Source organism: Bacillus multifaciens, assembly GCF_030756675.1.
GTDB lineage: Bacteria > Bacillota > Bacilli > Bacillales > Bacillaceae_G > Bacillus_A > Bacillus_A multifaciens.
This window is the reverse complement of the sequence record NZ_JAVBXD010000001.1, coordinates 227,276-284,946: the sequence shown is the minus strand read 5'-3', so window position 1 is coordinate 284,946 and position 57,671 is coordinate 227,276. Positions and strand designations below refer to the sequence as shown.

Genomic DNA, 57,671 nt, shown 5'->3' with positions numbered 1-57,671 from the left:
ACCAGATACAAAAAAAGAGGTAATCGTGACGTTATGTGAAGAGGCGAAACAACATGATTTTGCTTCTGTATGTGTAAATCCAACATGGGTTGAAACGGCAGCAGAACTGTTAAAAGGAACGGATGTAAAAGTTTGTACAGTAATTGGCTTTCCTCTTGGAGCAAATACACCAGAAACAAAAGCATTTGAAACAACAGATGCGATTGCAAAAGGTGCAACAGAGGTTGATATGGTAATTAATATCGGCGCATTAAAAGATAAAAACGACGCGTTAGTAGAGCGTGATGTTCGCGCTGTTGTAGAGGCTGCAAAAGGAAAAGCACTTGTGAAAATAATTATTGAAACATGCTTACTTACAGAAGAAGAAAAAGTTCGTGCTTGTGAATTGTCTGTAAAAGCAGGCGTTGATTTCGTAAAAACATCAACAGGATTTTCAACAGGCGGTGCAACAGTAGAAGATGTTGCGTTGATGAGAAAAACAGTAGGACCAAATATCGGTGTAAAAGCATCAGGCGGTGTTCGTGACGAAAAAGGCATGGATGCAATGATAGAAGCAGGTGCAACGCGCATTGGAACAAGCTCTGGCGTAGCACTAGTAAGCGGAAAAACAGCAACAACTGATTATTAATTTAAAAGCGGAGGCGACTGTTTAGCCCTGTCGGCTAAGGTTCTTTCACGCAGAAGGTGTTCTTTACCTTCTCGCGTGGAAGGTTCTTAGACGTGAGGGGCTAGGAGGTGCAGCTGGATAAAATAAAAGCGGAAGCCGCTTGCTTAGAACATGAGGGCGTTGGAGCTCTTGACGTAGAGGCGCTATTTGCCTCGTAGGAAAGAGTGAAACGACCGATTGTTCTAGCGGCCGTAGCTGGATAAAATAAAAGCGGAGCCGGTCGTTTATATAAGTCCAAATCAAAAAAGACAGAAAACCATTCTTTTTCGGTGGACGAGAGCATCTGGCCATGCGTAGAAGCGGTCAGGGCCTTTTTCAGCCACATGCGAAGTTCAAACAAAGGGAGAAAGTAAGTGCAGGCCCTTTTTTTCTGCATAGCAGCTTACGGTGCAGTACTTAGACGATGGAAAAGTAGAGGCGGATATTTTTGTAGAATAATATCGCATTGATATAGAAATTTGTATCGAAATTGCACGTGCCGTGAAAAAAAGAAGAGTAAGTGCTCTTCTTTTCTTTTATCAGATAGTTGACCTAAAAGTATAAAATGTATTATAATCGTAAAAGACATGCTGAGAAAGTGTTTCTTTTTGCATGCTGAAATTAGGATGTAAGTGGATGTTTCGGAGGGAGGGAAAGAGAATGTCAAAAACAGTCGTTCGTAAAAACGAGTCTTTGGAGGATGCACTTCGCCGTTTTAAAAGATCAACTTCTAAAGCTGGTACGCTTGCTGAGGCAAGAAAACGCGAGTTCTATGAAAAGCCAAGCGTAAAACGTAAGAAGAAATCTGAAGCGGCAAGAAAGCGTAAATTCTAAGAGAGGGTGTAATTTATGAGTCTTCTCAGTCGTTTAAACGATGATATGAAACAAGCGATGAAGAATAGAGAAAAAGAAAAATTAACCGTTATTCGTATGGTTAAGTCTGCTTTACAAAATGAAGCAATTAAACTGCAGAACTCTCTTACAGAAGAAGAGGAACTAACAGTTTTAGCTCGTGAAGTAAAACAGTATAAAGACTCCCTCCTTGAATTTGAAAAAGCGGGTCGTGAAGACCTTGTTGATAAACTGAAAAGCGAAATTCAGATTTTAGAAACATATTTGCCAGAGCAATTGACAGAAGAAGAATTGCTTGCTGTTATTCAGCAATCTATCTCTGAAGTTGGTGCAGCTTCTAAAGCTGATATGGGCAAAGTGATGAGTGCTGTTTTACCGAAAGTAAAAGGTAAAGCAGATGGCTCACAAGTGAATAGGCTTGTTTCACAACTATTAGCATAAAAAAGCGTCTCATTTATAATGAGATGCTTTTTTATGTTTTTTTTCAATTTGGACGTGATATTACAAGCTTTTTTTTCATACATATGGGATGAGAGGGGGGTCTTCGATGAGAAAGTTGCAGCAAATGAAAAATTGGATTACGAAGCAGATAGACCTACCTGCAGATGTATTCATGGATCTGCCGAGAATTACACTTGTTGGGCAGGTACATATTTATATAGAAAATCATCGTGGATTATTGGTATTTAGTGATAAAGAGGTACGACTTTTATTAAAACAAGGACAATTATTAATAAAAGGAGATTCTTTTGTAATTAAGACAATTCTTCCCGAAGAGCTTTTACTTGAAGGAACCATTGAACAAGTCTTGTTTTTAGAAGATGAAAAAAAAGGAAAATGAAATGAAACTGTTATTCATGAGAGGTTTTGTTAAACGAACCAGGGGCAAGTGGTTAGGAAATATTTACTTCTTAGTCCTCCTACTACTGACTGTATGAGCGGAGTAAAGTCATAGAGGTGGTGCAGATCTCTCAAGAGGCTGCGCCTTTTTTAGAAAGCTGATGGAGGCGAGCTATGAAAAATAAGTGGTTCACAAAATGGATTGGGTATGTAAAAGTGCGAATTCAAGGAAGAGGTGCAGAACGATTTATTAACGAATGTGTACGAAGAGATATTCTAGTTTGGGACGTTAAGAAAGTTGCAGATGATACACTTGTATTTTGTATATTGCTACGAGATGTGAAACGATTACGCCCGATTTACCGTAAAAATGAATGCAATCTATATTTTATTGGACGTTACGGAGTTCCGTTTTGGAATAAGCGCTTACTTCGAAATAGTGGTTTTCTTGTTGGTTTTCTCTTATTTTTCTTAGGTGTCATTGTTTTATCAAATATGGTATGGAAAGTAGAGATAACAGGAGCGAAGCCAGAGACGGAATATATTGTGATGAAAGAATTAGATAAAATGGGTATTAAAAAAGGGAAGCTACAATTTCAAATGCCGAGTGTAGAAAATATACAGCGTTATTTGACTGATAATATTAACGCCATAACATGGGTTGGTTTGGACGTAAAAGGAACGACGTATCATTTTAAAATAGTTGAAAAAAATGAGCCGAAGAAAGAAGAAGAACAGGTGCCGCAACATTTAGTTGCCAAAAAAGAAGCGATTGTTACAAAAATGTTTGTAGAGATAGGAAAACCAATAGTTATGAAAAATGATTATGTGCAAAAAGGACAACTTCTTGTGTCAGGAATGTATGGGAAAGAAGAGAGTCCTACGATTGTTTCAGCCAAAGGTGTTGTATTTGGTGAAACTTGGTACAAGTCTAAAGTGGAGGTACCCCTAAAAACGAAATTTCAAGTTTATACAGGGGATTCATATAAAGAACATTATCTTACTTTTGGAAACATGAAAATAAAAATATGGGGATTTCAGCATGATAAATATAAGCAGTCTAAAACTGAGACAGTAAGACATGATGTGAAATTGCTTGGTTTTACACTGCCGATTGCTTATGAAAAAGCGATTGTACGTGAAGAGGAAGAAGCAAACCGTGAATATACAGAAAAACAGGCAATAGCGGTGGCGGAGGAAATGGGGCAAAAAGAATTAAAGAAAAAATTGGATGAACGTGCTATGATTATAGGGAAGAAAGTTTTGCATAAACAGGTTGAGAATGGAAACTTGAAATTATTGTTGCATTATACAGTGATTGAGAATATTGCAGAGGCTCAACCGATATCTGAATCCGATATTCAAGGAGATTGAGTAATTAATGGCTGAACAATTAGTAGAGATGAATCAACAATTGGAAAACCATAATGAAGCAATTGCTTTGTTTGGAGTAAATGATGCACATTTAAAAATAATTGAGAATGAACTTGAGGTATCGATTGTTACGAGAGGTGAATCTGTTCGTGTTTCCGGAACAAATGAAGCGGTAGCTCTTGTTGAAGGGATATTACAACAACTTTTAGTTGTGATTCGCAAGGGTATATCGATTTCTGAGCGTGATGTGATCTATGCCATTCAGCTTGGACGTCAAGGGAAACTGGCTCATTTTGAAGAGTTATATGAAGAGGAGATTTTTAAAACAGCAAAAGGTAAGTCCATCCGTGTGAAGACAATGGGACAAAGGCAATATATTTATGCCATTAAGAAAAATGACATTGTGTTTGGGATGGGACCGGCGGGTACTGGGAAAACATATTTAGCTGTAGTAATGGCTGTTCGAGCATTAAAAAATGGTTATGTGAAAAAAATTATTTTAACAAGACCTGCTGTGGAAGCTGGAGAAAGTCTCGGCTTTTTACCTGGAGATTTGAAAGAAAAAGTGGATCCGTATTTACGACCTCTTTATGACGCTCTTCATGATGTACTTGGGCAAGAGCATACGCAAAGAATGATGGAACGCGGTATCATTGAAGTTGCTCCGCTAGCGTACATGAGAGGACGCACACTCGATGACGCATTTGTGATTTTAGATGAGGCGCAAAATACAACTGGAGCACAAATTAAAATGTTTTTAACACGTCTTGGATTTGGCTCAAAAATGGTTGTAACAGGAGACCCATCTCAGATTGATTTACCAAAAGGTGTGAAATCTGGTCTTTCTATTGCGGCGAATGTGTTAGACCGTGTGCCTGGTCTTTCGTTTATTAAACTTGAGCAGTCGGATGTTGTTCGTCATCCACTCGTACAGCGTATTATTGAAGCATATGATAAAATGGAATGATCCTGCTTGTAAGGATCATTTCTTTTTATCACAATGGTGTTCAACTAACCTTTTAGAGAAAAGCGTTTTATATGAATCCGTTTTAAATTTTCGACATATAGGTTGCGGTTGTGCAGAACAAAAGGGGCCTGCACTTACTTTCTCCCTTTGTTTTACCTTGCATGTGGCAGGAAAGGGCCCTGACCGCCTCTGTGCATGGCCAGATGCTCTCGCCCACCGAAAAAGAATGTTTTATGTCGGTTTTTTAATTCAGATTTATATAGAAGGAAGTTTCACTGTATATTTTTTATAGATATTGTGAACAGGTTGGCTAACGCTTTATTTTTTATTATCATAAATAAAGAAAAGGGCATTTGTCCTTGTGCTTAAATATGTGAAAAGGAAGTTTCACTTAATATTTGGAGAGGAGAAGGTATTGTAATTATGTCAAGTTTTCAAGAAGTTGCTAAGTGGTTTCGTAATTTACAGCATTCGAAAAAACTGAGCTGGATTTCTTATATTTTAATAGGGGCAGTGTTATTTTTTGCACTGATGAATAATGTAAAACCGGAACAACTCGATATCAAAATGTTGTCTATTTCCAAAAAGACAATTCATTCTCCGATAAAAATTGAAGATAAAGTAACGACAGAAAAGAAAAAGAGAGAAGCGGCTCAAAAGGTTGAAGATCAGTATACATATCGAAGTGAATATAAGCAAAACCGGATTGATGTTGTGAACTCAGTCTTTGATGCAATTAAAGAGGTGGATGCAGAGTCAAATGCAACCGCTTCGGCGCCAGAAGGACAACATAAATTGTCGGCGGCAGAAAGATTGGACAAGTTAAAGAAGAAACTTCCAACAGAGTTAACGAAAAGCTTGTCTGATCAAGTGTTATTACAATTTTTAGGTGCGACAGAAGATCAGCTTCTTATAGCGAGAGAATCAACTGTTACAGCTGTTAATAGTTTAATGAGCTCTCACATTAAAATGAATGAAGTAGATCAGTTTAAAGATCGCATTACTAACGAGTTAAAAAATGTATCTGTCAGCAATGAATTGAAACAAGCAATTACCGCGCTTGGACAGTATGCGATTGTACCGAACTATTTTTATGATTCGAATGCAACGAAAGAAAGAAAGCAAATGGCAATCGATCAAGTAGCTCCTGTTTATATTTTGCAAGGTCAAATTCTTGTAAAAGAAGGGGAAACGATTACAAGAGAAGCGTATGAACAGTTAAAGTTAGTGGGCTTACTAGATCAAAGTAATTCGTTTCAGCCGTATTTAGGGCTAGCGATTTTTATTGGTGTTCTTTTATTTTTCATGCATAAGCAATTTGAGGCGTTTTTAAAGCCAAGAAGAGAGGACAAGCCATACATTTTAGCTTATACGACAATTGTTGCTATTACAGTTGTTTTAATGAAAATTATTAGTTTGTTTCAAAAGTTAGAATATGTCGGTATTGCTTATATTGCTCCTGTTGCAATGGGGACTATATTAGTCAAACTGATGATTGGTGATCGATTTGTATTTATAACAAGTGTGATTTTTTCGGTGTGCGGCAGTATTTTATTTAACGAAGGTGTAACGAGTACACTTAATTATGCAGTCGGAATTTATGTATTGCTAAGCTCGCTTTCTGTTAGTATTTTCTTGCGAGAAAAACATCGTCGCACAATGCTGCTGCAAGTAGGGATACTTGTATCGATTTTAAATGTTGTTGTATTAGCGGCTTTATTGCTACTGCGTAACGGAAACTTTTCAGCGATTGAGATTGGAACACATTTACTAATGGCAGCGGCGTCTGGGATTATTTCATCTATTTTAGCGATGGGGATATTGCCGTATTTAGAGAGTGGTCTTGGTCTTGTCTCTAGTATGAAATTAATAGAATTGGCAAGCCCGAACCATCCGTTGCTTCGTAAAATTCTGTTAGAAGCACCAGGCACGTATCATCATAGTGTTATGGTTGCGAATTTATCGGAAGCAGCATGTGAAGCTGTGGGAGCAAATGGGGTGCTAGCGCGCGTAGGAGCATATTATCATGATATTGGAAAAACGGTGCAGCCACATTTCTTTATTGAAAATCAAATGGGTATTTCAAATCCTCATGATCGATTAGACCCTGAAACAAGTAGAGATATTATTATCGCTCACGTTACAAATGGAGTGAAAATGTTAGAAGAACATCATATTCCGCAAGAAATCATTGATATTGCGGCCCAGCATCATGGTACGACATTGTTAAAATTTTTCTACTACAAAGCAATGCAAGAAGATAAAGAGAAATATACTGAAGAGATGTTTCGCTATCCAGGACCAAAGGCAACATCTAAAGAGTCAGCAATTGTTGGGATTGCTGATAGTGTAGAAGCGGCAGTTCGTTCGATGAATACACCAACACCGGAGCAAATTAATAATCTTGTTCGTAGTATTATTAAAGATCGTTTACAAGATGGCCAATTCAGTGAATGTAATTTAACATTTAAAGAACTGCAAATTGTCGGGAAAACATTGTGTGAAACATTAAATGGAATTTTCCACTCTCGGATAAAGTATCCGAAATTAACAGAAGAAAAGGTGAAATAAATGGGGTTAATAATTGACTTTTTTGATGAAACAGAAGAAGTAAAAGAAGAGTATGTCGAGCTGATTCAACAATTAGTTGAAAAAGCTGCAGAGATAGAATCTGTAGAGGATGGAACGGAGCTTTCGGTTACATTTGTTAATAATGAACGTATTCAAGAAATTAACCGTGAATATCGTGATAAAGATCAGCCAACAGACGTAATTTCTTTTGCGATGGAAGATATGGGAGAAGGAGAAATGGAAATTGTCGGTGTAGAAATGCCACGCATGTTAGGTGATATTATTATTTCTATTCCGAGAGCGAAAGAGCAGGCTGAAGAATATGGCCATTCTTTTGATCGTGAACTTGGTTTTTTAGCGGTGCATGGCTTTTTACATTTGCTTGGCTACGATCACATGACGGAAGAAGAAGAGAAGGTTATGTTTGGAAAGCAAAAAGAAATTCTTGATGCATTTGGATTAGCTAGATGAAAAAAGGAAAACTTATAAATAGTTTTCGCTATGCGTTTGCTGGTATTTTCTTTTGTCTTCGCTATGAACGAAATGTACAAATTCATTGTTTAGCAGCGTGTATTGTTAGTTTTCTCGGTTTTTATTTTCATGTTACAAAAACAGAATGGCTCATTTTGATTTTGACTATTGGTGTTGTATTTGCGCTAGAACTTGTGAATACAGCAGTGGAGAAAACCGTTGATTTAGTAACAATGGATGTGAAGCCTCTTGCTAAAGTAGCAAAAGATGTAGCGGCAGGTGCCGTATTATTTTTCGCGATTGTTGCTGTTGTAATTGGTGCTATTATCTTTGGACCGTATATGATATAGTTGCATTCCAAAGATTATTATCTTTTCGTATCGTGAATGGGAAGGAAGAAAAGCGATGAACAACAATGAATTAATTCAAGAAGCGATTGAAGCGCGTAAACAAGCATATGTACCATATTCTAAATTTCAAGTAGGTGCTGCCTTATTAACGACAGACGGGAAAGTATACCGTGGTTGCAATGTTGAGAATGCATCATATGGTTTATGTAACTGTGCAGAAAGAACAGCGTTATTTAAAGCGATTTCTGAAGGAAGCACAGAATTTACTGCAATTGCAGTTGTTGCAGATACAAAACGTCCGGTACCTCCGTGTGGAGCGTGTCGTCAAGTTATGGTAGAATTGTGTAACCCAAATACAAAAGTATATTTAACAAATTTACAAGGTGACATACAAGAAACAACAGTAGGAGAATTGTTGCCAGGAGCATTTTTAGCGGAGGATTTACATGAATAGAGAAGGTTTTAAATCAGGTTTTGTCTCAATTATTGGGAGACCAAACGTAGGGAAATCAACATTTTTAAATCGAATTATCGGTCAAAAAATTGCGATTATGAGTGATAAACCACAAACAACACGTAATAAAATTCAAGGTGTGTACACAGAAAATGATGCGCAAGTCGTATTTATTGATACACCAGGTATACATAAACCGAAGCATAAGCTTGGCGATTTTATGGTTAAAATGGCGCAAACGACCATAAAAGAAGTGGATATTGTTTTATTTATGGTCAACGCAGAAGAAGGCTTTGGACGTGGCGAAGAGTTTATCATCGAAAAATTACAAGAAACGAAGCAACCGGTATTTTTAGTTATTAATAAAATTGATCAAGTCCACCCAGAAGAACTCCTCGGACTGATTGATAAATATCGTACGTTATATAATTTTGCCGAAATTGTGCCAATTTCAGCATTACAAGGAAATAATGTTGATGCGTTAATCGGAGCAATTAAAAAGTATTTACCAGAAGGTCCTCAGTATTATCCGGAAAATCAAGTAACGGATCATCCAGAGCGCTTTATTATTGCAGAACTTATTCGTGAAAAAGTATTGCATTTAACACGTGAGGAAGTGCCTCATTCTGTTGCGGTTGTTATTGATGCAATTCAAAAGCGTGAAGGCGGAGCGATTTACGTTAATGCCACAATTATTGTAGAACGTCCATCACAAAAAGGAATTGTCATCGGAAAACAAGGTAAGATGTTAAAAGAAATTGGAAAAAGAGCCCGCATTGATGTGGAGTCGCTTCTTGGTTCAAGAGTATTTTTAGAACTGTGGGTAAAAGTGCAGAAAGATTGGCGCAACAAAATGTCCCAGTTACGTGATCTTGGCTTCCGTGAGGATGAATATCTATAAAGTGAAACGTTTTTACTGCCCGCAAATTGCGGGATAAAAGCTGTATAATTTAGAAAAATTTTTCTCACATGAAAATGAACAAAATGGGTCATTTTAATAGCAAAGAAAGAAATTGGATTACAGAAACGCTCACTGAGAAAGGTGGATTCTTATGTTAGATTTTACCTGGAAAGTTTTCTCGAAAACAGGAAGCATTGAAACGTATCTTCTTTTGAAGGAAATGGAAAAAAATGTAGAAGATGAAATGCAGCAGCATGAAGAAATACAAGTAGAGCTAGATTCTCCAATTTCCTAACCCATTTTGTTCGAACCTTGGATGGTGACGAACATGTTTCAAAAAATTGAGGGAATAGTCATTCGAACGATTGATTATGGAGAAACAAACAAAATTGTAACTATATTTTCTCGTGAATTAGGGAAAGTTAGTGCGATGGCGAGAGGTGCTAAAAAGCCTAAAAGCAGATTGTCATCCATTTCTCAATTATTAACTCATGGCCAATTTCTTATTCAAATGGGTTCTGGTTTAGGAACATTGCAGCAAGGTGAGATTATTTCTTCTATGAGAGAAATTCGTGAAGATTTATTTTTAACTGCTTATGCGTCATTTATTGTTGAGTTGACTGATAAAGCGACAGAAGAGAAAAAACATAATCCGTATTTATTCGAAATGTTATATCAAACGTTGCATTATATGAGCGAAGGGGTTGACCCGGAAATTTTAGCGCTAATCTATCAAACGAAGATGTTGCCAGTTTTAGGGCTTAACCCATACTTTGATACATGTGCAATTTGTCATCAGTCAACAGACTTTGTCGCCTTTTCCATTAGAGAAGGCGGCTTTCTGTGTAAATATCACGCTGAGCAAGATCCGTACCGTATTTCAATTAGCGAAGCTATTCACAAGCTGCTTAGGTTATTTTATCATTTCGACTTAGCTCGTCTTGGAAATGTCTCTGTGAAAGCAGAAACAAAAAAACAAATGCGCACAGTATTGAATATGTATTATGATGAATACTGTGGGATATATTTGAAATCAAGACGTTTTTTAGATCAACTTGATAAATTTCAAATATAAGGGACCGTATTCGGGTCCTTTTTACATACTTTCTTTTTCGAATGATATATTTAGTATATAATATTTAAGAGATAGTATAACTTTTTTCGTTTTGTAATGAAGGTGGTGATTATCATAGAACTGAATAAGCGCCAAGAACATATCATTCAGATTGTAAAAGACAACGGTCCAATTACAGGGGAAGCGATTGCTGAGCAACTAAATTTAACGAGAGCAACGCTAAGACCAGATTTGGCTATTTTAACGATGGCTGGCTATTTAGAAGCGCGTCCTCGTGTTGGGTATTTTTACACTGGAAAAACAGGTGGACAACTGCTTTCAGAAGCGGTGAAGAAGATTATCGTACAAGATTATCAATCTAGACCAGTTGTGATTGATAAAAATGTTTCGGTATATGATGCGATTTGTACAATGTTTTTAGAAGATGTCGGCACTTTATTTATCGTTGATCAAAATACATTGTTAGTTGGTGTTGTTTCGCGAAAAGATTTGTTAAGAGCAAGCTTAGGAAAGCAGGATTTAACGTCATTACCGGTAAATATTATTATGACAAGAATGCCAAATGTTACGATGTGTCGTAAGGAAGATAGCTTGTATGATGTTGCGATGGAGTTAATAGAAAAGCAGATTGACTCTGTTCCGGTTGTAAAAGAGACGAAACAGGGATTAGAAGTTGTTGGTCGAATTACAAAAACAAATATTACGCGTGCATTCGTTGATTTCGTGAATCATGAGTAAAGGCAATTCGTTTAAAGTGAGGTAATGCAATGAATAGTAAAATCGTATATGTCGTATCTGATTCAGTTGGAGAAACAGCTGATTTAGTTGTTCGAGCAGCGATGGGGCAATTTCCATTTGCTCCGGATATTAGACGTGTGCCATATGTAGAAGATACAGGGACGTTAAAAGAAGTTATTTCTATCGCCAAAAGTAATAATGCTCTTATTTGTTTTACGTTAGTAAAGCCTAATATGCGAAAGTATTTACGAGAAGAAGCAGAAAAAGAAGGCGTAGAAGTTTATGATATTATCGGTCCTCTTATCGATCAAATTGAAGATGTAACAAAACAAACTCCAAGATATGAGCCAGGGGTTGTACGAAAGCTGGATGAAGAGTATTTCAAAAAAATTGAGGCAATTGAATTTGCTGTAAAATATGACGATGGTAGAGATTCACGAGGTCTTTTAAAAGCAGATATTGTATTAATTGGAATTTCGCGTACATCGAAAACACCGCTTTCGCAATACTTAGCACATAATAAGCGATTAAAGGTTGCTAACGTCCCGCTCGTACCGGAAGTGGATCCGCCAGAAGAATTATACCATGTGCCGAAAGAAAAATGTTTTGGGTTAAAAATAACGCCTGATAAATTAAATCATATTCGCAAAGAACGTTTAAAATCTCTTGGATTAAGTGATGGAGCAAATTATGCAAACATTGAACGTATTAAAGAAGAGATTAAACACTTTGAACGGATTGTAAGTAGAATAGGTTGCCCGGTTATCGATGTATCGAATAAGGCAATTGAAGAAACGGCAAATATTATTGTGAATGCAGTGCAAAACCAAAAAATGTTTTAGCACATTTACCAAAGGTGAATGTGCTTTTTTCACTCACTATAAAAATTAAAAGGACATGTAGCTAAGTTTAGAAAAATGTATTATAATAAAAAATTGTGATAAAAACATTCATTTTACGTTTAGACTTCAATTTTTCAGAATAAACTAGTGATAGGTTTTGTAAAGGACATGCTTTTACGTAAAATCGACAAAAATCTGAACAAGAAAACGCACATTATGGAAGGATTCACAGAAGGGATGTAGAATAGAGAAATATGCAAAACATCACTCGAATTTATGTTGATGCAGATGCATGTCCAGTGAAGGAAGAAATTATGCGCGTCGGTGCAAAATTTCATGTCGATATTTGGTTTATCGCATCCTACGCCCATCAGTCAAGAAGTCAGAAGGGAAATTGGATATATGTAGATTCTGCGCAAGACGAGGTGGATTTTTATATCTATCAGCGTGCAGAAGCAGGAAATCTCGTTATCACACAGGATATGGGACTTGCTGGTCTTCTTGTCAAAAAAGGAGTTTATGTATTATCTCCGCGCGGCACAATTGTGACCGATGAGCATATGGATACAATTTTATATAGTCGATACGTATCTGCGAAGTTACGCAGACAAGGAACCTTTACAAAAGGGCCAAAAGCCTTTTCTAAACGCGATCGACAATGTTTTTTGGCAAATTTAGAAAAAATATTGTCGAATTATAAAGGAATCTTGTAATTTGTATCGAATACAAAATACGACACGGAGATGGAGTTATGGGGAACAGAATTCCCGAAGAAGTTGTAGAGCAAATTCGTACATCATCTGATATTGTTGAAGTGATTGGTGAATATGTACAGCTAAAAAAACAAGGTCGAAATTATTTTGGGCTTTGTCCTTTCCATGGCGAAAACTCACCGTCGTTTTCTGTTTCCGCTGATAAGCAAATTTTTCATTGCTTTGGGTGTGGAGAAGGAGGAAATGTTTTTTCTTTCTTAATGAAAATAGACGGACTGTCTTTTACGGAAGCTGCGCAAAAATTAGGTGAGCGAAATGGTATTCCTGTTGCTAACTTTACATCAGAACTAGAGCAAACACAAAATATATCTGATGATAGCACGATTATGGTGCAAGCCCACGAGCTTTTGAAAAAGTATTATCATCATCTCTTAGTAAATACAGAAGAAGGAAAACAGCCGCTTGCGTATTTACTAGAGCGAGGTATTACAAAAGAAATGATTGTAAAGTTTGAAATTGGATACGCCACCCCTGCTTGGGATGCAGCGGCAAAAATCTTACAAAAACGAGGTTTTTCACCTGCTGTCATGGAGCAAGCTGGATTACTTGTTCGCAGTGAGAAGGATGGCAGTTATCATGATCGTTTTCGTGGACGAGTTATATTTCCAATTCATACACTGCAAGGGAAAGTAGCTGCTTTTAGTGGACGGGCATTAGGAGATGATACGCCTAAGTATTTAAATAGTCCAGAGACACCTATTTTTCATAAAAGCAAGTTGCTATATAACTTTCATCAAGCAAGGTCATTTATTCGAAAACGAGGACAAGTTCTTCTCTTTGAAGGATATGCGGATGTTTTAGCTGCTGTGAAAAGTGGGATTGAAGAATCTGTTGCTACGATGGGAACTGCTTTAACTGAGGAACAGGCAAAGCTTTTGCGGCGTAATGTTGAAACTGTTGTTCTTTGCTATGATGGTGATAAAGCAGGACAAGAAGCAACAATGAAAGCAGGACAATTGTTATTGCAAACCGGTTGTGAAGTGAAAGTTGTCTCTATGCCAGATAAATTAGACCCTGACGAGTATGTACAGCGTTATGGAACAACAGCGTTTCAAAAACTTGTACAGGCAAGTATAAGTTTTGTTGGATTTAAAATAAATTATCTTCGTTTAGGGAAAAATTTGCAAGATGAGTCTGGAAAAGAAGCTTATGTGAAAAGTGTTTTAAAAGAGTTAGCGTCATTGCAAGATGCAATGCAAGCGGAATCGTATTTGAAGGCATTGTCACAGGAATTTGCTTACTCAATGGAAACACTGCTGGGGCAATTGCACCAATATCGCAAAGAACAAAAGGTACAGCAAAAACAGACAAAGCCAATTGCACAGCCTTCTCAAATTGTTCATGTGAAGCCGAAATTTTCTGGTTTTGAAAGAGCTGAAAGAGAGCTTATTTATCACATGTTGCAGAGTGAAGATATCGCCTTTCGTATCGAACCTCATATAGAAGATTTTCATACAGAAGAACATAAAGGGATTTTATATGAGCTATACGCATATTATGAAAAGGGAAATGAACCGTCAGTCGCAAACTTTCTAAGTTGGCTTTCTGATGAAAAGCTGAAAAATATTGTAACTAATATTTCAACAGATGAAATGATTAATCCTGAGTTCTCAGAAGAATTACTTCATGGCAATGTAGACGCGCTGCGTCGGCATAAGCAAAAGTTAAAGAAGATGGAAAATATTTTTATGCTAAAGCAAATGGAAAAAGAAGATCATTTAGCAGCAGCACGATTTTTCCAAGAATATTTGCAAAAACGAAAAGCAAGAAAATAGCTTTTTGTATAAAAACTTACTATAATCATTGTTTGTATCTCGCGTAAGGAGGGGAACAAATGGCTGATAAACCAGCTCGTTCTAAACAAATTGAAACTGATATGACACTTGAGCAAGTGAAAGAGCAACTCACAGAGCTCGGAAAAAAACGTGGCGTTCTTACATATGAAGAGATTGCAGAACGCATGAGCGGATTTGATATTGAATCCGATCAAATGGATGAATATTATGAATATTTAGGTGAACAAGGAATCGATTTAGTTGGCGACAGCGATGAAGATCCAAATACTCGTCAATTAGCCAAAGCTGAAGAAGAGTTTGACTTAAACGATTTAAGTGTACCGCCAGGTGTAAAAATTAATGATCCTGTTCGTATGTACTTAAAAGAAATCGGTCGTGTTGACTTACTATCTGCTGAAGAAGAAATTGCTCTTGCAAAACGTATTGAAGAAGGCGATGAAGAAGCGAAACGCCGTCTTGCAGAAGCAAACTTACGTCTAGTTGTAAGTATTGCAAAACGTTATGTTGGCCGCGGTATGCTTTTCCTAGACTTAATTCAAGAAGGAAATATGGGTCTAATTAAAGCAGTTGAAAAGTTTGATTACCGCAAAGGATATAAATTTAGTACGTATGCAACGTGGTGGATTCGTCAAGCCATTACACGTGCAATTGCGGACCAAGCAAGAACAATTCGTATACCAGTTCATATGGTTGAAACAATTAATAAATTGATTCGTGTTCAACGTCAATTATTACAAGATTTAGGTCGTGAGCCATCTCCAGAAGAAATTGGTGAAGAAATGGATCTTGCTCCTGAAAAAGTACGCGAAATCTTAAAGATTGCACAAGAGCCTGTATCTCTTGAAACACCAATTGGTGAAGAGGATGACTCTCATTTAGGTGACTTTATTGAAGACCAAGAAGCAACATCTCCTGCAGATCACGCAGCGTATGAATTATTAAAAGAACAATTAGAAGATGTACTAGATACATTAACAGATCGTGAAGAAAATGTTCTTCGTCTTCGCTTCGGTTTAGACGATGGACGAACTCGTACGCTTGAAGAAGTTGGAAAAGTATTCGGCGTTACGAGAGAGCGTATTCGTCAAATTGAAGCAAAAGCGCTTCGTAAATTAAGACACCCAAGCCGTAGCAAACGTTTGAAAGATTTCTTAGAATAGAGCTTTGTGTAAAGTTTACTTCATTAATGTGAAGTAAACTTTTTTCTTTTGTTAATTTTTGTTAAACTTTATTTGTCAGTAGCGATTACAATTCTTGTAATTTATTTTACAGAATTGTCTTTTGATTTGCAAATAGTCATTTTTCGATTTTTCGATTAATTTCGTGTATTCTTAACAAAAATATGTGGAGAATGTAACTGTTTATGATGAGAAAAGTTGATATTTAGCAAAAAACTACGTGAATTTGTAGTGGGATAATTAATTGAATATACGGAATGTTTTTGACTTATTTTAGTTTGGTCTTTTCTGGTAGATTGTTTTCAAGTACAATAGAAATGACTGAATCATCAAACTATTAGGGGATGTAGAGGGGGAAAAAGAAAAAATGAAGCGTAATCCGTTAATTCCATTTGCTCTTATTGCTGTATTGGGAATTATTGTTATGTTTGTATTTTCATTTCAAGGCATGCATAAATCAAAGGAACTAGCTGACGCGAAGAAAAACGGAGGAAAAACGACACAAACAGCAGCAAAACCAGAAGAGATTGTAAAACAAAGTTGTACAAGTTGTCATGGTGATCAATTGCAGGGGGCGGTTGGTCCTAATTTACAAAAAGTTGGCGGCAAGCTTTCGAAAGATCAAATCCAAGAAGTAATTGTAAAAGGAAAAGGAAATATGCCACCAGGTATTATTCCGGCGGATCAAGCATCTAAAGTGGCGGATTGGCTATCAAAGAAAAAGTAATAGTGGATTACATAGTAGCTCTTTACGTTTAAGTAAAGAGCTTTTTTGTGTACCCAAACATTGAATTTAAAAATAAATGGTTTATAAACAGAGTAAAATGATTTATCTACTTGCAATCACAACTATAAATTCTTTATCATGGAGACAGACTGAAAGAGAAGGAGCAATAGAAATAAATGAATGAAGTAAAGCTTTCAAAACGATTAGAAGAAGTGGCACTTGAAATTCCAGCGGGTTCCACTGTTGCAGATATTGGTTCGGATCATGCTTATTTGCCTTGCTATACAATTTTACATCATATTGCCGTGCAGGCAGTAGCAGGAGAGGTTGTAGAAGGTCCATTTCGTTCTGCACAAGCTACAGTAGCAGAATGCGGATTGCAAAATAAAGTGAGCGTACGTAAAGGGAATGGTTTAGAGGTCATCACGCCAGGCGAAGTAGATGTCATTACAATTGCAGGTATGGGCGGTGCATTAATTCGTGATATTTTAGAAAATGGAAAAGAGAAGCTGAAGGGTGTAACTCGTTTAATTTTACAACCAAACATTGCCGCGCATCATATTCGTGAATGGTTTATTGAGAATGGTTGGGAATTAATAAAAGAAAAAATCGTAAAAGAAGACGGAAAGATTTACGAAATTTTAGTAGGAGAACAAGGTGATGTTCTAGCACCTTACAAAGAGAAAAAAGAAGAAGCTTTATTCATGGGACCATTTTTAATGAAAGAGAAAAATGAAGTGTTTGTAGAAAAATGGGAAAGTGAACGAAAAAACTTTGAGAATATTTGTAAGCAATTAGAGCGTGCAACAGAAACAGAAGAGACAAAAGCGAAGCGTGAAGAAGTACTTGAGAAGATCCGTATGATTGAGGAGGTTTTATCATGAGTAAAACGCCTAATGGATACGAAATTATTTCTTTGTTTGAAAGTATGTACCCGAAACATTTAGCAGTCGAAGGTGATAAAGTTGGATTGCAAATTGGGGCATTAAATAAACCGGTAGAGAATGTGTTAATTGCGCTTGATGTAACAGAAGAAGTTGTGCGAGAAGCAATTGAAAAAGGGGTAAATTTAATTATTGCCCATCATCCGCTTATTTTTAATCCGCTGAAAGCAATTCATACAGAGCAAGCATACGGGCGTATTATTGAAATGTGTATAAAAAACGATATTGCAGTTTATGCTGCTCATACAAATGTTGATATTGCAAAAGGCGGTGTGAACGATTTATTAGCAGATGCTTTAGGGTTGCAGGAAACAGAGGTACTTGTTCCTACTTATACAGAAGAGATGAAAAAGCTAGTTGTGTTTGTTCCTTCTTCGCATGCAGATGCAGTACGCCAAGCAATCGGTGATGCAGGAGCAGGATATATCGGGAATTATAGTCATTGTACGTTTAATAGTGAAGGCAAGGGGACATTTCTGCCGCAAGAAGGAACAAATCCGTATATCGGAGAGACAGGGCGTTTAGAACAGGTGGAAGAAATTCGGATTGAAACGATTATTCCGGCGTCGCTGCAACGTAAAATCATGAAGGCAATGCTTGGTGCACACCCGTATGAAGAAGTGGCATACGATGTTTATCCGTTAGAAAACAAAGGTGAAACATTAGGTCTTGGGAAAATTGGATATTTATCGCAAGAAATGACATTACAACAATTTGCGGAGCATGTGAAACAATCTCTTGATGTAAAGGGAGCTCGTGTTGTTGGCAATTTACAGCAAACGGTGAAAAAAGTAGCAGTACTTGGCGGAGACGGGAATAAGTATATAAAGCAAGCGAAGTTTAAAGGAGCAGACGTATATGTAACGGGAGATATGTATTATCACGTTGCGCATGATGCGATGATGCTCGGATTAAATATCGTAGACCCAGGGCATAACGTGGAAAAAGTAATGAAAAAAGGTGTACAAAAACAATTACAAGAAAAAGTGGATGAGAAAAAATTTACTGCGCGTATTCATGCTTCAGAATTACATACAGATCCATTTATATTTGTATAGAATGAAATAAAATCCGTTATCTTATGAGATAACGGATTTTACTTTTTCGGGAAACTTCACTGATGGAAAGGTTATTTTACTTTAACTTTCGGTAAGATTTTTTGTAATGGTACGTTTCGCTTACGCTCCCACGTTGCAGGGTTTGTTGGATCGTACTGTTCAAAAAATGCAATTACTTCTTTTGTAATAGGCGTTGGTGTAGATGCCCCTGCCGTAATAGCGACTGTTTCTACGCCTTGTAGCCATTCTAATTGGATTTCACTTACATCGGCAACGCGGTATGCTTTTGTACTAGCAATTTCTTCAGATACTTGTGCAAGGCGGTTAGAGTTATTACTTTTTGGATCACCAACAACGATTGTTAAGTCAGCAGCATTTGCTTGCTTGGCAACAGCTTCTTGGCGCACTTGCGTAGCAAGGCAAATTTCTTTATGGAACTCCGCTGTTGGAAACTTTTCTTGAATTTTCCCCATAATATGTTGAACATCCCATTGACTCATCGTCGTTTGGTTTGTAACTAAAATCTTTTCTGTTGGAATGGTAAGTGCTTCAAGGTCCGCTTCTTTTTCGATAAGATGGACAATATCTGGCGCAATCCCGACTGCACCTTCAGGCTCAGGGTGTCCTTTCTTACCAATATAAATAATATGGTAGCCTTCTTCTTTTTTTGCTTCAATTAAGTCGTGTGTTTTTGTAACATCAGGACATGTTGCGTCAATTGTTGTTAAGCCCTTTTCTTTAGCACGTTGTTTTACTTCTGGAGATACACCGTGAGCTGTAAAAATAACAGTTCCAGACTCGATTTTTTCTAAAATATCTAAGCGGCTTGGGCCATCAAGCGTAATGATGCCATCTTCTTCAAATGCATCTGTTACATGTTTGTTGTGTACAATCATGCCTAAGATATAAATTGGCCTTGGTAATGTTTTATCGAGCGCTGCATTGCGCGCAATGACCATCGCGTCTACAACGCCGTAGCAATAGCCGCGAGGAGAAATTTTAACGATTTTCATGTAATTAATCCGCTCCTTTAAAAAAGGATTTGTTTTTTTAAAGCTAATCCTTTTCATTATAAAGGAGAAGAAAGCAGATGACAAAGAAATGTTACACGTATAGCTTTGGTTTCGGGGTGCTAGAGTGTACATTTTCTGCTTCTACCTTATCTTCAAGTGTGATTGGAGGAACAAGCGGTTTGCTTGTAATCGGGATTTCTTCAGAGTGAGTAGCAGTAGAAGCAGCGGTAGTTGTTTTGACTTCTTCTGTTTGTTTTTCATCCGCATTTTTTCCGGAGGTAAGTATTTTCATGATATTAGGAATGTTGCGGACAATTGGACCATATTGCTGCACGACGGGACTAACGGACTGGGCCATTTGGACAACTTTTTCAACGTTATTAATCATTCCAGTGGGATTTGAAATAAAGTTTGTGAAAAAACTGCTAATTCCACTAGGTGTGTTTCCTGCTCCTCGTGTTTCATCTTCTGCCGCCATTTGAGTTTGCATCATTTGTTGTTGCTGTTTTGGAGGGTGCATATATGGCTGGCTTTGTTGGTATGGTGTATTTGGGTATGTTTCCAATTGTCTATAAGGGGGCATCATATACATATAATCTACAGCGGGATTAGGATTGCGTTTTTGAAACAATTTTGCAAGAAATCCTTTTTTCTTAGGCATCATCGGTTGCATGCCATGTGTTGGGTACATTGTATGAGGATATGGGGACTGTGTGTACATTTGTTGATAGGGAGGGGATTTCATATACATTAGGAAATCCTCCTTTCTTCAATTAGGTAATATACACTACAATATGCAATGGAGGGAAAGAAGGTTAGTTTTTCCGTTGAAATGCTGAACTAAAGCTATACAAGTTAAAAACCTTTCTTTTTAGGAGGGACGAGAGCATTTGGATGCGCATAGAAACGGTCATGTTGCATTTTGCATAGCAGAAACTTATACGTTGGAAAATTAAAATGAATATATATAAAGATAGATTTTACCGATAGATTTCGATATAATGGTAACTTGACTGATTAATGAACGCAGTAGAAATAAGAAAGAAGGTGGAATGTATGACAGTGCAAACATTTACACAGTATGATTTTCAACCATTTTTAATAGATGCAATTCGTGAATTACGTTTTTCAGAACCAACAGAAATTCAACAAAAGATTTTTCCGGTTGTGAAAAAGGGAGTTAGTATTATTGGACAATCACAAACAGGATCTGGAAAAACGCATGCGTATTTACTTCCAACATTAAATCGTATTGATGCAACTAGAGAAGAAGTACAACTTGTAATTACAGCTCCAACTCGTGAGTTAGCGCAGCAAATTTATGAAGAAATCGTAAAGATAACTAAGTTTTGTGAAGAAGACAAAATGATTACAGCACGTTGTTTTATTGGTGGAACAGATAAACAACGTTCAATTGAAAAATTGAAGAAACAACCGCATGTTGTGGTGGGAACACCAGGGCGTATTAAAGATTTAGTGGAAGAGCAAGCGCTATTTGTACATACGGCTTCTGCAATTATTGTCGATGAAACAGATTTAATGCTTGATATGGGCTTTATTCATGATGTGGATAAAATTGCAGCACGTATGCCGAAAAATTTACAAATGCTTGTTTTCTCAGCGACAATTCCGCAAAAGTTAAAACCATTTATGAAGAAATATATGGATAATCCAGAGCATATTCATATTAATCCAAAGCAAATAGCAGCGATTAATCTTGAACATCATCTTATTCCGTCAAGGCACCGTAATAAAGTTGAACTTGTAAAAAATCTGTTACTGCAATATCAGCCGTATTTAGCAATCGTATTTACGAATACAAAGAAAATGGCGGAAGAAGTAGCGAAGGGTTTAACGGAACGTGGTTTAAAAGTTGGTCGTATTCATGGTGATTTATCACCGCGTGATCGTAAGAAAATGATGAAACAAGTTCGTGATTTAGAATTTCAATATATTGTAGCGACAGACTTAGCTGCACGTGGTATTGATATTGAGGGAATTAGTCATGTAATTAACTACGAAATTCCATCTGATTTAGATTTCTTTATTCACCGTGTTGGCCGAACAGCGCGTGCTGGATATTCTGGTATTGCAGCAACCATTTATGATCAAGCGGATGAAGAAGCAATAGATACGTTAGAAAAGCAGCGTCATATTGAATTTAAACATGTGGACTTGCGTGCAGGTGAGATGGTTGAATTAGGACCTCGCCGCCGCCGTCAAAGCCGTAAGAAACCAAATGACGAATTAGATGCTATGGCACAAAAAGTTGTGAAAAAACCGAAAAAAGTAAAGCCAAATTACAAGAAAAAGCTTGAATGGGAACGCGAAAAAATTAAGAAGAAATATAACAAAAAGAAAAGATAAGGATTTTCCTTATCTTTTTTTTGCGGAGAGCCCATAAATCCGATTTGATTTTAGACATCTTTGTCTAGCTCTGCTTTTCTGTACAAGTCACGGCTATGTAGAATACAACATGATCTGTACTCGTTTGCTCCTTTTGTTCTAAACCTCGCGTGTGGCAGGAAAGGGCCTTGACCGCTTCTATGCATGGCCAGATGCTCTGGTCTCCTCTCTTAAAAAGAAAGGTTTTTTAGCTTGTATATATATCCACTTTGATCTTTTAACATCTAAGTTGCTGTTATGTAAGACAAAAAGTGATATGCACTTATTTGCTCCCTTTGTTTTCACATTGCCTGTGGCAGAAAAGGGCTCTGACCGCTTCAAGCATGGCCAGACGCTCTCGGCCATCTAAGAAAAGCGGTTTTGATGTTGATTTTTCAAGTTGTATTTATATATATAGTGTCAGATTTCTACAAATTATGCTATTATTATAGCTATTGCATTTATAAGAGGTGATTACATGTTGAAAATTGGATCTCACGTTTCGATGAGTGGAAAGAAAATGTTATTAGCGGCGAGTGAAGAAGCTGTGTCATACGGTGCAACAACGTTTATGGTTTATACGGGAGCACCGCAAAATACGAGAAGAAAACCGATTGAAGAGTTAAATATAGAAGCGGGCCGTAAACATATGGAACTGAATGGAATTGAAGAAATCATTGTTCATGCACCATATATTATTAATATCGGTAACACAACGAAACCTGAAACATTCCAACTAGGTGTTGATTTCCTTCGCATGGAAATTGAAAGAACATCAGCATTAGGCGTTGCAAAGCAAATTGTACTCCATCCAGGGGCTCATGTTGGAGCAGGAGCGGATGCAGGAATTCAAAAAATTATTGAAGGATTAAACGAAGTATTAACGACTGATCAAACAGTAAACATTGCACTAGAAACAATGGCTGGAAAAGGAACAGAGTGTGGACGCAGCTTTGAGGAGCTTGCTAGAATTATTGATGGTGTAACGCATAATGAAAAACTATCAGTTTGCTTCGACACATGTCATACACATGATGCTGGCTATGATATCGTTAATGACTTTGATGGTGTTTTAAACGATTTTGATAAAATTGTAGGTATTGATCGTTTACAGGTTTTACACATTAATGATAGTAAGAATGAACGCGGCGCTAGAAAAGACCGTCATGAAAATATCGGTTTCGGTCATATAGGTTATAAAACGTTGCATCACATTGTACATCATCCACAATTAATGAATGTACCAAAAATTCTTGAAACACCATATGTAGGTGAAGATAAAAATGATAAAAAGCCGCCGTATAAATTTGAAATTGAAATGCTGAAAAACGGTGTGTTTGATGAAGAGGTTCTTCAGAAAATTAAGGGACAATAAAAAAGGGGAACGTCCCCTTTTTTATTTTATCCCGCTATTCGTGGGCAGTAATACTCCCACCTCAAAATTCAGCGAAAGCAAAGAAGTTAGGTGGGAGATAAACTGTCCGTAAAAGCCCGATTGGTGAGGGCTAATAATCAGTGGGGATGAAGAAAACCCCCACTGATTAAAGTTTCACTTTATTAATTTTTGAAATAGGGTATTAATTTGTTGTGCGGTAGCAGGAGAAGTGACCTTTGCAATTTGTTTTAAAAGTTGTAATCTTTCTTGGTCATCATAAATATTAATATGTTTTCCCTGAATTAATGTGACGATTTTGTCTGCTTGTTCGTTTGTAATCGGCACTCCATATTCTGCACTATATTTTAATAATTCCTTAGAAGTCATATTGTTTAATTTTTTATTTACAAACTGTTGAATGAGGTTCATGTTGCTCCCTCCTTTATTTTGTCCTCATATCCGAATATATGTAAAATATGCTTGTGTATATTCCACAGCAGGCAGTTTTCTCATTAAAAAAGGGAGGGTATGTTATAATAAAAGGAAAAAATATATAGATATTTGAGGAGGTAGTATGGCAAAACAACAGCATAAAAAAGAAAGTATAATTCATCTTGTGTATCGTCTTGTTATGATTGTCATAGGTGCTGGCTGTGCAGCCGTTGCACTTGAGCTATTTTTAATTCCAAACAAAATTATTGATGGTGGTATTATCGGTGTGTCCCTCATATTAGATTTCCTTACACCAAATATTTGGTGGCTAAGCTTTTCCACTTTAGTTGTAATCCTCAATTTACCGTTTATGTACTCAGGTTATAAGCAAATTGGAAAAACATTTATGTTATCTTCTGTTTTTGCAGTCGTATGTTTAGCTTTGATTGAGTCAACATTACATTCCCTTCAGCCATTTACGACAGAGCCAATTTTAGCGACTGTCTTTGGAGGACTAATTTTAGGTATTGGTGTTGGGCTTGTGATTAGACATGGTGGTTCATTGGATGGAGCGGAAATTCTAGGTATTTTACTAACAAAGAAATTACCGTTTTCTGTCGGTGAATTTGTTATGTTTATGAATATTTTTGTTTTTGCTTGGGCGGCAGTTGTATTTGGTGTAGAACAAGCAATGTATTCTGTCATGACATACTATATTGCCTTTAAAACGATTGATACGGTTATCCAAGGTTTAGATGAAACAAAAGCAGTAATTATTGTTTCGGATCATTATGAAGAGGTTTCAAATGCAATTTTACATCGACTTGGCCGCGGAACAACGAAGTTAGTTGGAAAGGGTGGCTACACGGATAAAGAAAAAGAAGTGATCTATGCAGTTATTACTCGTTTAGAGGTAACAAAGCTAAAATCGATCGTTCATGAAGTAGATGAAAATGCTTTCATTACTATTATGAATACACAAGAAACAAAAGGTGCAAAATTTAAATCAGCAATTCACTAAAAGCGGAGAGATTTTCTCTGCTTTTTGTTATAATAGATAAGTTATCTAAAATGAAAGGTATATTTTAGAGCAGATTGGTTTACAACTCGTAATGGGCTATAATATAATTTAAACAGAAGTAAATCGGAATCATTCTGAATTAAAATAGGTGAGATATGATGAATTATATATTAGAAATCGAGAATTTAACCTTTCGTTATGAAGAGCGAAATGTGTTAGAGGACATTCAATTGCAAGTTCCTAAAGGAGCTTTTTTAGGTTTAGTAGGACCGAATGGATCAGGAAAATCTACATTATTGAAATGTATATTAGGGATTTTAAAACCGAAACAAGGAACAATTCGGTTGTTTGGTATGGATAGTAAAAAATTTAAAGATTGGAATAAAATTGGCTATGTCTCCCAAAAGGCAAATAGTTTCAACTCTGGATTCCCAGCAACTGTATTTGAAGTTGTTTCGATGGGACTTGTTTCTAAGAAAGGCCTGTTTCGTTTTTTAACAAAGATGGATAAAGCGAAAGTGACAAAAGCGATTGCTGATGTTGGCATGAGTGAGTTTATGAATCGAAATATTGGTGAGCTTTCTGGTGGACAACAACAACGTGTGTTTATTGCGCGTGCGCTCGTAAGTGATCCAGAGTTATTAATTTTGGATGAACCTACTGTCGGTATCGATGTAAAAAATGTAGAAAGCTTTTATAACATGCTAGAACATTTAAATAAGCATTTAGGGATTACACTTATTCTTGTTACGCATGATATGGGAGCTGTGACAGAGAAAGTTACACATGTTGCTTGCTTAAATCAGCGCCTTCATTTCCACGGAAATGTCGATGCGTTCCAAAAGTTAGAAGATGCTGAAATGTCATTATTATATGGTTACCATGTTCATCGTTTAGAGCATGATCACGAGCATCACGGGGGGATACGATGATACAGGATTTTTTGCAATATGATTTTTTACGAAATTCTTTATATGCTGGAGTTTTAATTGGACTTGTTGCCCCGATGCTTGGTGTCTTTGTTGTCATTCGTCGTTTATCGTTGATTGCTGATGCATTAAGTCACGTTACGTTATCAGGTATTGCAGCGAGTTTATTACTAGAAAAAACCGTATTTACAGGTGGTTTTTTGAATCCATTATATATGGGGATGATATTTTCTATTGGCGGCGCTCTGCTTATTGAAAAATTAAGAACGGTATATAAACATTTTCAGGAACTAGCAATTCCTATTATTATGTCAGCTGGTATTGGGATTGGGGTAATTTTCATTTCTCTTGCCAATGGATTTAATACAGATTTATTTAGTTATTTGTTTGGTAGTGTGAGTGCAGTTACAAGTAGTGATTTGCTTATTATTGGATTCGTTGCTGTAATTGTAGTTGCTGTCATTATTTTATTATATAAAGAACTGTTTTTATTATCTTTTGATGAAGAATACGCTGTAGCTACAGGTTTACGTGCAAAATGGATTCACTTTATTTTCATTATTTTAGTTGCACTTGTTATTGCGATTTCAATGCGTGTTGTCGGTATTCTTCTCGTGTCATCGTTAATGACATTACCAGTTGCAGCAAGTATTCGAATTGCGAAAGGTTTTAAGCAAACAATCTTTTTCTCCATTGTGTTTGGTGAGATTGCAGTAATCGGAGGTATGTTAGCTTCTTACCAACTTGACCTTGCTCCAGGTGGTACAATTGTTGTGTTATCAGTTCTTATTTTAATCGGTGCAATCTTATGGAAGAAGAAAAAAACTGCGTAAAGTAGGGATAACTATGAATCTTACAGAAGCTTTACACCTTATGAAAGAGAAGGGTTATAAACATACTGGAAAAAGGGAAGACATGTTGCGTTTATTTGCCAATCATAATAAATATTTAACAGCAAGAGATGTTTTAGCTAATATGAAGGGTGACTATCCGGGACTTAGTTTTGATACCATTTATCGCAACTTAACTCTGTTTGTAGAAATCGGTATTTTAGAACAGACAGAGTTAAATGGTGAAAAACATTTTCGCTTCAAATGTTCTACTATAGAACACCATCACCATTTCATCTGTTTAGATTGCGGCGGAACGAAGGAAATTACATCGTGTCCAATGGAATTTATGAACAAAGACTTTACAGGATATGAAGTAACGGGACATAAATTTGAAATATATGGACGCTGTCCGAAATGTGCACAATAAAAAGCTTGTCAGTTTTAAAACTGACAAGCTTTTTTATTAGCAGCTTTACATCTTATTTTTCTTGTTTTGCTGCGTATTCTTCTGCAATTTTATCAATTTCTTTCTTTAACTCTTCCACCATTGTTTCTTCTGGTACTTTACGTACAATTTCACCTTTGCGGAAGAGAAGACCTTCTCCGCGTGCTCCAGCAATCCCGATATCTGCTTCACGCGCTTCACCAGGGCCGTTTACTGCGCAGCCAAGGACAGCAACTTTAATCGGTGCTTTAATTTTTGAAATATATTCTTCTACTTCATTTGCAATGCTAATTAAGTCAATTTCAATACGTCCGCATGTTGGACAAGAAATCAATGTAGCAGCATTAGAAGCAAGTCCGAATGATTTTAATAATTCACGCGCTACTTTTACTTCTTCGACTGGGTCTGCACTTAATGAGATACGTAACGTATTACCGATACCTTTGCTTAAGATTGCACCAAGACCAGCTGCGCTTTTTACAGTTCCAGCAAATAAAGTTCCAGATTCTGTAATGCCAAGGTGTAATGGATAATTGAAAGCACGAGATGCTTTTTCGTACGCTTCAATTGCCAAATTCACATCAGAGGCTTTCATCGATACGATGATGTCATGAAAATCTAGATCTTCTAAAATTTTAATGTGGTGCAATGCGCTTTCTACCATACCATCAGCGGTTGGGTATCCATATTTTTCTAAAATATGACGTTCTAATGAACCTGCATTTACACCGATACGGATTGGGATGCCGCGTTCTTTCGCAGCATTTACAACTGCTTCAACTTTATGACGACGACCGATGTTTCCTGGATTGATACGAACTTTATCAATACCACCTTCAATTGCTTTTAATGCTAGGCGATAGTCAAAATGAATATCAGCAACAAGAGGTATATTAATTTGTTTTTTAATATCAGCAATTGCATTTGCAGCGCGCTCATCAGGAACGGCTACACGAACAATTTGACAACCTGCTTCTTCTAAACGCTTAATTTCAGCAACTGTTGCTTCCACATCATGTGTTTTCGTTGTTGTCATACTTTGTATAATTAATTCATTATTACCGCCGATTGTTAAATTTCCAACTTTAACAGGACGTGTTTTTGTACGATGAGTTATTTCATTCACGAATAGATCGCTCTCCTTATAAAAGAAGTTTCTTATTTTGTAGACAAACGCATTTATATTGTATGCAGTATTTGTCTAGTTCTATATAAATCCATTTTGATTTTTCAACATATAAGTCGCTTCTATGCAGAAAAAACATGATCGCTACTTGTTTTCTCCCTTTGTTTTAACCATTGCATGGGGCAGGAAAAGGCTCTGACCGCTTCTGTGCATGGCCAGATGCTCTCGACCAACTAAAAAAGGAGCTTTTATGTTGTATTATTTCAATTTGTATTTATATAGTTTCACTTTTCCTATTGTATCAGCGCCTTACTGTAATTGACAAGGATTATGTGATGTTATTACGGATAGAGGGGGAATTTGTATTTTTTTCCGACTTGTAATTTTGCTGGAGAGTTGTTTTGATTTAAGTCCTTGAAGTCCGTAACAACTTTTTCAATAGAAGGGACTTTTTTCTTATTAATTTCTTCTGTAATAGAGAGAACGGTATCGCCTGTTTTTACTTCAATGACTTTATATTTTGCCAGTGATGTATTTTCTTTTTGTTTATTACTTGCAACTTTAGCTGAAGTTTCTTTTGTTTTGGAATATGTATGAAGCAACGGTAACGTGCCAATTGTCATATCGTAGTACAAGACGTAACCGAGAACAAGTAGTAACAAGACACCGCCAAGCCTTTTCATATTTTTCCACTCCTTTGTAGAGAAATATATGCTTGTCCAAAAAAAAAATGCCTTAAAGGCATTTTTTATAGTGAATTTTTTTCTTTTGGTTTTGGCACTTCTTTTATTGTTAAATAAAGAACGATGAGAACAACACCAATGAATATAAATAATGAGAATGGGACATGCACTTTTAATAAGTCCATAATCATAAAGAATATAGTTGGGATTGTATAACTATAGGCAGTTAATGTCCAAACTTGTTTGTAAGATAATTTACGCTCTCCGCTCATTGCAGAGCCTATAAATGCCAATATCGTAACGCCAAGGAATATAATAAATAGTTCGAATAGGTAAATAAATATCCCGACAAAGAATATGGCAAGTGGCGAGATGTTATCAAAGAATGAAACTAATTCTTTGATATCTTTCTTTTCAAAAGTTGTATTTCCTAAATCAGTATATGGGAAGGATTGTGTTTTTTGCTGTGCTGTTGAAATCATTTTATCCTTTAAAATGAATATACCATCACGGTTTGGATAAGCTTTTGTGTCAGTCGCATTTGGATCAAATACAAAGATAAAATTTGTTTCATCTTTTACAATTGGTTTGTTAATGTCTGTGTGAAGCTCACCATTTTCAATTTTAAAATCAGGTATATCTTTTTCGATAGAGCGATCGATTATACTAATGCCTTCTTGAATGAAATCTCCAAATAAAATCGTTTTTGGGACGGTAGCAAGTAGGCAGAGTAACATTATGTAAAGAATCGTCTTACCGATTTTTTGAAAACGAAAGAGTGCCATCTCTTTTGGTGCGTATAGGCTTTTAAATAGTTGTGTAAATATGGACATGCATTCACTTCCTTCTTTAAATATGTTAATTTACAATCTTATTGTAACGTATATTTTTAAGGAATCACAAGATATATCATGTCGCATGTGAAAATACAATTGACACATTTCTTTTTACTATGGTAAATTTATCTTACATTTTTACATAAAATTGAAGTTTAACTAGCTAGAGCATATCGATTCTAACTACGGTGCTGTATATATTGCGGACCCTTAGCTCAGCTGGTTAGAGCAGACGGCTCATAACCGTCCGGTCGTAGGTTCGAGTCCTACAGGGTCCATATCCATTTCGTATATTGATACATAGCGGATAAGCTTCCTTAATAGAAGGGAGCTTTTTTTACGGAATGTATGAGCATTTCGTTTGAAAAGAAATGGGAAATTTGCTACCTTAATGTTAGCGAGGCAATACGCTAAATTTGTTTTCACCCTTATGTAATTAGGGTAAAATGAATTTGTATGCCAAGTCATTATCGGCAATACATACAATGGGAGGAATATAACAATGGCGAAACATGAATTACCAAATTTACCTTATGCGTATGATGCGTTAGAACCTCATTTTGACAAAGAAACAATGAATATCCATCATACAAAACATCATAACACATATGTAACAAACTTAAATGCTGCATTAGAAGGACATGCGGAATTAGCAGAAAAAAGCATCGAAGAGTTAGTTGCAAACTTAAACGAAGTACCAGAAGCAATTCGCACAGCAGTACGTAATAACGGTGGCGGACATGCAAACCACTCTTTATTCTGGACAATCCTTTCTCCAAATGGCGGCGGACAACCAGTAGGTGAACTTGCAAGTGCAATTGAATCGAAATTTGGTAGCTTTGACGCATTTAAAGAAGAGTTTGCAAAAGCAGGCGCAACTCGCTTCGGTTCTGGCTGGGCATGGCTAGTTGTAAACAATGGTGAATTAGAAGTAACAAGCACACCAAACCAAGACACTCCATTAATGGAAGGAAAAACTCCAGTTTTAGGATTAGACGTTTGGGAGCATGCATACTACTTACATTACCAAAACCGTCGTCCTGACTACATCAATGCTTTCTGGAGCGTTGTAGATTGGAATGCAGTTGAAAAACGTTACCAAGACGCAAAATAATAATAGTTATAAAAGCTAGGAGAAATTTCTCCTAGCTTTTTTGTGTGCTCTTTTTTTGGAGAGCTGATTGGCTCACCACAATATTAATGAGAAAAATGTTTACGAATGAAAGTTTCATTTTACACTTTTCTTCTTTACATAATTGTGACCTTCTTTGGAAGACTAGAACATGAAGTAAAGGAGAGTTTATATGAAATGGAAACATTTAGTTGGCGATGTTGAGGTGAATCGTGATTTAGTTTTATTACTCATAATTGGCGGGTTATATACGTTGGCCATTTCGTTATCCAATACGTTTGTAAATATTTATTTGTGGAAACAAACGAAGGATTTTATGAACATTGGCTTTTATAATTTAGCAAGCGTTGTTTTACAGCCGCTGACTTTTCTTGTTGCCGGAAAACTAGCGAAACGAGTAGATCGTACGATTTTACTCCGCATCGGTGTAACAACTTTAGCTGTTTTTTTTATTGTTGTATTGCTGACGGGAACGAATGCTTCGCAGTATATTTTACTTATCGGCGGCTTACTTGGGATAGGATATGGATTTTACTGGCTCGCATTTAATTTGTTAACATTTGAAATTACAGAGCCGGAAACACGTGACTTTTTTAACGGATTTCTCGGACTTCTTACCTCATTTGCAGGCATGATTGGTCCGATTGCATCCGGATTTATCATTTCTCGTATGGAAAAATGGAATGGATATACATTCGTTTTTTTTCTATCTTTAACCTTATTTACTATTGCAGTTGTTGTCAGTTTTTTTCTCACAAAACGTGAATGTGAAGGGCGTTATGAACTCGTAGAAGTAATTAAAGAGAGAAAAGTGAATAAAAACTGGGGAAGAATTACACTTGCTCATTTCTTTCAAGGACTTAGAGAAGGTACATTTATATTTGTTATTTCTGTATACGTGTATATGGCTTCTGGCAGCGAATTAGCGCTTGGGAAATACGGGCTTATAAATTCCGCTGTTTCTTTTATTTGCTATTATTTAGTAGCGCGTGTATTGAAAAAGGAATGGCGAAAAAAAGCTATTTTACTCGGTGGAATTATTTTATATGCAGTTGTATTTTTAGTTGTCTCTCATGTTACGTATACGAAATTACTTATTTATGCAGCTTGTATTGCCGTTGCATATCCAATCCTTCTTGTTCCGTATGGTTCGATGACTTATGATATAATAGGCAGAGCTAAACAAGCAAAGGAGCGGCGAGTAGAATATATTGTTGTTCGTGAACTATGGCTAAACGGAGGAAGAATCTGTTCGGTTTTAAGTTTTTTGTTAGCAGTTTCATTATTTCCGGCTGAAAAAAGCTTGCCGATCTTATTATTAATATTAGGTGCTGGACATTTACTTATCTATTTTGCGATTCGAAATGTCAAATACGATGATAAAAAAGCATGCCATGCAGGGCTTGCGGCTGTACAAACGACGCAAAATACAACAGAAGAAGAAGGTTAACTTCTGTTGTATTTTATGTTAAAATAGTAAAACATATATGACAGTAGCGAGGACACCTGAAGAAGGTGTCCCTTTCCGCTTACATAGCTGTTGGTAGAGGGGGTCCGTATGAGTAAGAAAAAGAAAAAAAAGAAAACCCACGTTCCATTGCGGTTAAACGTGTTGTTTTTCTGTGTGTTTTTACTGTTTTCAACAGTAATTGTTAAATTAGGTATGATACAGATTGTCCATGGTGAAGATTATAAAAATGAAGTAAACCGAAAGGAAAACTTAACGGTAAGTACCCCTGTTCCGCGCGGGAAGATTTTTGACAGATATGGCCGTGCGGTGGTAGATAATACACCACTTCGAACGATTACGTATACAAGAACGAAGGAGTCAAAACGTGAAGAACGTTTAGAGACAGCAAAGCAACTTTCAAAGCTGCTTGATGTACCGACTGATAAATTAACAGAACGAGATAAAAAAGATTTTTGGATTTTGTTAAATGAAGACCGAGCAAAAGCAAAAATTACGAAAAAAGATGAAGCAGATGTTAAAGCGAAAAAAATTGATGATAAACAACTGGCACAACGTCAGCTTGATCGTATTACAGAAGCGGAATTGAATGAATTAACTCCTCAAGATTTAGAAGTGTTAGCAATTAAGAGTAAGATGGAAGGCGGCTATGCAATGACGCCGCAAATTATTAAAAAAGATGTGACACCTGATGAGTATGCTATAGTTAGTGAGAATTTAGCGAAGCTTCCAGGGGTAGACACAACGGTTGATTGGGATCGTCACTATGCTTATGGAGATATGTTCCGCACTGTACTTGGCGGTGTAACAAGTTCCGATGAAGGATTACCGCGAGAGAATATAGACTATTATTTAGTTCGTGATTACAATCGTAATGACCGTGTTGGAAAAAGTTACCTTGAGCAGCAATACGAAGATGTATTGCACGGTACGAAAGCACAAGTGAAAAATATTACGGATCAAAAAGGAAATATTCTTGAGACTGTCTATCTTTCTAAAGGAGAAAGTGGAAAGAGTTTAGCGTTGACCATTGATATGGAGCTGCAAAGGAAAGTTGAACAAATTATTGAAGAAGAAATGAAAGCAGCAAAAGCTTCAGGCTCAGCGGAGCATATGGACCGTGCGTTTGTTGTAATGATGAATCCGAAAAACGGAGAAATCTTATCAATGGCTGGTAAACAGTTTGGGGAAGAAAATGGGCAAAGAGTTATAAACGATTATGCACTTGGTACGATGACGAGTGCATATGAAATGGGTTCGGTTGTAAAAGGGGCCACTCTTTTGACCGGATATCAAACGGAAGCTATTAGACCAGGGCAATATATTGTCGATGAACCACTTAAATTTAAAGGTACGGACGTGAAAAAGTCATGGACAGGATCGGGAATGGGATCAATTAATGACTTAACTGCCCTGCAGCGATCTTCTAACGTATATATGTTTAAAACGGCGATGGAAATTGCTAATGCACCGTATGTGTACAATGGTACATTAAACGTTAAACAAGAGGCTTTTGATACAATGCGTTATAACTTTAGTCAATTGGGTCTTGGAGTACCAACAGGAATAGATTTACCAAATGAAATGGCAGGAGTAAAAGGAAACGCAGTAAGAGAACCTGGTAAGTTACTCGATTTAGCAATCGGACAGTTTGACACGTATACACCGCTGCAATTGGTGCAATATGTATCAACGATTGCTAACGGCGGTTATCGTATGAAACCACAGGTTGTAAAAGAAATTCGCACTCCGACTTCAAAACCTGAAGAGTTAGGAAAAGTAGTAGAGTCGATGGAGCCAACGATTTTAAATCGGGTAGATATGAAAGATGAGTATATTAAACAAGTCCAAGAGGGCTTTAAAATGGTAATGCAAACACCGCAAGGAACAGGATATGGAACAGGTTATCCTAATGGTTTTGCTGGTGCGACATATGATCCTGCAGGAAAAACCGGAACTGCACAGGGTGCTTATGCTGGTCCAAATGCAAAAGAAGTAAGAGCACAGTTAGGTGATAGAGAAGTATATAATTTAACGATGGTTGGATATGCACCGACATCTGATCCAGAAGTTGCCTTCTCTGTTGTTGTTCCGTGGCTTACTGATGATCATAACCCAGTAAGTAAAAGAATTGCACGCCGAATTATGGACGCATATTTTGATTTGAAAAAGCAAGAAGCAAACGGAAATACTGGACCACTAGAAGATACGAAGAAAACAAATAAAGAAGAATAAAAAAGTGTAAGATTGGCACACTATCTGTGAAGATAGTGTGCTTTTTTTTATATATGCCGCATATAGTGATGTTAGAAGTGTACAAGCCTAAGAAACATTCATATACAATGCTTAGTTTAAAAAAGGAGGGAAGCAAATAAATCCATTTTGCTGTTGAGACATATCTGGTATGCAGAAGCAAAAGGGAAATGCACTTGTTTTATCTCTTTGTTTTAGCATTGCGCGAGGCAGGGGAAAGGCCCTGACCGCATCTACGCATGGCTGGGTAGTCTAGCCCATCTAGAAAGAAAAGGGTTTTTATGTCGGTTTTTCAACTTATATTTACAAAACTTTTACAAACTATTAAAACCGCATTAATAGTTCAACATTATTCTTATATATGTACTCCTGTTCGCAGGAGGCTCCTAGGAGGAAATATTACGTGAAACGTAATAGAGCATACACCATGGTTTTTATCCTATCACTGTTTTGTTTATCTGTTCATACGTTACCTGTTTCCGCCGTTAGTATGGTAGGAGAAGTACAAATGGATGGATCTTCTACAATTTTTCCGATTATGGAAGCAGTAGCAGAAGAGTATACGAAGCAAGAACCTCATGTAAAGCTTTCCATCGGTATATCTGGAACGGGAGGCGGATTTCATCGTTTTGGAAAAGGAGAAGTGGATATAACGAATGCTTCTCGCCCAATGAAAAGAGAGGAAGAAAGGCTTGCTAAGAAGCATCATATTACGTATACGCCATTTCAAATTGCTTATGACGGTCTTACACTTATTGTAAATCGGGAGAATACGTGGGCAGACAATCTTACAATAGAAGAATTACAAACGATATGGAGTGAAAGTGAAACGCAAAAAAAATGGTCGCAAATTCATCCGAAATGGCCGCATGAAACGATACAATTTTACGCACCAGGCATCGATTCTGGTACGTACGATTATTTTCAAAGTGTAGTATTGCAACAAAAGCGGATTACAAAAACAGTTACATTATCCGAAGATGACAATGTTTTAATAAGAGGTGTTATGAGTAATAAACACGCAATTGCCTTTGTTGGATATGCTTATTATGCCGCGAATCGTGACAAAGTAAAGGCCGTAAAAATTAATGGTATTTCTCCGGCAAAAGAAACAATACAATCCGGGGCCTATAAGCCGTTGTCTCGTCCGCTTTATGTATATGTAAATAACTCTTCTATTCGTGCGAAAAACAGTGTTGCAAGCTATGTATCTTTTATGATGAAGCATGCTGGAGAGCTTGTAGAAGAGATTGGATATGTGAAGTTGCCGCAATATAAATATAATGAACAGCTGCAAATGTTAACAGAAATGCAAAAATAATGTCAAGATGGAAAGGGGTTTTCATCTTTGGCTCGTAATAAAAAGAGTCATGTTACGATTTCTGTTCAACATTTGATTGAAAGAAATACAGGCAAGCGAAAGAAAGCACAGCGAATCAATCAAATGGTTCCTTTTGTGTTACGAATAATTGCCAGTATCTCTATTGTTACAACGATGGGGATTATTGTAACTTTGGCAAATGAAACATTTATGTTTTTTGAAAGAGTATCAATCGTTTCCTTTTTTACAGGAAAAGAATGGCTTCCTTTTTTTGAAAATCCTAAGTTTGGTATTTTACCGCTTATATATGGAACGGTGCTTGTTACTGTTATTGCCATGATTGTTGCTGTTCCGATTGGATTAGGCTGTGCAGTGTTTTTAAGTGAATATGCTTCTAGTGCGGCAAGAAAGGTGTTAAAACCAGCATTAGAGCTATTGGCAGGGATACCGACAATTGTATACGGTTTTTTTGCTTTAACAGTTGTGACACCTATTTTGCAGCACATCGTTCCAAATTTACAGTTTTTTAACGCGCTTAGTCCGGGAATTGTAATTGGCATTATGATGATTCCAACAATTGCATCTCTTAGTGAAGATGCGATGCGAGCTGTTCCTCATAAAGTGCGAGAAGGTTCTTTTGCGATTGGAGCCACTCGTTTTGAAACGACAAAGCATATTGTATTACCAGCAGCATTTACTGGCATTTTAGCAGCAACTGTACTCGCTGCTTCAAGAGCAGTTGGAGAAACGATGATTGTTGTCATTGCAGGCGGTTCAACGCCGAGTTTATCGTTAAATCCATCGCAGTCCATACAGACGCTAACAGCATATATTGTGCAAGTTAGCTTAGGAGATGCTCCTTATGGAACAATGTCCTATTACAGCATGTACGCTGTCGGAGCGACGCTTTTTATGTTTACGTTGATTATGAATATGGTTGCACAGCGTATTATGCGTCGTTTTAAGGGGGCGACATAATATGCGAATGCTAGATGAGCGAAACATAGAAGAACATATGCCTCCTCGCTTTCGGAAAGATCGTGTATTTAGAACTGTATTTCGCATCGCGATGTTATTTTCACTTTGTATATTAATTTTTTTACTGTACCAAATTTTTCAGCAAGGAATAACATATATTTCATTTGATTTTTTAATCCGTTTTGCATCGCGAAATCCAGAGGAAGCTGGCATTGCAGCCGCTTTATCAGGAACAATTTTATTTATGAGTGTTGTCGCTCCTACTTCCTTTTTATTTGGTGTAGGAACAGCCCTTTATTTAGAATACTATGCAAAACAATCATGGTTTACAAAAATAATTGAGCTCAATATCCAAACGTTGGCAGGAGTGCCATCTGTTGTTTTTGGATTATTAGGATTAACAATGTTTGTATATGGCTTGCAGTTAGGCGAAAGCATATTGGCAGCCTCATTAACGATGAGCCTTCTAGTCTTGCCGACGGTCGTTGTTGCAGCGCAAGAAGCGCTTCGCTCTGTACCAAAAGAGTTGTTAGAAGCCTCTTATGGAGTGGGAGCAACAAAGTGGCAAACAATGTACCATGTTGTGATTAGAGCAGCAATGCCAGGGATTTTAACAGGTTGTATTTTAGCATTATCCCGAGCGATTGGAGAAGCAGCCCCGCTACTCGTCATTGGGGCACTTGCTTTTGCAAACTATGTACCGCTTGATGTAATGGATAGATTTACAGTTTTACCGATTCAAATCTTTAATTGGATGAATAGGCCGCAAGAGGAATTTCAACATGTAGCAGCAGCTGGAATTATTGTGTTACTCGTGCTGCTATTGCTTATCAATACTTTTGCAATATGGCTGCGAAATCGTAAGTAAGAAGGACTGGATGAAAGGGGATCTTCAAAATGGTATCTACAGTAGTAAAAGTTCAGGTGAAAAATGAAGAGAAGGCAGAACCGCTGACAAAAAAGGTTGTATTTGATACGAAAAATTTAAACTTATGGTATGGAGAAGACCATGCATTAAAAGATATTAATTTAAGCATTCACGAAAATGAAGTGACAGCAATTATTGGACCGAGTGGATGCGGAAAATCTACGTATTTAAAAACATTAAATCGTATGGTTGAGCTCGTGCCAATCGTTCGGACAACAGGGGTAATTGAGTATCGCGATCGCAATATTTTTGATAAATCTTATCCTGTTGAAGAACTGCGTACGCATGTTGGAATGGTATTTCAGAAGCCAAACCCATTTCCAAAGTCAATCTATGAAAATGTTGTGTACGGTCCGAAAATTCATGGTATTCGCGATAAGAAAACGTTGGATGAAATTGTTGAGAAAAGTTTACGCGGTGCGGCGATTTGGGATGAATTGAAAGATAGATTACATGATAATGCATACGGACTATCCGGTGGACAGCAGCAGCGTTTATGTATTGCGCGTTGCTTAGCAATTGAACCAGATGTCATTTTAATGGATGAACCAACATCAGCATTAGATCCAATTTCTACATTGAAAGTGGAAGAGTTAATTCAGGAGTTAAAGAAAGATTTCAGTATTGTGATTGTTACGCATAATATGCAACAAGCAGCTCGTATTTCTGATAAAACAGCTTTCTTCTTAAGCGGAGAAGTTGTGGAATATACAGATACAAATAAGTTATTTACAACGCCAACAGATAAACGTACAGAAGATTATATTACAGGGCGTTTCGGTTAAGAGTATTTATTTGAGGTCTTACCTTATACAGAAGTGTGTGTGGAACGAGTGAAGGAGGAAACAACATGGTACGCGAACAATTTCAATATGACTTACAATCATTACAGCAAAAAGTTATTGAACTAGGTGAATTAGCAAAACAGGCTCTTGAGATTGCGATGGAAGGATTGCGTACAAGAGATGTAGAGAAGGCAATTGAGGTAATCGATGGTGATTACCGTATGGATAATTTGGAAGAAGAAATTAATGATTTTGCCTTAATGCTGATTACGAAACAACAGCCAGTTGCTAGTGATTTACGAAGAATTTTTGTTTCGATTAAAACGGCAACAGATTTAGAACGTATTGCAGATCACGCAGTAAATATTGCTAAATCAACCATTCGTCTTGGAGAAAAAGAGGTTTCAGTTTCATTACAAAGCCTTGAAAGTATGTTTAAAATTGCAATAGATATGTTGCAAAATGTGATTCAAGCTTATAGAGAAGAAAACTTAACGTATGCGAAAAAGATTGCTGAGATGGATGATGAAGTTGATGAACTGTATGGAAAAGCAATTCGTGAATTTATTTCTTCCATTCCAAATAAGCCGGAGTCAATTGGGCAAATTACACAACTATCGTTTATTGCCCGTTATATTGAGCGAGTAGCAGATCACGGTACAAATATTGCAGAAAATGTTTTTTATCTTGTAAAAGGGAAGCATTATTTGCTAAATGAATAAAGTTTATTACGAGAGGGATGCAAAAGCATTCCTCTTTTTTAGTCAAAATATGACGAAAAAGTATCATTGTTACTTTCTTGTTGCGGTGATAAGATGGATTATAATGGAATTATAAGAAAACGCTTACTTTTGGGTGAATGGCCCCGCTCAAACGGCTGGTAAAAAGGAAAGTTGAGAAGGAAAGCAACCCATCCGTAAGAGCCCGATTGGTTCAACTAACTTTTCATGAGAAAAACGTTCATGAAAGGAAGTTTCACTTTACCCCGCTCAAACGGTTGGTAAGAAGGAAAGCAACCCATCCGTAAGAGCCCGATTGGTTCAACTAACCTTTCATGAAAAAAAGCGTTCATGAAAGGAAGTTTCACTTTATTCTTCTATACGAAGAGAAAAGAGGGATGTATGGAACCTTTGCGTATTTTAATGTTGGCATGGGAATATCCCCCGATGATGGTAGGTGGTCTTGGAAGGCATGTGTATGAATTATCACGGGCTCTTGCACGTAATGGACATGATGTGCATGTAGTAACGATACATGAAGAGCAATGTACAATATATGAAAAGGTACACGATGTACATGTACATCGTGTTGCAGTTGATTATCGTGAAAAGCACCATTTTTATGAGTGGATTGCTCAGTTAAATAAGTCTATGCTTGCTTATGCACAAGAATTATGTAAAGTTTACACGTTTGATGTGATTCACGCTCATGATTGGCTTGTTGCTATTTGTGCGATGGATTTGCAAAAACAGCAACGGTTGTCTCTCGTCACAACAGTTCATGCAACGGAACGTGGGCGGAATAGCGGGATTTATACATCATTGCAATGGAAGATACATATGCATGAAAAAGAACTAGTAAAAGAATCTAATGTTGTGATTGTTTGTAGTCAGTTTATGAAAGGTGAAGTTGTGCGAGATTTCGAAGTAAATAGTGAAGCCGTTATTGTACATCCTAATGGAATTGACCAATATTTTTTTCATGCGGTTACGCCTTCGCTAGACATCATAAATCATTATAATTTAGCGGATCGATTGGTTGTATTCTCAATTGGCCGTATTGTGAATGAGAAAGGCTTCTATACCGTTATTGAAGCAGCACCGCAGATTACCCAGCGGTACCCCAAAATTTTATTTATTATTGCAGGTCAAGGAACCATGTTAGAGCAGTATCGCGGGGCTGTACAGGGGATGGGACTGCAACATTCCATCCTTTTTCTCGGTCATATTACAGAAGAAGAGCAGCGATCATTTCTTCAAAGGTGTGATGTATTATTAATTCCGAGCTTGTATGAACCTTTTGGGATTGTTGCGTTAGAAGGGATGCTCGCCAAGAGGCCAGTTTTAGTTTCGCGTGTGGGCGGCCTGCAAGAGATTATTGTAGATGGTGTGAATGGGTTTCAAATGCAACCAGGTTGTTCGCGAAGTTTGAGTGAGAAATTAATATGGGTTATAGAACAGCCAGAAATTGCTCAGCGCGTTGCAAATAAAGGATATGAAGATGTTCTTGTTCACTACAATTGGGGTGAAATTGCAAGAACAACCGCACAAACGTACGAAAAAGCAGTTCAACATCATAAATGTGGAGGTTGAATGCCAATGAAGGGGGTTATTTTAGCTGGAGGGAAAGGAGCGCGTTTACGTCCGTTAACATGCAACCTTCCAAAACCCATGTTACCCCTACTACAAAAGCCAGTGATGGAATACAGTATTGAACTATTGAAACAGCATGGTATTAATGAAATTGCTATTACTGTTCAATATATGAGTTCTGTTATTCAAAATTATTTTGGTGATGGTAGTAAATGGGGAGTGAAACTATATTATTTTGAAGATAGCCCCCCTCTTGGTACAGCGGGGAGTGTAAAACAAGCAGAGAAGTTTTTAGATGAGCCATTTGTTGTAATTAGCGGAGATGCGCTAACAGATTTTCAGCTGTCGAAAGGAATTGATTTTCATAATAGTCATAATGGAATCGTTACGATGCTTGTTAAAGAAGTAGTGAATCCATTATCGTATGGATTAGTTGTTACGAATCAGCACCACGAAATTATTAAATATATTGAAAAACCAAGTTGGAATGAAGTTATTTCCAATACAGTAAACACCGGTATTTATATTATGGACCCCGATATTTTTTCTTATATTACACCTCATACGTTTTTTGATTTTAGTCATCATGTATTTCCTTTATTAGAAAACAAAGAAGCAATGTATGGATATGTAGCTGATGGATATTGGCTTGATATTGGAACGTTTACACAATATCGCCAAGCCCAATTTGACTTGCTTACGAAGAAAGTTCATGTACCTATTCCATATACAGAAGTGTTGCCGATGGTGTGGATTGGAGAAGATGTAACGATTGAAAAAGGAACAAAGATACACGGACCTGCTTTTATTGGTGAGGGAACAACGGTACAAACAGGAGTTACTATTGATCCGTATTCTATTATAGGTAACCAAAGCGTAATTTCTGCATATACTCGTCTTCAAAAAAGTATTTTACTCGCTCATACGTATGTAGGAAAGCGATGTGAATTAATTGGAACTACAGTTGGAACCAGTACAATTATTGAAGATGGAGTTACTTTATTTGAAAAGAGTGTTGTGGCTGATCATTGTCGAATTGGTCAAAATGCAGTGATTAAGACGAAAGGGAAAGTATGGCCAGAGAAAGTGGTTGAGAGTAGTGCGATTATTGCTTCATCTGGAATTACAGAACATGAAAATATTTCGTGTTTTTTGCAGAAAAGTCGTATATGCGGCAGAAGTAATTTAGATATTACGCCACAAATTGTCGTAAAATTGGCGATGGCATATGGTTCTTTATTATCAGAAGGAGCCAGGTTGCTGATTGGCAGCAGTATACATGCAGAAGTACAAATGTTTAAACATATTTTTCTGCATGCTGTTCATACAGTGGGTGTGCATACGATGGAATGTCAAGACATTAATGAATCTTGCTTCCGATATGCAACTGGACAAACAAATGTCGTTGGTGGAGTGTTTTTTTATAAGGGTCAAGATGAGAAACTCATTATTCAATTTTATAATGAAGAAGGAATGGCATTAACATATAAACAGCAAAAAGAAATAGAAAGTTTGTATATGGCAGAGTCATTTCGTTATGTCGGTAGTAAAAAAATTGGGAATAACGAGGTCATAGATGTTTGTTCAGAAACGTATATTGAATCTGCTTTGCAATTCATAGATATACCTGTTATAAAAAGACAACGTTTTCATCTGCTTATAAATAATCCGGATGAATTGTTGCGGCCTTTGCTATTCTCTTTTTTACAGGAAATCGGCTGCACAGTAACGTGGGTATATGCCGCAGAGCAAAAAGAACATATAAAGTCATTAATGAAATCGAGCCGAGCAGATATGGCGATTATATTTCAAGAACAAGAAAATACATTTGAATTATATGATACTTACGGAAATATTTATAAAAATACAAATTGCGAAGAAATGGATATTCCGAATTTACTTTTTGAAAAAGATGAGGATTTCTACCCATTATCATTAAAATTAGGAGAATGTTATCTTCTTTTTTATATGCATAATGAAAATAAGAAATTATTTCAAATGAGATGGCAGCAAGATATTTTATTTCGAATTGGTAAATTATTGGAGTTAATCGTTCTGCAAGGGAAAACATTGCCGGCAATGTTAGAACAATATCCACCACTATACTTATTATGTGATGAAGTAGTTTGTTCGTGGAATGAGAAAGGAAAAGTGTTAGGAATGTTGCTGCGGGACCGGGCACAGTTAGAGTTTGAAGTATTGGAAGGAATTAAATTTACACATGCAGAAGAAGAGTGGTCTTATGTTGTTTCAGATGTAAATCAACCAAAATTTCTCGTGTATTCTCATGCAAGAAATCCAGTCATAGCAAAGGAAAATATGAATACACTTATAGAAAAAATTAGACAATATCAAAAGGTGTAGAATTTTTGTTTTAAAAGTGGTATTATGGTATAGTCTGATTTAAGTTATTAGTGACTGGAGGGAAATAAGAATGCGTGTGAATATTACTCTAGCATGTACAGAATGCGGAGATCGTAACTATATCTCTAAGAAAAACAAACGTAACAACGCTGAGCGTCTTGAGCTTAAAAAATATTGCAAGCGTGACAAGAAGTCTACGTTACACCGCGAAACAAAGTAAGCAGTAGGGATATTTTCCTACTGTTTCTTTTGTATATAGGGGGAATTCCAAATGAAAGAAGAGAAAAAAAGATTACGAACAGAAATATTACAGCGTATGAATGCTTTATCAGAAGAACAGTATACGACTTTATCAGAAAAAATTGCAGATTCTCTATATAAACAACGAGAATGGATTGAGGCTAAAACAATTGGGATTACACTTTCTATGGAACGTGAAGTCAATACATATGCAATTATTGAAAAGGCATGGAAAGAGGGAAAAGCAATTGTTGTTCCGAAATGTAATCGTAAAACGAGAACAATGACATTCCGTCAAATTACAAGTTTTGAACAATTAGAAACCGTTTATATGAATTTACGAGAGCCGGCTCCGTCTATGACAGAAGAAGTATTAGCAGAGGATATAGATTTGCTTCTCGTACCAGGTGTTGCCTTTACAAGAAAAGGCGAGCGTGTAGGGTATGGCGGGGGATATTACGATCGTTATCTTGTGAACTATAAAGGGAAAGCGCTATCATTAATCTTTGATTTTCAAATTGTTTCTCATATCCCAGTGGAACCATTTGATAAAACTGTACAGAAAATTATTACAGAAAAAGAAACGTTTTCTATTTTGTAACTTATATAGACAAATTAGAAATTGACGATTCTTTTTTGTGTTGATTATAATAAATTATGTGAACGTTTTCTTAATATATTTTTATAGTAAGTAGACATTTAGAGGGTGAAAAAATGAAAACGATTTATGATATTCAGCAATTATTAAAGCGATTTGGAACGATTATTTATACAGGAAATCGTGTTGCAGATTTACAATTAATGGGCGATGAGCTTCGTGAATTATATAAATCACAGCTTATTGAACCGACAGAGTATCAGATGGCTTTATTTTTATTAAAGCAAGAAATTCAAAAAACGACATAAAAACAACTCTCATACAAAAGCAATCTGACTTGTGTCATACGAGAACAGAGAGAGAAAATGAGTGCAGATTATTTTAGTTATTTTTATGTTGTAAATCGAAATGAATTTATACAGTAAAACTTCTATTAGCAAACAGCTGGAGAAATAGAGGAAAGAAGGAGAACAACATGGAAGAGAAATGGTTGGTTGGTGTTGATCTTGGTGGAACAACAATTAAATTAGCATTCATTAATATCTATGGTGAGTTTATACATAAATGGGAAATCCCAACGAATACAAGTGAACAAGGAAAATATATTACACTTGATATTGCGAAAGCAATTGATAAAAAGTTACAAGAACTAGGTGAGCCAAAAAGCAAGCTAGCTGGAATTGGGATGGGGGCTCCGGGTCCTGTTCATGTCGCTTCTGGACTAATTTATGAAGCAGTAAACTTAGGATGGAAAAACTATCCGCTTAAAGATTTATTAGAAGTAGAAACTGGTTTGCCAGTTGTTGTTGATAATGATGCGAATATTGCAGCACTTGGAGAGATGTGGAAAGGTGCTGGAGAAGGTTCAAAAGATATCGTTTGTATGACGCTTGGAACGGGTGTTGGTGGCGGTGTTATCATAAACGGTGAGGTCGTCCATGGTGTAAGCGGAGCAGGCGGTGAAATTGGTCATATTACAGTTGTAACGGAAAATGGTTTTGCTTGTAACTGCGGAAAATCAGGATGCTTAGAAACCGTTTCTTCTGCAACTGGTATTGTCCGGGTTGCAATGCAAAAAATGCAGGAAACAGATGAAGCTAGTGTACTACGTTCGCTGTTAGAACAAGAAGGGCATATTACATCTAAAGATGTATTTGAGGCACTTGCAAAAGGTGATGCATTAGCAAAAAAAGTAGTTGAAAAGGTTGCTTCGTATTTAGGATTAGCGGTAGCAAATTTAGCTAGCACATTAAATCCAGAGAAAATTGTAATTGGCGGTGGTGTATCAAAAGCAGGTGATGCATTGCTACAACCAATTCAACACTATTTTGAACAATATGCATTTTCACGCGCTGTTAAAAGTACAAAACTAGCAATTGCGACACTTGGTAATGATGCGGGAGTAATTGGTGGTGCGTGGCTTGTGAAAAAGTATATTTGTGAAGCAAAGTAAAATGAATGAGAAGATAAGCGGGAAAAGAAAAAGGAAGGGGCGCCCTTCCTTTTTTCATATGCTAGAAATCGTGATGTATGTAGAGATTGTAAACAATTGTTTAATGTGTTGGTGGATAGCCATTGTTTAGTACTGTCATGACTGTAAACCATCCAAAAACAAGTACAGTTGCAACGGAAAAACCTCCAGCAAGAAGGTTCTTGTCTCGCAACGTTTTAAGAGAAGAGTATACAGCTAACAGAGTAACTAACGCAAAAATAATAACAAGACCCATACATATCCCCTCTACTCTCTTATTTTGTTTGAGTTTTTGCAATATTTTTTCAATTTAATTGTACATGTTTTCAATAGGGTTGTCGAGGTTTCGTTTCTTATGGACAGAAAATGTTGTATCATAAAGTGAAGCTTCTATCGATGGAGGGCTCATTCCTGGCCGATAGAAAGCCCTTATGAATCGGGTATATGCTTCCCCTTTATATTCTCTTTACATTTTGAGACAGGGGTTTACAGCAGTACAAAAGTGAGTGTAATGACTGGAGGAGATTGAGGATGAATTGGATTCAAATGCCATTAGGACCATTGCAAACTAATGCATATATTTTAAGTAATGATCAAAAAGAATGTATTATTTTTGATCCAGGCAGTGAAGGAGAAAAACTTGTAAGTTACATAAAACAACAACAATTAAAGCCATTGGCTATTTTATTAACACATGCACATTTCGATCATATCGGTGCAGTAGATGATGTACGCACTGCGTTTCAAATTCCAGTGTATGTTCATCAAGAGGAAGCGGATTGGTTAGGAGATGCTACTGTTAACGGTTCACAAATTTTTATGATGAATCGTAGTATTACGGTAAAACCTGCGGATCATATCATTGAGGAAGAAGGAACATTGACAATTGGTTCGTTTACGTTTGATATATTTGAAACACCGGGACATTCACCAGGAAGTATTTCATACTATTGCAAAGAAGCGAACGCTGTATTCTCAGGTGATGTTTTATTTCAAATGAGCATTGGCCGCACTGATTTACCTGGAGGTAGCTTCCAAGAATTAATCATGAGTATTGAAGAAAAGTTATTTGTACTACATGATGATACAACTGTGTTATGTGGGCATGGTCCAGAAACAACAATCGGTTTTGAAAAAGAAAATAATCCATTTCTACAATAAGGAGAATAGGGATGAAGCACGTTCTAAAACAAGCGATGGAAAAGGAAGAAGATCGGTCTATTTCTTATAGTACATATATGAGCCTTGCATTGTATGATGTAACCAATGGTTATTATATGAAAGAACGTGAAAAAATTGGCAGACAAGGAGATTTCTTTACAAGTAGCAATGTGTCTTCTGTTTACGCAAAAACATTTGCTCATTTTTTTATTCGGCTTGTAAACGAAGGAGTTGTTGCACCACATATATGTGAAATTGGTGGTGGAACGGGGAAATTTGCATCTGATGTATTGCAAGAATGGCAAACGATATCACCTGATACGTTTGGAAACTTGCAGTATTCTCTTATAGAAGTGAGTCCGTTTCATAGAAGGTTGCAAAAGCAACAACTTCTTTCTTTTGCAAATGTTTCACAATATGCATCCCATCAGGAATTAGGCGCCTCTTTTAATGGAATTGTTTTTTCTAATGAGTTGTTTGATGCGTTTCCTGTAGAAGTAATTGAGAAGCGAGAAGATATGTTATATGAAGTACGAGTAAAGTATAACAGTGGAGATGAACTTGTCGAAGTATTGCGTCCGTTAGATAATGAGCACATTGTAAATTATCTGAAAAGACACCAAATCGAGCTGTATGAAGGACAACGATTTGAAGTGCCGTTACAAATGAATGTTTATGTAGAGCAGCTAACAAGTTGGCTAGAAGAAGGCATACTTATAACTGTCGATTACGGCTATACAAATGAAGAATGGATGCACCCGGCTCGTCGTGAAGGAAGTTTGCGAAGTTATTATGAGCATCAACTGATTCGTAATCCTCTTCAACTTCCAGGAGAGATGGATATAACAACTCATATTCATTGGGATGCATTAAAGGTTGTTTGCGAAGAACAAGGTTTACAAACAGTATGGCATACGAAACAAAGAGAATTTTTGCTTGCTGCAGGAATTTTAGAACAACTTGTTAATCATGAAGATCGAAATCCATTTTCTGGTAATCGAAAGGAAAACCGTGCAATTCGTTCTATGATTTTACAAGGTGGAATGAGTGATGCTTTTGATGTTGTCATTCAGAAAAAGGGATTGCCGCATTTCAATTTAGATCATTATTTGCATATCTTTTCATAAAGTGAAACTTCCGTCAGTGGGGGGCTTCATCCCCCACTGACGGAAAGTTCTCACCAATCGGGCTTTTACGGGCAGTTATCCCCCACCTATCTTCTCGCTCTCTCTGAATCTTGAGGTGGGGGTCTTACTGCTCGTTAATGCGGGATAAAACGAGGCGCAGTATAAAATACTGCGCCTCGTTCCATAGGTAAATACGACATTTTGTTTAGGATTATGTAGTATGTATATATTTTACCTCATGATATATATTTATATTAAAGATATGAGATAAAAGATACATAGTACGCCTTTTGTTTAATTGAATACACCTAACCTAGTAAAACGCGAACTAGTTGAATAATTGTTTCGTTTTCTACTTTGTAGTAAATTTCCAATCCTTTTCTTTCGCTTGAAACAATTTTAGCGCTTTTTAACTTCGCTAAATGCTGAGAAATTGTAGATTGTGGCATGTTTAAGCCCGTATACATTGTAGAAACGTTACTTGGTCCTCGCTCAATCAATCCTTTTACAATACATAAACGCACTGGATGAGCAAGTACTTTTAATAATTCTGCATTGTTTTCATATAATTCTAATTCCTGTTGAAAGGTTTCTAACATTTTCTCTCCACCTCCATGTGTGCTGTTATACCAATACTATACATAACAAAATTTTAAACCAAAGAAAATAGTTTTTGCAAAAAAAATGCTCTAAAGTAAAGAAATTGTAAGAAAAGAGACTGTGATGTAACTAATTTGGATAAATCTAGATATTTTTCCATTAGGATAAAACAGTACTTACCGATTTTAATAACTAATATCTTTGTTCTCAATTAAAAACATTTCCATTTATATTACAATCTTACCATATTTTATTTTTCTTTCAACAATAGAAATGAAAAAATTTTTCGATAATTTAAAAGGAATTATATATATTAATCTAGAAATTAAGAGGGATAGAAAGAAGGGATAGTCATGAGAATAGAATTTTTAGGAACAGGCGGTGCCACACCAACTCCAAGACCAGGGAGTTATAGCAAAGTAAGTAAAGAGGCGAGAGAAAAAGGGGTGCCATATAGTAGAATGGGACCGAGTGTTTTTATTCACGATCTTAGTCTATTAATTGATACGCCGGAGGAAATACGCTTGCAATTAGAGCGATCTCAAATATTGAAAGTAGAAGCCGGAATTTACTCTCATTGGCATCCAGATCACACAATGGGACGAAGAATTTGGGAAACGATGGCGTTTGAAACGAATAGAGCTTGGGGTACAGCGGTATATGTACCAGAGCAAGTAGCAGAGGATATGAAAACATTTTTAGGATTGTGGGACCATCTGCAATTTATGCAGCAGCAAGGATGGATTGATGTAATCGTATTGCGAGATGGGCAATCTTTTGTGAAAAATAAAGTAACCGTTACGCCATTTCGTTTACATGAACAATATATGTATGCATTTTTATTAGAAGAAAAAGAAAAGAGAGTACTTATTGCGATGGATGAATTATATAAATGGGAACCGCCTGCTCATTTGATTGGTAATTTAGATGTAGCTATTTTACCAATGGGAGTTGTTGAGTTTGATTGGAAGACGAAAGAGCAAATACGAGACCGTGCTTTTATTGAACGCATACGCGAGGCGACGTTTGAAGATACCCTAGAAGTAGCGAAACAATTACAAGCAAAACATACAATTATTACGCACATTGAAGAAATAGACAACCTTGGATATGACGAATTGAAAGAAATTGAAGCTGAATTACGAGCGGAAGGTATGAATATTACGTTTGCTTACGATACGTTGAAAATCGATGTGTAGAGGTGCAAAATACATGGCTACATCAAAAGGAAATCTCTATGAAAACACAGCTGGATTTTATGATTTAGAAGAGAGACAGGATCATAGAGAAGTATCATTTTATCTCAAAAGAGCTTCTAAATTATCAGGTGATATTTTAGAGATTGCTTGTGGAACAGGGAGAATTACTTTGCCATTAGTTCAAGCTGGTTTTTCGGTATGGGGAATTGATTTGTCCGAAGATATGAAATTATCCGTTTAATAGAAAAGCTAGATGAATTTTCTTCATCTAGCTTTTCTATTAAAGAGAAGTATGTGTTTTTGAGTCTATAATTATTTTTCAAAAGATCAATACTTATCATTTGAATTTTCCCACATATAAGTCGCTGCTATGCAGACTAAAGAATGACCTGCTTAACTTCGCATGTGGCATGAAAAGGCTCTGACCGCTTCTACGAATGGCCAGATGCTCTCGCCCGCCTAAAAAAGAAAGGAATTTTATGTTGGTTTTTAAATTTGTATTTATATAAGTTTCTAGTCTAACCATTTTTAAGAAATAACAGCTTCTTCTACATACGTAAGTGCATGCTCAAAGTCCGCAATTAAATCGTCTACGTTTTCTAATCCAACCGATAAGCGTAGCAGTGCATTTGAAATTCCTCGTTTTTCACGTTCTTCTTGTGACATGGCAGCGTGTGACATTTTTGCTGGATACGAAAGGATCGATTCAACAGCCCCTAAACTAACTGCAAATACAGGAAGTTGAATATGTGCTAGAAATTGTCGCAGCGCATGTTCAGATTCTAGTGTAAAGGAAAGGACCGCTCCTGCTGATTTTGCTTGATTGTGCTGCGTTTCATATCCGGGATCGGATGGTAATCCGGGATAATAGATATCTTTAACTTTTGGATGTTGCTGTAAATAACAGGCGATTTTTTCAGCGTTTCGTGAAGAATACTCTAAGCGAACGTGCAATGTTTTTAAACCGCGAAGGACGAGGGAGCAATCTTGCGGCCCTAATATAGCTCCAAAAGAATTTTGTAAAAATCCTACTTTTTTTGCGAGTTCTTCATCTTTTACGATTGCTAATCCTGCAGTAACATCGCTATGACCTGCAAGGAATTTTGTTGCGCTATGGAGAACGATATCAGCCCCAAGTTCTAATGGTTTTTGATAAAGGGGTGTTAAAAATGTATTATCAACAAAAGTGAGCGCGCCAATAGATTTTGCAAGTTCACAAATGGCTCTAATATTTGTTACTTTTAATAATGGATTAGATGGTGTTTCAACGTAAAAAACTTTTGTATTGGGACGAATGTTTTGTTTTACCTCTTCTAAATTTGTCATGTCAACAAATGTGTGTGAAACGCCGTAACGAGAAAGAACTTCCGTTATCATTCGGTATGTACCCCCGTACACGTCTTCAGAAATAAGGACATGATCTCCTTGCGATAAAAGAAGAAAAGCTGTTGAAATAGCTGCCATGCCAGATGAGAAGGCAAATCCTTTGCTTCCGCCTTCTAGTAAAGCAATTAATTCTTCGAGAGCTTCGCGTGTTGGATTTCCAGAACGACTATAATCATATTTTCCAAATGTGTCTACATCAAATTGATGAAATGTAGATGTATTATAAACAGGAACATTTACAGCACCTGTATGTTTGTCATGCTTAAAACAATTATGAAGTAAAAGTGTATCTAGGGAATAACTCATATTCTCACTCCTTCTTTTACTTGTTTTAAAGTTTGCTGTAAGTCTTGAATTAAATCATCTTGGCTTTCAATTCCTACGGAGAAGCGGAGCAGACGATTACAAACGCCTCGAGCTGTGCGGATATTTTTTGGTATATCGGCATGTGTTTGTGTTGCGGGGTATGTAATGAAGCTTTCTACACCGCCAAGGCTTTCTGCAAACGTAATAAGAGAAAGTGATTGTAAGAAAGGATCAATCCACGCTTCTTCTCGTAGTTTAAAAGAGATCATACCGCCTTTTCCTGGATAATACACATCGGTTATCGCTTCTTCTTCTTGTAAATAGGCAACAATTGCTTTTGCATTCTCTTCATGCTGCCTCATGCGCAGTGCTAATGTTTTCATGCCGCGTATTAAAAGCCAGGAATCAAATGGGCTTAACACAGCTCCAGATGCGTTGTGATAGTGAGCGAGTTCTTCGCATAATTTTGCCCCTTTTGCAACAACAAGTCCGCTTAATACATCATTATGACCACCTAAATACTTTGTAGCGCTATGCAGGACAATATCAGCTCCTATTGTTAATGGCTGCTGTAAATAGGGTGTGTAAAATGTGTTATCAACAATAAGGAGCAAGTCGTGCCGCTTTGCAACGGCAGCAACTGCGGCAATATCCGTTATTTGCATGAGTGGATTTGTTGGTGTTTCTATGAAAATAGCTTTTGTATTTGGTGAAATTGCTTTTTTAATTTCTTCTATATGCTGCGTATCTACATATCTACATCGAATATCCCATTTTTGCTCGTGCTCTGTAAATAAACGATATGTTCCGCCGTATAAATCTTCAGATACAATAAGTTCGTCACCAGAGCGGAATAAGGAAAGGACAAGAAGAACAGCAGCCATTCCTGAGCTACAGGCATAGCCTTGTTCACCTTGTTCTAAGTCAGCGATTGCACGCTCTAATAAAAGGCGTGTTGGGTTTCCAGTTCGGGAATAATCAAACCCAGTTGACTTTCCAATTCCTTCGTGGCGATAAGCTGTGGAGAAGTAAACGGGTGGATTGACTGCTCCAGTTGTTGTTTCACTGCGATTTCCAATTTGGGCAAGCTTTGTTTCCAATGTAGACATAATAGAATTCCTCCTTAGTGCAAAATAAAAAAGCCTTCTAAGAAGAAGGCTTATATACGGCAAATATAGTCTTCTTCTTATCTATCAAATCATTTCTCAATTTGCTGGAATTAGCACCTTATTAACAATAAAAAGCTTATTAATGGTTGCTGAGGCGTCATTGGGCCAGTCCCTCGACCTCTCTCGATAAGAATTCGAAATATGAAGTTTTTAATTATGTTTTTTACTTTACAATAAATTTAGAAAGAAACGCAACTATTTTTTGAATAATTTTATTTTTCTTTCTTTTTGTTGACTTTCGTACTTTAACATGCTAAATTAGTGAAAAAATTAACAAAGATTGTTAATAAGTGAATGGATGATGTTCGCTTTTTGAAAACATAATTGAATGAAACTCTTATCAAGAGTGGTGGAGGGAAAGGCCCTGTGAAACCCAGCAACCTTCAAACAACATGTTTGAAACGGTGCTAAGACCTGCGGAACAAAGTGTTCTGAATGATAAGAGGAGGATACAAAGCTGTCCCCCTCTTCATTAAGAAGAGGGGGTTTTTATATAAATACAAATATCTAGGGGCGAGAGCATCTGGCTATATATAGAAGCGGTCAGGGCCTTTTCCTGCCACGTACAAGGTTAAAAACAAAAGAAGAAAGCGAGTGTAGGTTTTGCATAGCAGTGACTTATATGTCGAAAAACCATAATAGATTTATATATTGACAGAAGAGAGGGAGACATATGAAACTACTAGATTTATTGCAAAGAGGAATTGTGATTGGGGACGGGGCGATGGGAACATTGCTGTATTCGCATGGTTTACAAAGCTGTTTTGAAGAATTGAATGTATCTGAACCGGAGCGGATTATTTCGATTCATAAGCAATATGTTGCAGCAGGGGCAGATGTTATTCAAACAAATACATATGGAGCAAACGAAGGGAAACTTCGCATGTACGGTCTTGAGGATCGCGTAAAGAAAATTAACCGGGCCGCTGTAAGACATGCAAAAGAAGCTGTGACAGAAAAGAATGCAATCGTTGGGACCATCGGTGGAATGAAACATATTGGAGCAGTTACAACTACAGATATGGAGCGCGAATTTATGCTCTTAGAGCAAGCAGACGCCCTGCTAGAAGAAAGTGTGGATGGGCTATTATTAGAAACGTTTTACGATGAGTTTGAATTACTTCATGCAGTGAAAGTATTACGTAAACAAACAAATGTCCCTCTGATTGCGCAGCTTGCCCTTCACGAAGCTGGTACAACTCAAAATGGAAATAGTGTGGATGATGTATTGAAGCAGCTTATAGAGTACGGTGCAAATGTGGTCGGATTAAATTGCCAGTTAGGACCGCTTCATATGATTGAATCTTTTAAAATGATAGAAATTCCTAAATATGGTTACTTATCTGCGTATCCAAATGCTGGTCTTCCTAAATATGTAGAAGGTCGCTACGTATACGAAGGAAGCCCGGCTTATTTTGAAGAGATGGCGCCGGCATTTATTAAGCAAGGTGTTAGGCTTCTAGGAGGCTGTTGTGGTACAACTCCTGCCCATATCGAAGCGATGAAGCGAGCGCTTGAAAATGAGCGCCCTGTTACAGCCAAAGAAGTTGTAAAGCGAGCGGAAGTAATAACAATGCAGCGTGTAAATGTAGTGGATCGAATTACATTAGCAGAAAAAGCGAAAAAGGAAACGACGGTGATTGTTGAGCTAGATCCGCCCAAAACGTTGGATACACAGAGATTTTTTGAAGGAGCAAAGGCATTGAAGCGTGCCGGAGCAGATGCGATTACGTTAGCAGATAATTCTTTAGCATCGCCTCGCGTATCAAATATGGCAATGGGAGCGTTATTAACAAAGCATGATATCCCTATATTAACCCATTTAACGTGTCGTGATCATAATGTGATTGGGCTGCAGTCTCATTTACTTGGATTAGCAGCGCTCGGTATGGAGGAAGTATTGGCATTAACCGGAGATCCTGCACGGGTTGGTGATTTTCCAGGTGCAACATCTGTATATGACCTTTCTTCTATAGAACTCATTAAAATGATTAAGGAAATGAACAATGGCCGTTCTATTTTAGGAAAAACAATTGGAGCAGCTACCCATTTTTCAATTGGCGGGGCTTTTAATCCGAATGTCAGACATATTGAGGCAGCTGTAAAACGTATGGAGAAGAAAATTGCAGCTGGTGCGGAGTATTTTTTAACGCAGCCCATTTATGATGCGGCAGTTATTCGAAACGTATATGAAGCAACGAAGCATATTGAACAGCCAATTTTTATTGGGATTATGCCGCTTGTAAGTAAACGAAATGCAGATTTTTTACATTTTGAAGTGCCAGGCATTACTCTTCCAGAAGAAGTGAGAAGGCGTATGGACGGACATAGAACATCAGAAGAAGCAGTGACAGAAGGTATTCATATATGTAAAGAATTAATTGATGTAGCGATGGAAGTATTTAATGGTATTTATTTAATTACACCGTTTTTAAAATATGAAGTGACAGAAGCGCTCGTTCAGTATATTCAGGCAAAGAAAGAGCAGAAAGAAGGAATGAATGTATGAGACAAATCGAGGAAAGATTGCAGCAAGAAATTTTAATATTAGATGGTGCAATGGGAACGATGATTCAACAAGAAGACCTTTCAGCTGCAGATTTTGGCGGAGAAGAATATGAGGGCTGTAATGAATATTTAGTAAAAACACGGCCGAACGTTATTTTACATATTCATAAAGCGTATATTGAAGCAGGAGCAGATATTATTGAAACAAATACATTTGGTGCAACAAACATTGTACTCAGTGATTATAATCTTTCACACTTAGATGAGGAGTTGAATGAAAGAGCGGCCAGGTTAGCGAAACAAGCTGTCAAAGAAAGCGGTAAAGAGGTATATGTAGCCGGTGCAATGGGCCCAACGACAAAAGCGATTAGTGTCACGGGTGGCGTTACTTTTGAAGAGCTTATTGAAGCATATACAAGACAAACACGTGGTTTACTGCGCGGCGGTGTAGATTTGTTACTTGTAGAGACAAGTCAGGACATGCGCAATGTAAAAGCAGCTTGTTTAGGAATTGAAAAGGCATTTATTGAGGCGGAGAAAAAAGTTCCGCTTATGATTTCAGGAACAATTGAACCGATGGGAACGACGTTAGCTGGGCAAACAATTGAAGCATTCTATTTATCGGTAGAGCACATGAATCCATTATCGGTTGGATTAAACTGTGCAACAGGACCAGAGTTTATGAGAGAACATATTCGTTCACTTGCAGAGTTATCTGAGTGTTACATCTCTTGTTATCCAAATGCTGGACTTCCAGATGAAGACGGTCATTATCATGAATCCCCGCAGTCACTTGCTCGTAAAGTGAAACAGTTTGCAGAAGAAGGCTGGGTGAATATTGTTGGTGGGTGCTGCGGAACAACGCCAGCACACATTCGTGCGATGAAAGAGGCGCTGCTATCATTTGATCCTCGTGTGAAACGAGAAAGAAAAGGTCATGGGATTAGCGGACTTGAAGCGTTGCAATATGAAGATTCCATGCGCCCGTTATTCGTTGGAGAGCGTACGAATGTAATTGGTTCACGTAAATTTAAACGTCTTGTTGCAGAAGGGAATTTTGAAGAAGCAGCGGAAGTAGCAAGGGCACAAGTAAAGAAAAATGCCCATATTATTGATATTTGTATGGCAGACCCAGACCGGGATGAAATAGAAGATATGGAAAATTTCTTGCAAGCTGTGACAAAAGTATTAAAGGTACCAATTATGATTGATTCAACAGATGAGCAAGTGATAAATCGAGCTCTTACTTATTTGCAAGGAAAAGGGGTGATTAACTCTATTAACTTAGAAAATGGAGAAGAGCGTTTTGAAAAGGTGATTCCCCTTATTAAACAGTACGGATCGGCTATTGTTGTGGGAACAATTGATGAAATTGGTATGGCGGTAACGGCTGAGCGGAAGCTTGAAATTGCCAAAAGAAGTTATGAACTCTTAACAACAAAATATGGAGTACGCCCGTCAGATATTATTTTTGATGCACTTGTCTTTCCAGTTGGAACAGGTGATGAAGAATATATCGGTTCAGCTGCAGCAACAATTGAAGGCATTCGGCTCATAAAAGAAGCAATGCCGGAATGTTTAACAATATTAGGTGTAAGTAATATTTCATTTGGTTTGCCGCCAGCAGGGCGCGAAGTATTAAATTCGGTCTTTTTATATCATGCAACAAAGGCTGGTTTAGATTATGCCATTGTGAATACCGAAAAGCTAGAGCGGTATGCTTCTATTTCTGAAGAGGAAAAGGCGTTGGCGAATGCTCTTTTGTTTGAGACGACGAAAGAAACATTAGAGGAATTTACAAATTTTTATCGAAACGTGAAGAAAAAAGAAGTCGTGGCAGCTGAAACGTTAACGCTTGAAGAGCGATTATCTCACTATATTGTAGAAGGGACAAAACAAGGGTTACATGATGACTTGCGAATCGCGCTAGATGAAGGAAGAAAGCCGCTTGACATTATTAACGGGCCGCTTATGGCCGGCATGGATGAAGTGGGACGTTTATTTAATAATAATGAGCTTATTGTGGCGGAAGTACTGCAGAGTGCGGAAAGTATGAAAGCGGCTGTTGCGTATTTAGAGCCGTATATGGAGACAAGTGATAGTGCGAAGAAAGGGAAAGTATTACTTGCGACAGTAAAAGGTGATGTGCATGACATCGGTAAAAATTTAGTAGAAATTATTTTATCGAATAATGGATATGACATTGTAAACCTCGGTATTAATGTGCGATCTGATCGTATTATTCAAGAAGTGAAAGAACAGAAACCAGATATTATTGGTTTATCAGGATTACTCGTTAAATCTGCGCAGCAAATGGTAACAACAGCAGAAGACTTAAAAGCGGCTAATATTGACGTTCCGATTGTTGTTGGAGGTGCCGCGCTGACGCGGAAATTCACAGAAACGAGGATTTCTCCTTCTTATCAAGGGCTTGTTCTATATGCAAGCGATGCGATGACAGGATTAGATCTTATCAATCGTTTGCAACAAGAAGAGGAACGAGAAAAGATGCGTGAGGAAAAAGCGAAGCGTCACTTACATGTTGTTGTAAAAGAAGAGAAAAAGGTAGTAGAGGTACCGATTCAAATTGAAAAATTGCCACCAGCACCAGTAATGGTACCGCATTCTACAAAACGTATTGTTCTACGTGATATTTCAGTAGCACATCTTGCTCCGTTTTTAAATCGACAAATGTTACTTGGACATCACTTAGGTTTAAAAGGAAATGTA

General features: G+C 37.1%; 57 protein-coding genes, 1 tRNA gene and 2 riboswitches (2 of these 60 running past the window's edge). Of the genes, 48 read left to right on the top strand and 10 right to left on the bottom strand.

Features of this window, described 5'->3' with window-relative positions; genetic code table 11:
- The 21 genes from deoC to Q9306_RS01515 form a co-directional block, all read left to right on the top strand.
- Positions 1 to 628: the 3' portion of a deoxyribose-phosphate aldolase gene (gene deoC / locus Q9306_RS01615; protein WP_306194586.1), read on the top strand. It extends 38 nt beyond the left edge of the window; 628 of the gene's 666 nt are visible here — the last part of the coding sequence; its start codon lies beyond the left edge, outside the window; its stop codon occupies positions 626 to 628.
- A 678-nt stretch (positions 629 to 1,306) separates the two neighbouring features.
- A complete protein-coding gene (rpsU, locus tag Q9306_RS01610) occupies positions 1,307 to 1,480 on the top strand; it encodes a 30S ribosomal protein S21 (protein ID WP_020062243.1) in 174 nt (57 codons plus the stop codon).
- A 15-nt stretch (positions 1,481 to 1,495) separates the two neighbouring features.
- Positions 1,496 to 1,939, top strand: coding sequence for a GatB/YqeY domain-containing protein (locus tag Q9306_RS01605; protein ID WP_306194582.1), 444 nt, complete (start codon positions 1,496 to 1,498; stop codon positions 1,937 to 1,939).
- Between the two features lie 106 nt (positions 1,940 to 2,045).
- Positions 2,046 to 2,339: a sporulation protein YqfC gene (gene yqfC / locus Q9306_RS01600; protein WP_035429805.1), complete on the top strand. Its 294-nt coding sequence runs from the start codon at positions 2,046 to 2,048 to the stop codon at positions 2,337 to 2,339.
- A 173-nt stretch (positions 2,340 to 2,512) separates the two neighbouring features.
- On the top strand, positions 2,513 to 3,712 hold the full coding sequence (gene yqfD / locus Q9306_RS01595) for a sporulation protein YqfD (RefSeq protein WP_306194579.1): 1,200 nt from the start codon (positions 2,513 to 2,515) through the stop codon (positions 3,710 to 3,712).
- Positions 3,713 to 3,719: 7 nt separating this feature from the next.
- On the top strand, positions 3,720 to 4,679 hold the full coding sequence (locus tag Q9306_RS01590; protein WP_306194577.1) for a PhoH family protein: 960 nt from the start codon (positions 3,720 to 3,722) through the stop codon (positions 4,677 to 4,679).
- 423 nt (positions 4,680 to 5,102) lie between these two features.
- Positions 5,103 to 7,250 carry an HD family phosphohydrolase gene (locus Q9306_RS01585; RefSeq protein ID WP_306194575.1) on the top strand — a complete coding sequence of 716 codons (2,148 nt, stop codon included), beginning with the start codon at positions 5,103 to 5,105 and terminating at the stop codon, positions 7,248 to 7,250.
- Positions 7,251 to 7,721 (top strand): rRNA maturation RNase YbeY, encoded by a 471-nt coding sequence (ybeY, locus tag Q9306_RS01580; RefSeq protein ID WP_306194573.1) that lies wholly within the window; start codon positions 7,251 to 7,253, stop codon positions 7,719 to 7,721.
- Positions 7,718 to 8,071, top strand: a complete 354-nt coding sequence (locus Q9306_RS01575; RefSeq protein WP_306194571.1) for a diacylglycerol kinase family protein — start codon at positions 7,718 to 7,720, stop codon at positions 8,069 to 8,071. The genes ybeY and Q9306_RS01575 overlap by 4 nt, the downstream gene beginning before the upstream one ends.
- 55 nt (positions 8,072 to 8,126) lie before the next feature.
- A complete protein-coding gene (locus tag Q9306_RS01570; RefSeq protein WP_306194569.1) occupies positions 8,127 to 8,525 on the top strand; it encodes a cytidine deaminase in 399 nt (132 codons plus the stop codon).
- The gene (gene era / locus Q9306_RS01565; RefSeq protein WP_098914956.1) at positions 8,518 to 9,426 is read left to right on the top strand and encodes a GTPase Era; all 909 of its coding nucleotides are present in this window, start codon (positions 8,518 to 8,520) and stop codon (positions 9,424 to 9,426) included. The genes Q9306_RS01570 and era overlap by 8 nt, the downstream gene beginning before the upstream one ends.
- A 151-nt stretch (positions 9,427 to 9,577) precedes the next feature.
- Positions 9,578 to 9,721 carry a YqzL family protein gene (locus Q9306_RS01560; protein WP_090916686.1) on the top strand — a complete coding sequence of 48 codons (144 nt, stop codon included), beginning with the start codon at positions 9,578 to 9,580 and terminating at the stop codon, positions 9,719 to 9,721.
- A 33-nt stretch (positions 9,722 to 9,754) separates the two neighbouring features.
- On the top strand, positions 9,755 to 10,501 hold the full coding sequence (gene recO, locus Q9306_RS01555) for a DNA repair protein RecO (protein WP_306194566.1): 747 nt from the start codon (positions 9,755 to 9,757) through the stop codon (positions 10,499 to 10,501).
- 105 nt (positions 10,502 to 10,606) lie between these two features.
- Complete coding sequence (ccpN, locus tag Q9306_RS01550) at positions 10,607 to 11,239, top strand: transcriptional regulator CcpN (protein WP_306194564.1); 633 nt, start codon at positions 10,607 to 10,609, stop codon at positions 11,237 to 11,239.
- A gap of 29 nt (positions 11,240 to 11,268) precedes the next feature.
- A complete protein-coding gene (locus Q9306_RS01545; RefSeq protein WP_306194562.1) occupies positions 11,269 to 12,081 on the top strand; it encodes a pyruvate, water dikinase regulatory protein in 813 nt (270 codons plus the stop codon).
- A 254-nt stretch (positions 12,082 to 12,335) separates the two neighbouring features.
- Positions 12,336 to 12,794: a YaiI/YqxD family protein gene (locus Q9306_RS01540; RefSeq protein WP_020062257.1), complete on the top strand. Its 459-nt coding sequence runs from the start codon at positions 12,336 to 12,338 to the stop codon at positions 12,792 to 12,794.
- 38 nt (positions 12,795 to 12,832) lie between these two features.
- Entirely contained in the window at positions 12,833 to 14,629 is a 1,797-nt protein-coding gene (gene dnaG, locus Q9306_RS01535) for a DNA primase (RefSeq protein WP_306194560.1), read from the top strand.
- A gap of 59 nt (positions 14,630 to 14,688) precedes the next feature.
- Entirely contained in the window at positions 14,689 to 15,810 is a 1,122-nt protein-coding gene (rpoD, locus tag Q9306_RS01530; RefSeq protein WP_020062259.1) for an RNA polymerase sigma factor RpoD, read from the top strand.
- 385 nt (positions 15,811 to 16,195) lie between these two features.
- Positions 16,196 to 16,555 (top strand): cytochrome c550, encoded by a 360-nt coding sequence (gene cccA / locus Q9306_RS01525; RefSeq protein ID WP_306194557.1) that lies wholly within the window; start codon positions 16,196 to 16,198, stop codon positions 16,553 to 16,555.
- A 176-nt stretch (positions 16,556 to 16,731) separates the two neighbouring features.
- Positions 16,732 to 17,439: a tRNA (adenine(22)-N(1))-methyltransferase gene (locus Q9306_RS01520; RefSeq protein WP_306194555.1), complete on the top strand. Its 708-nt coding sequence runs from the start codon at positions 16,732 to 16,734 to the stop codon at positions 17,437 to 17,439.
- Positions 17,436 to 18,557, top strand: a complete 1,122-nt coding sequence (locus tag Q9306_RS01515; protein ID WP_306194552.1) for a Nif3-like dinuclear metal center hexameric protein — start codon at positions 17,436 to 17,438, stop codon at positions 18,555 to 18,557. Before Q9306_RS01520 ends, Q9306_RS01515 begins: the two co-directional genes overlap by 4 nt.
- A 71-nt stretch (positions 18,558 to 18,628) precedes the next feature.
- Here the strand turns inward: Q9306_RS01515 and Q9306_RS01510 are convergent, their stop codons facing one another.
- A complete protein-coding gene (locus tag Q9306_RS01510) occupies positions 18,629 to 19,570 on the bottom strand; it encodes a 4-hydroxy-3-methylbut-2-enyl diphosphate reductase (protein ID WP_306194550.1) in 942 nt (313 codons plus the stop codon).
- A gap of 91 nt (positions 19,571 to 19,661) precedes the next feature.
- On the bottom strand, positions 19,662 to 20,321 hold the full coding sequence (gene vrrA, locus Q9306_RS01505) for a VrrA/YqfQ family protein (protein WP_306194548.1): 660 nt from the start codon (positions 20,319 to 20,321) through the stop codon (positions 19,662 to 19,664).
- 305 nt (positions 20,322 to 20,626) lie between these two features.
- Here vrrA and Q9306_RS01500 point away from each other — a divergent pair, with 305 nt between their 5' ends.
- Both Q9306_RS01500 and Q9306_RS01495 read left to right on the top strand, forming a co-directional pair.
- A complete protein-coding gene (locus tag Q9306_RS01500; protein ID WP_306194546.1) occupies positions 20,627 to 21,937 on the top strand; it encodes a DEAD/DEAH box helicase in 1,311 nt (436 codons plus the stop codon).
- 496 nt (positions 21,938 to 22,433) lie between these two features.
- A complete protein-coding gene (locus tag Q9306_RS01495) occupies positions 22,434 to 23,330 on the top strand; it encodes a deoxyribonuclease IV (protein WP_306194544.1) in 897 nt (298 codons plus the stop codon).
- 174 nt (positions 23,331 to 23,504) lie between these two features.
- Here the strand turns inward: Q9306_RS01495 and Q9306_RS01490 are convergent, their stop codons facing one another.
- Entirely contained in the window at positions 23,505 to 23,759 is a 255-nt protein-coding gene (locus Q9306_RS01490; protein WP_098914935.1) for a DUF2624 domain-containing protein, read from the bottom strand.
- 145 nt (positions 23,760 to 23,904) lie between these two features.
- Between Q9306_RS01490 and Q9306_RS01485 the strand changes: the two genes are divergently transcribed.
- The 4 genes from Q9306_RS01485 (at position 23,905) to Q9306_RS01470 (ending at position 26,972) form a co-directional block, all read left to right on the top strand.
- On the top strand, positions 23,905 to 24,783 hold the full coding sequence (locus tag Q9306_RS01485) for a YitT family protein (RefSeq protein WP_306194542.1): 879 nt from the start codon (positions 23,905 to 23,907) through the stop codon (positions 24,781 to 24,783).
- A 158-nt stretch (positions 24,784 to 24,941) separates the two neighbouring features.
- Complete coding sequence (locus tag Q9306_RS01480; RefSeq protein WP_306194540.1) at positions 24,942 to 25,715, top strand: metal ABC transporter ATP-binding protein; 774 nt, start codon at positions 24,942 to 24,944, stop codon at positions 25,713 to 25,715.
- Positions 25,712 to 26,545 carry a metal ABC transporter permease gene (locus tag Q9306_RS01475; protein ID WP_035429754.1) on the top strand — a complete coding sequence of 278 codons (834 nt, stop codon included), beginning with the start codon at positions 25,712 to 25,714 and terminating at the stop codon, positions 26,543 to 26,545. Before Q9306_RS01480 ends, Q9306_RS01475 begins: the two co-directional genes overlap by 4 nt.
- A 13-nt stretch (positions 26,546 to 26,558) precedes the next feature.
- Positions 26,559 to 26,972 (top strand): Fur family transcriptional regulator, encoded by a 414-nt coding sequence (locus tag Q9306_RS01470; protein ID WP_098914927.1) that lies wholly within the window; start codon positions 26,559 to 26,561, stop codon positions 26,970 to 26,972.
- 52 nt (positions 26,973 to 27,024) lie between these two features.
- Here the strand turns inward: Q9306_RS01470 and ispG are convergent, their stop codons facing one another.
- From ispG to Q9306_RS01455, 3 genes are all read right to left on the bottom strand, one after another.
- Entirely contained in the window at positions 27,025 to 28,116 is a 1,092-nt protein-coding gene (gene ispG / locus Q9306_RS01465) for a flavodoxin-dependent (E)-4-hydroxy-3-methylbut-2-enyl-diphosphate synthase (protein WP_020062652.1), read from the bottom strand.
- Between the two features lie 341 nt (positions 28,117 to 28,457).
- Entirely contained in the window at positions 28,458 to 28,799 is a 342-nt protein-coding gene (locus Q9306_RS01460; RefSeq protein WP_306194535.1) for a hypothetical protein, read from the bottom strand.
- A 65-nt stretch (positions 28,800 to 28,864) separates the two neighbouring features.
- A complete protein-coding gene (locus Q9306_RS01455; RefSeq protein ID WP_306194533.1) occupies positions 28,865 to 29,632 on the bottom strand; it encodes a DUF1189 domain-containing protein in 768 nt (255 codons plus the stop codon).
- 207 nt (positions 29,633 to 29,839) lie between these two features.
- Between Q9306_RS01455 and Q9306_RS01450 the strand changes: the two genes are divergently transcribed.
- From Q9306_RS01450 to Q9306_RS01380, 15 genes are all read left to right on the top strand, one after another.
- Positions 29,840 to 29,913 (top strand) — tRNA-Ile (locus Q9306_RS01450).
- A 224-nt stretch (positions 29,914 to 30,137) separates the two neighbouring features.
- Positions 30,138 to 30,749 (top strand): superoxide dismutase [Mn], encoded by a 612-nt coding sequence (sodA, locus tag Q9306_RS01445; protein WP_306194531.1) that lies wholly within the window; start codon positions 30,138 to 30,140, stop codon positions 30,747 to 30,749.
- A gap of 190 nt (positions 30,750 to 30,939) precedes the next feature.
- On the top strand, positions 30,940 to 32,217 hold the full coding sequence (locus Q9306_RS01440) for an MFS transporter (protein ID WP_306194529.1): 1,278 nt from the start codon (positions 30,940 to 30,942) through the stop codon (positions 32,215 to 32,217).
- Positions 32,218 to 32,325: 108 nt separating this feature from the next.
- The gene (locus Q9306_RS01435; RefSeq protein WP_306194527.1) at positions 32,326 to 34,470 is read left to right on the top strand and encodes a peptidoglycan D,D-transpeptidase FtsI family protein; all 2,145 of its coding nucleotides are present in this window, start codon (positions 32,326 to 32,328) and stop codon (positions 34,468 to 34,470) included.
- Positions 34,471 to 34,891: 421 nt separating this feature from the next.
- A complete protein-coding gene (locus Q9306_RS01430) occupies positions 34,892 to 35,809 on the top strand; it encodes a PstS family phosphate ABC transporter substrate-binding protein (protein ID WP_371932289.1) in 918 nt (305 codons plus the stop codon).
- 27 nt (positions 35,810 to 35,836) lie between these two features.
- The gene (pstC, locus tag Q9306_RS01425) at positions 35,837 to 36,787 is read left to right on the top strand and encodes a phosphate ABC transporter permease subunit PstC (RefSeq protein ID WP_306194525.1); all 951 of its coding nucleotides are present in this window, start codon (positions 35,837 to 35,839) and stop codon (positions 36,785 to 36,787) included.
- Position 36,788: 1 nt separating this feature from the next.
- Positions 36,789 to 37,655, top strand: coding sequence for a phosphate ABC transporter permease PstA (gene pstA, locus Q9306_RS01420; RefSeq protein ID WP_306194523.1), 867 nt, complete (start codon positions 36,789 to 36,791; stop codon positions 37,653 to 37,655).
- 29 nt (positions 37,656 to 37,684) lie between these two features.
- A complete protein-coding gene (pstB, locus tag Q9306_RS01415; RefSeq protein WP_098914911.1) occupies positions 37,685 to 38,500 on the top strand; it encodes a phosphate ABC transporter ATP-binding protein in 816 nt (271 codons plus the stop codon).
- Between the two features lie 65 nt (positions 38,501 to 38,565).
- The gene (phoU, locus tag Q9306_RS01410; RefSeq protein ID WP_306194520.1) at positions 38,566 to 39,222 is read left to right on the top strand and encodes a phosphate signaling complex protein PhoU; all 657 of its coding nucleotides are present in this window, start codon (positions 38,566 to 38,568) and stop codon (positions 39,220 to 39,222) included.
- A gap of 399 nt (positions 39,223 to 39,621) precedes the next feature.
- On the top strand, positions 39,622 to 40,812 hold the full coding sequence (locus Q9306_RS01405; RefSeq protein WP_306194517.1) for a glycosyltransferase family 4 protein: 1,191 nt from the start codon (positions 39,622 to 39,624) through the stop codon (positions 40,810 to 40,812).
- Positions 40,813 to 40,818: 6 nt separating this feature from the next.
- Positions 40,819 to 43,176, top strand: a complete 2,358-nt coding sequence (locus Q9306_RS01400) for a sugar phosphate nucleotidyltransferase (protein ID WP_306194515.1) — start codon at positions 40,819 to 40,821, stop codon at positions 43,174 to 43,176.
- Between the two features lie 70 nt (positions 43,177 to 43,246).
- Positions 43,247 to 43,396 (top strand): 50S ribosomal protein L33, encoded by a 150-nt coding sequence (rpmG, locus tag Q9306_RS01395; protein WP_012095458.1) that lies wholly within the window; start codon positions 43,247 to 43,249, stop codon positions 43,394 to 43,396.
- Positions 43,397 to 43,447: 51 nt separating this feature from the next.
- Positions 43,448 to 44,017, top strand: a complete 570-nt coding sequence (locus Q9306_RS01390; RefSeq protein ID WP_306194497.1) for a 5-formyltetrahydrofolate cyclo-ligase — start codon at positions 43,448 to 43,450, stop codon at positions 44,015 to 44,017.
- Between the two features lie 113 nt (positions 44,018 to 44,130).
- Positions 44,131 to 44,322 (top strand): YqgQ family protein, encoded by a 192-nt coding sequence (locus Q9306_RS01385; protein ID WP_306194495.1) that lies wholly within the window; start codon positions 44,131 to 44,133, stop codon positions 44,320 to 44,322.
- Positions 44,323 to 44,489: 167 nt separating this feature from the next.
- Positions 44,490 to 45,467, top strand: coding sequence for an ROK family glucokinase (locus Q9306_RS01380; RefSeq protein ID WP_306194492.1), 978 nt, complete (start codon positions 44,490 to 44,492; stop codon positions 45,465 to 45,467).
- A gap of 100 nt (positions 45,468 to 45,567) precedes the next feature.
- Here Q9306_RS01380 and Q9306_RS01375 read toward each other — a convergent pair whose 3' ends face one another.
- The gene (locus Q9306_RS01375; RefSeq protein ID WP_020062636.1) at positions 45,568 to 45,741 is read right to left on the bottom strand and encodes a DUF2759 domain-containing protein; all 174 of its coding nucleotides are present in this window, start codon (positions 45,739 to 45,741) and stop codon (positions 45,568 to 45,570) included.
- A 275-nt stretch (positions 45,742 to 46,016) separates the two neighbouring features.
- Between Q9306_RS01375 and Q9306_RS01370 the strand changes: the two genes are divergently transcribed.
- The gene (locus tag Q9306_RS01370) at positions 46,017 to 46,646 is read left to right on the top strand and encodes an MBL fold metallo-hydrolase (RefSeq protein ID WP_306194489.1); all 630 of its coding nucleotides are present in this window, start codon (positions 46,017 to 46,019) and stop codon (positions 46,644 to 46,646) included.
- Between the two features lie 5 nt (positions 46,647 to 46,651).
- Positions 46,652 to 47,773: a class I SAM-dependent methyltransferase gene (locus tag Q9306_RS01365; RefSeq protein WP_306194642.1), complete on the top strand. Its 1,122-nt coding sequence runs from the start codon at positions 46,652 to 46,654 to the stop codon at positions 47,771 to 47,773.
- A gap of 308 nt (positions 47,774 to 48,081) precedes the next feature.
- On the opposite strand, the gene Q9306_RS01360 is transcribed toward Q9306_RS01365, so the two are convergent.
- Positions 48,082 to 48,372: an ArsR/SmtB family transcription factor gene (locus Q9306_RS01360; protein WP_020062633.1), complete on the bottom strand. Its 291-nt coding sequence runs from the start codon at positions 48,370 to 48,372 to the stop codon at positions 48,082 to 48,084.
- A 354-nt stretch (positions 48,373 to 48,726) separates the two neighbouring features.
- Here Q9306_RS01360 and Q9306_RS01355 point away from each other — a divergent pair, with 354 nt between their 5' ends.
- Positions 48,727 to 49,572 (top strand): MBL fold metallo-hydrolase, encoded by an 846-nt coding sequence (locus Q9306_RS01355; RefSeq protein WP_306194485.1) that lies wholly within the window; start codon positions 48,727 to 48,729, stop codon positions 49,570 to 49,572.
- A 13-nt stretch (positions 49,573 to 49,585) separates the two neighbouring features.
- Positions 49,586 to 49,813 (top strand): class I SAM-dependent methyltransferase, encoded by a 228-nt coding sequence (locus Q9306_RS01350; protein ID WP_306194483.1) that lies wholly within the window; start codon positions 49,586 to 49,588, stop codon positions 49,811 to 49,813.
- Positions 49,814 to 50,100: 287 nt separating this feature from the next.
- On the opposite strand, the gene metC is transcribed toward Q9306_RS01350, so the two are convergent.
- Both metC and Q9306_RS01340 read right to left on the bottom strand, forming a co-directional pair.
- Positions 50,101 to 51,264, bottom strand: a complete 1,164-nt coding sequence (gene metC, locus Q9306_RS01345; RefSeq protein WP_306194481.1) for a cystathionine beta-lyase — start codon at positions 51,262 to 51,264, stop codon at positions 50,101 to 50,103.
- On the bottom strand, positions 51,261 to 52,373 hold the full coding sequence (locus Q9306_RS01340) for a methionine biosynthesis PLP-dependent protein (RefSeq protein WP_306194479.1): 1,113 nt from the start codon (positions 52,371 to 52,373) through the stop codon (positions 51,261 to 51,263). The genes metC and Q9306_RS01340 overlap by 4 nt, the downstream gene beginning before the upstream one ends.
- 74 nt (positions 52,374 to 52,447) lie before the next feature.
- A riboswitch (SAM riboswitch) is annotated at positions 52,448 to 52,566 on the bottom strand.
- 201 nt (positions 52,567 to 52,767) lie between these two features.
- Positions 52,768 to 52,878: riboswitch (SAM riboswitch) on the top strand.
- A 228-nt stretch (positions 52,879 to 53,106) separates the two neighbouring features.
- Between Q9306_RS01340 and Q9306_RS01335 the strand changes: the two genes are divergently transcribed.
- A complete protein-coding gene (locus tag Q9306_RS01335) occupies positions 53,107 to 54,942 on the top strand; it encodes a bifunctional homocysteine S-methyltransferase/methylenetetrahydrofolate reductase (RefSeq protein WP_306194477.1) in 1,836 nt (611 codons plus the stop codon).
- Positions 54,939 to 57,671, top strand: partial view of a methionine synthase gene (metH, locus tag Q9306_RS01330; RefSeq protein ID WP_306194475.1) — the 5' portion only. The gene runs 669 nt beyond the window's last position; 2,733 of the gene's 3,402 nt are visible here — the first part of the coding sequence; the start codon lies at positions 54,939 to 54,941; its stop codon lies off the right edge, out of view. The genes Q9306_RS01335 and metH overlap by 4 nt, the downstream gene beginning before the upstream one ends.

What these genes read in the sequence shown, in the direction of transcription:
- Q9306_RS01400 (WP_306194515.1), top strand. Translation starts at nt 40,819, where the DNA reads ATGAAGGGGGTTATTTTAGCTGGAGGGAAAGGAGCGCGTTTACGTCCG.
- Q9306_RS01500 (WP_306194546.1), top strand. Translation starts at nt 20,627, where the DNA reads ATGACAGTGCAAACATTTACACAGTATGATTTTCAACCATTTTTAATA.
- ybeY (WP_306194573.1), top strand. Translation starts at nt 7,251, where the DNA reads ATGGGGTTAATAATTGACTTTTTTGATGAAACAGAAGAAGTAAAAGAA.
- sodA (WP_306194531.1), top strand. Translation starts at nt 30,138, where the DNA reads ATGGCGAAACATGAATTACCAAATTTACCTTATGCGTATGATGCGTTA.
- Q9306_RS01340 (WP_306194479.1), bottom strand. Translation starts at nt 52,373, where the DNA reads ATGTCTACATTGGAAACAAAGCTTGCCCAAATTGGAAATCGCAGTGAA.
- Q9306_RS01455 (WP_306194533.1), bottom strand. Translation starts at nt 29,632, where the DNA reads ATGTCCATATTTACACAACTATTTAAAAGCCTATACGCACCAAAAGAG.
- pstA (WP_306194523.1), top strand. Translation starts at nt 36,789, where the DNA reads ATGCGAATGCTAGATGAGCGAAACATAGAAGAACATATGCCTCCTCGC.
- cccA (WP_306194557.1), top strand. Translation starts at nt 16,196, where the DNA reads ATGAAGCGTAATCCGTTAATTCCATTTGCTCTTATTGCTGTATTGGGA.
- Q9306_RS01380 (WP_306194492.1), top strand. Translation starts at nt 44,490, where the DNA reads ATGGAAGAGAAATGGTTGGTTGGTGTTGATCTTGGTGGAACAACAATT.
- phoU (WP_306194520.1), top strand. Translation starts at nt 38,566, where the DNA reads ATGGTACGCGAACAATTTCAATATGACTTACAATCATTACAGCAAAAA.
- Q9306_RS01460 (WP_306194535.1), bottom strand. Translation starts at nt 28,799, where the DNA reads ATGAAAAGGCTTGGCGGTGTCTTGTTACTACTTGTTCTCGGTTACGTC.
- Q9306_RS01585 (WP_306194575.1), top strand. Translation starts at nt 5,103, where the DNA reads ATGTCAAGTTTTCAAGAAGTTGCTAAGTGGTTTCGTAATTTACAGCAT.
- Q9306_RS01440 (WP_306194529.1), top strand. Translation starts at nt 30,940, where the DNA reads ATGAAATGGAAACATTTAGTTGGCGATGTTGAGGTGAATCGTGATTTA.
- rpoD (WP_020062259.1), top strand. Translation starts at nt 14,689, where the DNA reads ATGGCTGATAAACCAGCTCGTTCTAAACAAATTGAAACTGATATGACA.
- pstB (WP_098914911.1), top strand. Translation starts at nt 37,685, where the DNA reads ATGGTATCTACAGTAGTAAAAGTTCAGGTGAAAAATGAAGAGAAGGCA.
- Q9306_RS01545 (WP_306194562.1), top strand. Translation starts at nt 11,269, where the DNA reads ATGAATAGTAAAATCGTATATGTCGTATCTGATTCAGTTGGAGAAACA.
- Q9306_RS01355 (WP_306194485.1), top strand. Translation starts at nt 48,727, where the DNA reads ATGAGAATAGAATTTTTAGGAACAGGCGGTGCCACACCAACTCCAAGA.
- Q9306_RS01360 (WP_020062633.1), bottom strand. Translation starts at nt 48,372, where the DNA reads ATGTTAGAAACCTTTCAACAGGAATTAGAATTATATGAAAACAATGCA.
- Q9306_RS01350 (WP_306194483.1), top strand. Translation starts at nt 49,586, where the DNA reads ATGGCTACATCAAAAGGAAATCTCTATGAAAACACAGCTGGATTTTAT.
- yqfD (WP_306194579.1), top strand. Translation starts at nt 2,513, where the DNA reads ATGAAAAATAAGTGGTTCACAAAATGGATTGGGTATGTAAAAGTGCGA.
- Q9306_RS01385 (WP_306194495.1), top strand. Translation starts at nt 44,131, where the DNA reads ATGAAAACGATTTATGATATTCAGCAATTATTAAAGCGATTTGGAACG.
- Q9306_RS01335 (WP_306194477.1), top strand. Translation starts at nt 53,107, where the DNA reads ATGAAACTACTAGATTTATTGCAAAGAGGAATTGTGATTGGGGACGGG.
- Q9306_RS01405 (WP_306194517.1), top strand. Translation starts at nt 39,622, where the DNA reads ATGGAACCTTTGCGTATTTTAATGTTGGCATGGGAATATCCCCCGATG.
- Q9306_RS01390 (WP_306194497.1), top strand. Translation starts at nt 43,448, where the DNA reads ATGAAAGAAGAGAAAAAAAGATTACGAACAGAAATATTACAGCGTATG.
- era (WP_098914956.1), top strand. Translation starts at nt 8,518, where the DNA reads ATGAATAGAGAAGGTTTTAAATCAGGTTTTGTCTCAATTATTGGGAGA.
- Q9306_RS01490 (WP_098914935.1), bottom strand. Translation starts at nt 23,759, where the DNA reads ATGAACCTCATTCAACAGTTTGTAAATAAAAAATTAAACAATATGACT.
- dnaG (WP_306194560.1), top strand. Translation starts at nt 12,833, where the DNA reads ATGGGGAACAGAATTCCCGAAGAAGTTGTAGAGCAAATTCGTACATCA.
- yqfC (WP_035429805.1), top strand. Translation starts at nt 2,046, where the DNA reads ATGAGAAAGTTGCAGCAAATGAAAAATTGGATTACGAAGCAGATAGAC.
- Q9306_RS01370 (WP_306194489.1), top strand. Translation starts at nt 46,017, where the DNA reads ATGAATTGGATTCAAATGCCATTAGGACCATTGCAAACTAATGCATAT.
- Q9306_RS01560 (WP_090916686.1), top strand. Translation starts at nt 9,578, where the DNA reads ATGTTAGATTTTACCTGGAAAGTTTTCTCGAAAACAGGAAGCATTGAA.
- Q9306_RS01540 (WP_020062257.1), top strand. Translation starts at nt 12,336, where the DNA reads ATGCAAAACATCACTCGAATTTATGTTGATGCAGATGCATGTCCAGTG.
- Q9306_RS01435 (WP_306194527.1), top strand. Translation starts at nt 32,326, where the DNA reads ATGAGTAAGAAAAAGAAAAAAAAGAAAACCCACGTTCCATTGCGGTTA.
- Q9306_RS01510 (WP_306194550.1), bottom strand. Translation starts at nt 19,570, where the DNA reads ATGAAAATCGTTAAAATTTCTCCTCGCGGCTATTGCTACGGCGTTGTA.
- Q9306_RS01375 (WP_020062636.1), bottom strand. Translation starts at nt 45,741, where the DNA reads ATGGGTCTTGTTATTATTTTTGCGTTAGTTACTCTGTTAGCTGTATAC.
- recO (WP_306194566.1), top strand. Translation starts at nt 9,755, where the DNA reads ATGTTTCAAAAAATTGAGGGAATAGTCATTCGAACGATTGATTATGGA.
- rpmG (WP_012095458.1), top strand. Translation starts at nt 43,247, where the DNA reads ATGCGTGTGAATATTACTCTAGCATGTACAGAATGCGGAGATCGTAAC.
- metC (WP_306194481.1), bottom strand. Translation starts at nt 51,264, where the DNA reads ATGAGTTATTCCCTAGATACACTTTTACTTCATAATTGTTTTAAGCAT.
- Q9306_RS01480 (WP_306194540.1), top strand. Translation starts at nt 24,942, where the DNA reads ATGAATTATATATTAGAAATCGAGAATTTAACCTTTCGTTATGAAGAG.
- vrrA (WP_306194548.1), bottom strand. Translation starts at nt 20,321, where the DNA reads ATGTATATGAAATCCCCTCCCTATCAACAAATGTACACACAGTCCCCA.
- Q9306_RS01515 (WP_306194552.1), top strand. Translation starts at nt 17,436, where the DNA reads ATGAGTAAAACGCCTAATGGATACGAAATTATTTCTTTGTTTGAAAGT.
- Q9306_RS01495 (WP_306194544.1), top strand. Translation starts at nt 22,434, where the DNA reads ATGTTGAAAATTGGATCTCACGTTTCGATGAGTGGAAAGAAAATGTTA.
- Q9306_RS01485 (WP_306194542.1), top strand. Translation starts at nt 23,905, where the DNA reads ATGGCAAAACAACAGCATAAAAAAGAAAGTATAATTCATCTTGTGTAT.
- Q9306_RS01570 (WP_306194569.1), top strand. Translation starts at nt 8,127, where the DNA reads ATGAACAACAATGAATTAATTCAAGAAGCGATTGAAGCGCGTAAACAA.
- rpsU (WP_020062243.1), top strand. Translation starts at nt 1,307, where the DNA reads ATGTCAAAAACAGTCGTTCGTAAAAACGAGTCTTTGGAGGATGCACTT.
- Q9306_RS01590 (WP_306194577.1), top strand. Translation starts at nt 3,720, where the DNA reads ATGGCTGAACAATTAGTAGAGATGAATCAACAATTGGAAAACCATAAT.
- Q9306_RS01475 (WP_035429754.1), top strand. Translation starts at nt 25,712, where the DNA reads ATGATACAGGATTTTTTGCAATATGATTTTTTACGAAATTCTTTATAT.
- Q9306_RS01605 (WP_306194582.1), top strand. Translation starts at nt 1,496, where the DNA reads ATGAGTCTTCTCAGTCGTTTAAACGATGATATGAAACAAGCGATGAAG.
- Q9306_RS01575 (WP_306194571.1), top strand. Translation starts at nt 7,718, where the DNA reads ATGAAAAAAGGAAAACTTATAAATAGTTTTCGCTATGCGTTTGCTGGT.
- Q9306_RS01470 (WP_098914927.1), top strand. Translation starts at nt 26,559, where the DNA reads ATGAATCTTACAGAAGCTTTACACCTTATGAAAGAGAAGGGTTATAAA.
- Q9306_RS01520 (WP_306194555.1), top strand. Translation starts at nt 16,732, where the DNA reads ATGAATGAAGTAAAGCTTTCAAAACGATTAGAAGAAGTGGCACTTGAA.